Genomic DNA, 49,649 nt, shown 5'->3' on the forward strand with positions numbered 1-49,649 from the left:
GCACCAAGGAAGTGCCTTCCCGTGAGAGAACCCTGGACCTTCGCAAGCCCAAGTTTCCCTTACAGGACAGGCACTTCCTCCATTTCACGACCAGATCTACATCACACTGCGTGAAAGACGCAGGCTAAGGCCGGAAGAACAAGTGAGAAGAGCATGCTCAGCACGCGGGATACCCCCGGGTCGACCAGATGCTCGGCCGGTTCGACCTCGGCGAGTTCGACTGGGCGACAGCCGGCAGTGCCGGTGGCCGAAACGAGAACTGGCTCGGGACCACTGTGGACGCGCAGCGGACCTTCATCAAAGCCCTGGTTGGCTCCGAAATCGAAGTCGCACACGGGTTGTGGCGCACCGGGGCGTTCTATCGGGCACACCGGACCGGCGGCGAGGCATTGCGAACCACGACGCTCATCGGCCAGGATGCCGAGACCGCGGTCCAGGTTTTCGACGGGATCGATGATGCCCGCCATGGTCGGCAGCTTGCCACCGACGGCGCATTCGATCCCGCGATGGCCGCCCAGGCGGGCACCGCAATCGCGGCGCTGCATACGAGGCCGCCTGGTGACCTGCTCGAGATCGAGCGCTCTCTCCCCATCTGCCCGCTCATAACATGCTCGCAGGTTTGAGTTCGGAGATGTTCTACGCAGCCAGCAGGGCCCAGCTCGAGGCCTGGCGTCTTTTGCACCAGGACCACGCCACCGTGAACTCGATCGGCATGCTGGAGCGCACGACAGCAGGCGTCGTCAAGATACCGGTGCACGGCGACCTCTGCCTCGATCAATTCCTGATCGCCGACGGTCGGCTTCATTTCGTCGACTGGGAGTCGTTCCAGCTCGGTGACCTTCCGCGCGACGTCGGCAACTTCGTCGGCGAATGGCTGCACCACACGGTGGTCAAGTTCCTGGCTGACCGTGCCAAGAGCGGTTCAGGACGGCCGGTGCAGGTGCCGAACATCCCACTGACGCCAAGCTGGCGTCCATGGCTGGCCGTGCGCGGAACCGTCGAGTCCTTCTGGCTCGCCTCGTCCTGCGAGACCCGGACCGGTTCGCCCCGATTCTCGGATTGACCGCATGAGCACCGGCATCCTGTCCGAGCGGCTTGCCGCCGCGCTCACCGCCATCCGCATCGACCTGGGCCGGCATCGTGCCGTCATCGGCGACCGCACCGCCGACGCGACAAGCCGAGGCGAGCTTGAACCGCTGCTCACACAGACCCTCTACGCGGAGCTGCATGCTGGGTTGGAGAACGTCAGGACGAGCAACGCGACGCTCCGGCGTGATCGCGGGCTGGAGAATGCCCTCGCCGAAGCCATTCCGCACGCCAGCGCGCTCGCTACAGCCATACTTCGACAAATCCACGAGTGCCAGGTGCTCGTGGATTGGGACGGGGTGCTGGTTTGGCTGCCCACCGACAAGGTCGACAGTCCGGACCTGCCCATGCCAGGCAATCCGGTCCAGCTGCGGGTACCGCCCGCAAGACCCGGCTTATCACCAGGATCTCTACTTGTCAGCGGCTCGCGAGCGGTCGAATTCGCCAGCCCTCCGCTACGGATCTATGAGCACTTGATCGATCCGCTTGCCGCAGTGGACGTCTGGCAGGCTGTCCTGGCGCGCCTGGAAGGTGCTGATGTCCCCTATCAGGCGGTAATCCTCGTCCGGCCCGGCCAGTACCCCCGACGCCCTGGTCGTCTATCCGCCGACCGAGAGCGCCACTGCGAGCGATATCATTACGAGCGAGTGGAGGGTCTTCCCGGCATTGGGACGACGTCGAGCTTCGCCGAGTTCCTTGCTGCCGGCATCGACCCGGCGAACCCAGCGTTGAACCACGAACGAACACCGAGCCGTGACCGATTATTCCGCGCACGTCCCGTTCCTGCCGGGAAGCGTCGAACAACTGCGACCGCTCCTAGACCTGGGCCGGGAGAGCCAATGACCTCCGTCTCTGGCTCGGCCAGTCCCTAACTATCGAGCCATACCTGCTGTTCGCATACTGCGCCGGACTCGGCTTACAGGCTCCCGTCGGCACCAGCGCCACACTTATGGCGCTGCGGCACCCCTACGAAGCTGCCCTGCAGGCCAGGTCGCTGGCTTTCGTCACCGGCCGCCCGGTGATTGCCGGTTACGGCCCCGGCTCCACCGACTTTCAGCTCGCCCTCGCCGGGAGGGCGATACCGCAGCCCGCTCACCGCCGTCACCGAGTATCTCAGCGCGGTCCGCCGACTCCTGAACGGTGAGACCGTCAAGCTCGACGGCAAGTAGAGTCGCCTGCACGCGACCCTACCTCCCCTACCGTGCCCCCGCATCGACCTCGGCCTGGGCGTCCTACGTCCCGCGATGGCCCGCCTCGCAGGCGAGATCGCCGACGTTGCCATCACCTGGCTCTCTGCCCGCCCGCATACCTCCGCGACGTCCTCGTTCCCGGGCTCCGCGTCGCGGCGGGAAAGGCAGGTCGGCCCATTCCGCGCGTCGTCTCCGTCGCAGAGCGCAGACCCGCCGTGATCCGGTCGACCTCGATGAGCGTGTGCGGCCCCCACCTGCAAGCCCCGCACTATGTCGACATGCTCCGTCGCGCCAGAATCCAGGTAGACCTCACCGACCACTTTCCGGCGCTCGCACCCTGGTCGACGAAGGGATATTCCTCAGCGGTTCCCTTCCCGAATCCGCCACGGGCTTGCAGGCCTATCATGCGGCCGGAGCGGACGAAGTCGCCGTCAACCTCAGCGCCGTCGGTGTCACCCGCGGCCCGGTTGTCGCGACCCGTGAGCCGGAATTACTCCTAACTGTCTTGGCGCCATGCGCCGCCCACAACGCTAAGTCATTCGCTCCTTCAACAACTCAAAGAAAGTTCCGTAAGTGGTGCCCAGTAGCTAATGCCGCAAGCGAAGCCCAGGAACGCCTCATGGATGCGATCGACGACCTCGCAGACGCCGAAATCTGCGCAGGAGTGCGGCAAGGGCCTGGTGACGGCGAGTCAGGCATGGTCGAGCATCGAAAGTGTGATGTGGGGCATACCGGGTTCGTCGGGAGCGGACTTGGCAGTGGCCGAGTCCGGCTTCATTTTTGGCTTACTGGAAGCGTGCCTCGATCCGCCAACGGGTGCCGGGGATCCAGGTCAGGTCCAGCAGTGTCGAGCGACGCGACCCGTAGTAGACGTAGTAGGCGACCTCGGTCGGATCCGAGATCGAATGCCGTGCGAGCAGCCGGTGCCCGCGCCCGACCCGCCAGTCGATGCGGGTCGGTGTCCGCTCCCCGTCGTACTCGTGGGGCCTATGCGCATGATGACCCACTTGAGCCGCGGACTGCTCGTTGGGAAGTGACTACGGGCTCGTGTCAGCGCGGCGAATGCGGGCGTGGCCGCTCTCACTGGCATTGGGGATGGCCGCAGCGATCGCGTGTTCCTCCCGAAGCCGACGAGTTCGGCGACGACTCGTATCTTGAGTCTCCGCAAAGGATCCTCGACGGGACGCACCGGATCGGGTCGACCCTAACAGGTGTCTTGTCACACCACGAGACGTTCGCACCAAACATTGAACCGGAGTGCCGCCCGAGGGTGCCAGAAGTACAGATTCGCCCGCCCACTAGGGCGTGTCCTGCGGATCTTTCTCATGATCGTTTGCAGATGATGGTGTGTGGTCGGACGCGGTGAGCTAACGGATAAGGCGTGGGCAACGATCGCGCCGTTGCTGCCTGTGGAGACAGGTCGCAGGGGTGGGCGGTGGCGTAGTCACCGGCAGGTGATCAACGCGATTCTGTGGCATGAGCGGACGGGTGCGCCGTGGCGTGATCTGCCTGAGCGGTATGGGCCGTGGAAGACTGCGCATGAGCGGTTGCGGAAGTGGACCGCGGACGGGACGTGGGATCGGGTCCTGGAGCAGGTGATCGTCAAGGACGACTCGCTGGGAACACTGGAGGACAACGTCGAGTTCGTGATCAGTGTGGATTCCACGAGTGTCCGGGCGCATCAGCACGCGGCCGGTGCCCGGAAAAAAGGGGCTGCGCGGACTGGATCGAAGACCTCGCGATCGACGGGGAATGCCTCGGACGCTCCCGGGGAGGGCTGACCACCAAGATCCACCTGGCCGTCAACGCGGCCGGTCTGCCGTTGGCGGTGATCCTCACGCCCGGTCAGGCCGGGGACAACCCGCAACTGCTGCCGCTGCTGGACGAGATCCGGGACATCGAGGTGGACGGACAGAAAGTGCGGGTCGGGAGAGTGCTGGCCGACAAGGCCTACACCCACCCGAGCACCCGGAAGGCGCTGCGGGAGCGCAGGATCAAGGCCACCATCCCCGAACGTGCCGACCAGATCGCCCGCCGCAAAGCGAAGGGCAAGGCCGGTGGCAGGCCACCGGCCTTCGACCCCGACCTCTACAAGCTCCGCAATGTCGTCGAGCGATGCTTCAACCGGCTCAAACAATTCCGCGGCCTAGCGACCCGATACGCCAAACGAGCTGCCTACCACCGCGCCGAGATCATCCTCGCCTGCATCATCCTGCACCTCCGATAAAGATCCCCAGGACACGCCCTAGAAAGTAGACCAGCCACAGAGCCTCACGGCGATCATCGCGACCGCGGTCCAGACGCTGGAGGTTCCGGGGTCTACGCCGGTCCGGACGGCCTCTGGACCCACCAGGCCGCAATGACCTACCAGAACCAGGGTGAACGGCAGTCCGGGAATCGGGCGCTCGCGTGCTGGGTGACCTGCTCAAAGACTGGACAGACCAGGTCGAGCATGGAGTGAACTAGATCGTCGGCGAACGCCATGCGCGGCGAGATAGCCGGCGCACGCATGGACCTGATGGAGCAGGTGCGGTAGCTGCTGCAGGACCGCGACGTCCATCCGGCCGCGCCGATCGTGTTGTGCGGCGCGGCGCTGGAGATCGCCTTGCGCGCCGTCGTGCAAGCCAGCAACGTCACCGTCGCCGATCGCTCCACCATGAACACGCTGACCACCGCCCTGCGAACAGCTCGCGTGATCACCCTGCAGAGGTAAAGGAGCTGGAAACTTACGCAGGGTTGCGCAATCAACCCGCCCACGGCGACTTCGGCGCTCTCAGTCGTCTTTGACGATCACGTGCTCCAGGATCCGGTCCCACGTCCCGTCTGCGGTCCACATCCGTAAGCGCTCATACGCGGTCTTCTACGGCCCATGTCGCTCAGTAAGATCACGCCACGGCGCACCCGTCCGTTCGTGCCACAGAATCGCGCTGATCACGTGCCGGGGACTACTGCGCCGCCGCCCACCCCGCTATTCTGTCTCCGCAGGCAGCAAAGGCGCGATCCGCGCGGACGCCTTATCCGTCAGCTCACCACGACCAACCACAACCCATTGTCTACACACGATACTGAACAAGATCCGCAGGACACGGCCTAGGCTAAGTCACTCGGCTACGCCAATCGATCCGCGCCTCGACAGTACAGCACAGCTTGTCACGAGAACATGACTCGCCGAAGCCGCGGGATCCGCAGCGAGCTGCGTCGCCTCGTCTGCACGACGGTGCCAGCCGTCGTATGGGAGATCCTCAAGAAGTCCGGGCTAACCCCGCTCCGAGACGGTCAGATTCGCCGCGGCTATCCTGGCTGACTGTCAACCGGTTCCTCATCTGTACCTCAGAGTTGAATCCGGCCTGCGTGTCTGAGGGCCTGAAGACCAGCCGGGGGAAACTAACTACTCGCAGCGTCGATCAGCTTGCCGCCCAAGTAAAACCCGACTGCGGCAGGGTAAACCGCCAGGCGAGTCCGCCGTGCAAGGCTGAAAGCCGCACTTCGTGCTCAATTTAGTTATCAGCGGCGGGTCAATGAGTATGCACCAATCATAGGTAGGTGCCAATATTCGATCGACGATTCTTGCTCACTACTTTGGAGTCTTCGACTCCAGTGTGCTTTCGACGACGAGCCGCTGGTAGTTGTCCCATTTGGGGTTGCAAGTCGTGAGCACCAGCGATGCGACTGTGGGTTTTGCTCCCGGCCGGTCGGGTACTGGGGCGAGCGCGTCGCCGTCGTCCGGCGATACGACCTCGGAGTGGGTAACGCGGTACACGTAGCGGGACGTTCGATCCTCGACGGTGATCACGTCGCCTGGCCGCATATCCTCCAGGTCCCAGAACACGCCGGGGGTCCGGTGTCCGGCCACGGCGAAGTTACCCGTTTCACCGGGACGCTGAGTGCCGGGATAGTGCCCCGGCCCCTGCTTCAGGGTTGCCTTGTCGACTCCCTCGGTGACGGTCCATCGCAGGCCGAGGCGTGGCAGCTCGAGCCGCGCGATCGGCGTGCCAGGTGTGACGTTCTGTCGGTGCGGCGCTGGACCGGCTGGTGACGGCTGCTGCCATTCACGAACGAGTTGGTTGTTCAACTGATCCTGCGCCTTGTTCAGTTCACCCGTCTTGCCCCAGAGTTCGTAACAGGCGAACAGCAGCACAGTGAGCCCGGCGATGAGCAAGATCTCACTCATCCACAGGGTCGGCGGCTGGCGCTGGCCCGTGCGGCGAGATGTCCGATGCTTCGGGGCGGCGTCGTTCACCGTCATTGCCTTGTCCTTCGGAGTGATTGCGGATCCGCGTTCGCGCGGAAGTGTTGAGCGACGTGCCCAGCCGGCAACGACTACACGGCGACGAATGGTCAGCGTCGAGACGCTTCTGGGGTCGAACGATAAACCTATCGGATGTCGAGACTCAACAGGCTCGACTCCTGTTAAGATCATGAATAAGTCATGGTTTGCCAAAATTGGATGACGTGGCTCACTGTAGGTTCTCACTTTAGCTCGCTATTCAGCGGGAATATGAATTTCTCACAGTCTTATCAGGATGTTCTTCTAACTCATGCGAGTGATAAATAAGAAATGGCTTGCAAGCGTTTTGGGTCATAGTCATAGTCGGATCCGGGATCCCCTGGAGAGGGGATAGGAAAACCAAGGGGCGAAAGGTGCATCAGATGGCACTAAAGCAGACGGATCGAAGGCGGACGACACTGTTCGCACGTGCCGCGGCGATTGGGATATCCGCAGCGCTGCTCGGGGGCTTGACCTCGGTTCCGGCATCGGCAGCGGGTGAGACCGGGAGCAGGGGACATATCAAGCTGGATCCGTCGTCTCCCGGACGGGCGAACGCGTCAGTGAATACGTTGCACGTGCGGCCGGGCCAAACGGTGGATATCACGTTCGGGTACGACAACTGGTCGATCTGGGACCAGTTCAAGGGCAAGGACTCCGGGTCCGGCGAATTCAACCTGTCGCAGGATCTGATCAACTTCCTGGCGAAGTGGGAGGCTGACGTCTACATCAACGGCCAGTCCTGCCGGCAGGCCGGCGGTCAAGGCGGTACGGGGGTGAACTATAAGCCGATCGACGCGCTGGGTTTCGTCGCCCAGGTCCGCAACACCGTCTTCGACCTGACCAAGTGGGAGGCGATCCGGGACAAGCTGCAGGCGACGTGCACCTACACCGTCCCGAAAGATGTGCGGTCCGACACGATCACCGTGGGCGGCGAGTACCGCTTCTCGAACTTCGGCGGACTCTTCCAGGACATCAAAAAGGCAACCGGCGAACTTGCCATCGACCAGCCGGCGAAACCGAACGCGCCGACGATCACCACCCCCGGCGACGGGAAGAAGGACGTCGGACCAGGCGACATGTTCACCGGAACAGCAGCTCCGGGGGTTCGAGTCGGGTTCGTGGTCGACGACAGCCCGACTGGCGCGACCGCCACGACGAAGCCGAACGGCACGTGGGAGCTCCCGTTCCCCAAGAATGTCAAGCTTGGCCTCAGGAACATTCAGGTGCGCGGGACCGATCCTGACACCCTGCAGTACGCGGATTCACCACGTCGCATTCTCGACGTGCTTGACCACGACACCGACGCACAAGCCAACCGGCTGGACCTGGCCAACCTGGTGGGTGCGATTGACGGACTCAAGACGCACTCGGACTCGACGCTCGGAAAGCTGCTCGATGGCTTGAAGAACGCGTTTCACAAGGCCAACGGTGTCGGTGCACTCGACCCTGACCTTTACCGTGAGCTTGTCGGTGACCTGACCAAGAAGTTGAACGCGCTGCGGGATCGCTTGAAGGACAACTCCACCGAGTCCAGTGATGCGACCGGCGCCTTGCGATCCGGTCTGAACAAGGCGATCGACGCGCTCAGCGCGGCGCAGCAGAAGGACAGCGGCAGCGCGAGGGGGCCGATCCGAGGTCTCATCCAGGATTTCACCAAGCTCGGCCTCGCCAGCCAGTTGAAGGACCTGCAGGGGCAGATCGATGCGCTGAAGGAGGCGGGTGCTGACGTCGGTGGGCTGCAGGGCGTCTTCGACGGCTTGAAGAATGGTGGCACCGAGGCCGCCGTTGGTGGCCTCAAGGGTGACATTGGCAAGGCGCGTGACGCGTTCGCTGCTTCGCTGCAGAAGAAGTGGGGCGACCTTGAGGCTGCGATTCAGCGGTGGACCGGCTTCGTCGACGGAACTCTGAAGCCTGCTCTGGAGAAGGGGGGCTTCTCCCAGGTGACCAAGGACGGCGTCCGGGCCGTGACCGACTCCATCGATAGCACGAACATCAAGAACCTGGAAAAGAAGATCGCCAATCTCAAAGCCACCTACACCAAGCTGACCGGACAACAGGCATAGCTGTCAGGCAGCGCGGCTTCGGACTGAACATTTTCGATCCATTTACACTGAGAAGAGGAAGAACCAATGGCAAAGTTAAAGCACAAACTGGTCGCATCGGCGCTGATGGCGGGCACCTTGGGCCTCGGAGGCCAGGCACTTCTGGCGTCCCCCGCTAACGCTGCGGGTAACCCGCCCGTTACCCGACAGGCCGCGGATTCGGACGTCGCGGCGATCGACAAAGGCATCGCGGCGCTGACCAAGCTCCTGACCGAAGCTCCTAACAAGGAGAGCCTGGCGAAGCTGCGGAAGGACATCAGTGCGCTGCAGGGACAGTACAGCACCGCGAAGGGCGGTGGACAGCCGGTCGCGAAGGATGTTAAGTCCCGCTTGCAGCAGAAAGTCAAGGAACTCCAGGGGGCCGCTCAGAAGCTGAAAGGGCAGCCAGGTGTCGATGAAGGTCAGTGGGAGGATGCCGAAAGCACGCTCAGCACGCTGAGCGATGCCATCAACGGGCTGCCGGTTGACGCCTTCGATCAGGCTGCGCAGAAGGACCTGCAGGGGCAGATCGATGCGCTGAAGGAGGCGGGTGCTGACGTCGGTGGGCTGCAGGGCGTCTTCGACGGCTTGAAGAATGGTGGCACCGAGGCCGCCGTTGGTGGCCTCAAGGGTGACATTGGCAAGGCGCGTGACGCGTTCGCTGCTTCGCTGCAGAAGAAGTGGGGCGACCTTGAGGCTGCGATTCAGCGGTGGACCGGCTTCGTCGACGGAACTCTGAAGCCTGCTCTGGAGAAGGGGGGCTTCTCCCAGGTGACCAAGGACGGCGTCCGGGCCGTGACCGACTCCATCGATAGCACGAACATCAAGAACCTGGAAAAGAAGATCGCCAATCTCAAAGCCACCTACACCAAGCTGACCGGACAACAGGCATAACAAAGGCCTTGCGGTGCGGCCCTGCCCGTGCGGGGCCGCACCCCTGCCGGACATTATCCGGTCGAGACGTAGACCCACCTATACCCTTCTGGAAAGGAACAGTTATGCCGAAACACTCCCATGGGAGGAGGACGGCGGCCGCCGTCCTCGCCGCCGGAATGATCGGGCTGGGCGGCTCCGCGCTTCTGGCGAGTCCCGCCTACGCCCAGGAGGCCAGCAAGGACCCGGATGTCGCCGCCATCGACCAGGGTATCAACCGGATCAAGCAGCTGCTCGAAAACGATAAGGGCAACCAAACCCCGCCGAAGCCTGACAGTGGGCAAGCCGCCCCGAAGTCCGGCAGCGGGCAAGCCCCACCGGAGAGCGGCTCCCGGCCCGTGCCGAATCCCGACGGCCGACCGGCACCGCCGAAGGCTGGTAACCAGCCGCCGTCCCCGAAGGAGGGACATCAGTCACGGTCGGCCTCGGCGCCGTCAAATGGGCAGGCTGCCGGGAAGTCACCGTCGAAGCTGGGGGCAGACGCAGCGAAGGGGAGCAGCTCGGTGCCTGCCCCGCCGGTTGCGAAACCGACGTCAGACGGGGCCGGCTCGCGAGGCCCGTCTGACTCAGGTGTGGCCGCCGCGCATCACGACACAAAGCTGGCTGAGACGGGAAATGACCTCGCGTTGCCTGCTGCGCTGGCCGGTCTGGCGCTCGCGGGCGGGGGTGGCGCGCTGATCGTGGCGCGGACGCGTCGTCGGAAGAAGATGTCGGAATAGCCCTTGTGCCGCGGAAAGGGAGCCGAATCGGCGAGTCTCGGGGCTCGCCGATTCGGCTTCCGTCGAATATCAGCGCGGATTCGATTCGCTCCGATACAACACCGACCGGGCGAGCCAGTTTATCCGGACCGCGCCGCGCCATAGGGTCGTCACCGGCGGCATCGTGACCGGTGAAGTCGAAGGAGTGGTGATGTTTGGCCTTGTCTGGCGCCGACTGCCTGGGCCCACCCCGCTACGAGCTATGCTGCTGTCGGCACTGGTTGTGGGGAACGGACTGTTGTTGTGGTATATAGCTTTTCCTCTGCTGGATGGCCTGTTGCTGCCAGCCGGCGGTCCCAGAGTTCATTGACACAATGGGAACAAGATTCAAGGCGTTCCTCTATTTGCGACTGCGACGTCGCTCGTGTTGGGACGTATAACTTAATGAGGACCTTCGTGCTCCTGGCTCGCTTTGGGGGCTCTTTATCGACGTCGAAGGCATCAAGGCTTGTAGTCCCGTCTAAAAGGGTAGAACCACGGTCGAATGAACGTCTTTCCGGGTGTAGCCTTCGGTCGGCGGATCAGCCAACGGCATCGATGATGAAATCACTGTTGGAGCTGTAGGCGAAATCCGCATACAATGCACCTGTCAGGATGAACTTGCGTGTCTTATCGATTTTCATGACCGCACCGGGCGACACTGGGTTCCCGCCGACGCCAACGTTGTTGTCACCCCAGGCGTAGATTGCGGAGAGCCACACCGGCTGAGAGCCGGGGCGGACGATAACGGCGGACTGATCGCCGCCGGGGAGGAGGATGTGTACACTGCCATCACTGGGAATTGCTTTTGCGTGGTACCGTTCCATGAGATCGATTCCCTTCGTAGCTCGAGGTTTCGTTTGTGCGCTGATGTCGGTGAACACAACATCGAGGTCGACGTTTCGGTCGATACCGGCGATGCGCCCGGCGCTGGTGTACTGGTGTACGGCTACGGGGCCGTGGTAATAGCGGACGTCGTGATCGATTCCGTCGTTGGGTCCGTACTCGGCATCCCAAATTAGGATCCGCAACCCGGGCATGGTAATAGTGCCCGCGTTTATCCTGGTCAGCTGAGATCCAGAGCTGTAGAGTAGGACCTGAGTCAGTGCGGGGATACGCCTGCTGAGGCGGCTGAAGAACGCGACGATCCACTGCCGCGCGCTGGGTTCGTCGTAAGGCAGCCTATCGGACTCGTAGTCTAGTGCTGGAGCGTCGTCGAGCGCGTTGAGGCGTAGAAGTTCGTCGGCGAGAGCGTCCGCCTCCGACTCCGGCTTCCCGCCAAGCGCATAGGCGTAACCGCCTACACGGAGCCCGGCCGCGCGAGCGCCGATGACATAGCGATCTCCGGTAGTGCTGGCGGCACTGGATCCGTTGGAGAGCTTGATCAGTACGTGGCGAACATCAGCAGACGCGACTTTTCGCCAGTCAATGCTGCCCTGGTACGGTTCGTAAACGTCGATGGCCCGTTCAGGCATTTCCCCTCGATCTATGCTCACTAACAACCATCGGCGTGCATCCGGACCCGTCAGGAAGCGCACGGTCGCCGACTGGCCGAGATCACCGCGCAGCTCGGCACGATCATCGGGCTGCTGACCGGCGACGGCTACGCCGAATCCGCGCTCGCCTCAACCTCCAGATCGAACGCCTCCGGTGGGCAAACTCCAACCTGGTCGACTCCAAGGAACCGGTGTGGAATCCGCCGGCGGAACTGGTGCTCGGCTCCTTGGAAGGGGTGATCCGCCTGATCGAAGCCTGGCGCGTGGTCTTCCAGCATGCCGAACAGCGCGGCAGCGAACTGGCCGACGGTAGCCCGGCCGGAACGCTTGATCCCGAACTGCCGCGGCAGGGATCCCAGCGGATCCTGCGAGCCGTCGAACAGTTCGGCGAAGCCACCCGCCGGGCACAGGTCGGCGAGACGGCATCGTGAGTCCTCGCCCCTGACCAACGTCTCGGCTGAGCGCAGGCGGTTGTGCCGCGGCTGCTCAACCCCGGACCGCGCGCGGGTGTTGCGGAGTGCCAGAGGAAGACCCGTCGGTCAGCGAGCGCAGCGCCTCGGCCGCGGCCGAGAGCGCGGAGGGCCAGCGTGCGGTGATGGCTTCCCAGGCTTGCCGCAGCGAGACGTTCTCAGCGAGGACGAGGTAAGGGCCGTTTCCCCACCGGGTCGCGACGACAGTGCCGATCCGCTCGGGTTCTTCCCGGCCAGGCGCGCCTCCGGGCAAGAAGTCCAGCGTGTAGCGCCGCTCGCTGGCGGTAAGATCGTCCACCAGGCCAGCGCCGGCGGCGGTGAAAGAACGCAGCATGTTGCGATCGGTGGCACCTTCTGGCATCGGTGCGTCCGGATAGGCACTGTTGTAGGCCTGCACCGAGGTATAGGCGGTGTTCCGGGGACTACCGGCGCCGGACGTGGCTGACATGCGCAAGATCGTAGGAGGCGGCGGGTAGGTGAGCGTTCACCGCCCCTGGATCTGTCCGTCCGCATCCGGAGTCGGTGCCGGGGAAGGGCCAGTCGAACGCGGTCTCGGGCGGGTTCGCCGGTAACCGGCCAGGTGGAGGTCACGCCGATCGGCGCTGTTGCTTCCGTCGCAGAGCGCGCCACGGCACAGCCCCGTGTCGTGGTCGTGATCGAGCACCAGGCGCTCCGGGACGGTGCCACAGCTGGCGCACCGCCCGCCCTGGACGTGAGCCAGCAGCCGGAGAAGAACCCAGCGGGCCTGCTGGGCGGGCATGCCGAGCACGAAGTCGTGGAAGGCGGCGGTGTCCCAGGTATGCGCGCCGTGGGCGATCGCGCGGTCGACGTCGGCCTGCCAGCGGCGCAGCCGCCGCAGCTTCGCGCGGCGTCACGTTCGGCGGCGGTGATCGTGTGGTGCACCGGCGCGGAATGCGAGTAGGAAGATCGGGATTTCTCGGCTCTCGTGCGCACGATCCGCCAGCCTTCCTCGTGGCACTGGTTGACCGTGGCCCACTGGCGGTTCCTCCCAACACCGATCCGGACGGGTGAAGACCGCGCCGTCCGGGGTGAGTGCGTACGCACGGCAGCGGCCGGCGGCATCCGGCTCCAAGGTGGAACGCAGCCACGCGCACCGCTGCGCGAGCCACCGCTCCGGATCCGACGCACACGTGATCATCGAGAACTCTCTACCCGCTGAGGCAAGGCTGATCTCCAGCGTGGCAGGCGGGTCCGACAGTTTCCCCACGGCGACACAGCCGGGTCGCGAACATTGCTGCCCGGTGCGGCGACCCGGCACCTTGCCTAGAGAGGCATGGAAAGGCAGATCGTCCTCATTCTCGGGGCGCTGGAGTCGGGGGGGGGCGTCGAGGTCGGAGTCGGTGACTGGGTCCGCGCCGAGGTGTTGCAGGAGGCGGTTGATGCCGATCTCGAGCCCGACGACCGGCCGGTATGTGTCACATGTGAGGTCTTGGAGGGCCCGGCCGATGTCGCGGGCGTCGTCGCCGATCTTGGTGAGCTGGTGTTGCAGGCCGCACAGGGCCCCATAGTCGCGGGCTGGGCGGAGTCTAGGTACCACTCCTCGGGCTGGGCGTGGGGTTCGTAGTGCGCGTCGCCGCAGCCGCTGCCCGGTTTGGTCCAGCGGAAACTGCCCGACCAGTGCGGCCCCGGATGGCCGGGGGGCCAAAGCAGCTGCTGTAGTCGCCCTCGAACATGTGGATCTGCTCGGGGCAGCGGGTGGCGGTGTCGGCCGCGGCGGACATTCAGCTCCTCGGTTCGGGATCGGTGGTGGGGGCATACCGGGAAGCCGAGTAGGCCAGCGCTGCGGTTGAGCGGGTGGACGGAGTCGTGCCAGGTGAAGGTGAACCCGGCCGCGGCCAGGGCTTCGCAGGCGTCCAGCGCGATGACGCCAATGTCGATGTCGGTGACCAGCGGCAACTCCTCGCCCTTGCGGTAGGCGGGGCGGCCGAACCCACGGACCCGGCGGGCGGTCTCTTCATCGGGCGCCCACAGCCAGGTCGAGCGGAGGCTGGAGGAGAACTGCAGGTGGGTCACGTCAGCGCCTCCGGTAGCGTCACGCCCACTCGGCGACGGCGTCGGCGACCGTCTTGCCCTCCGGCGGGTCGCCGCCGAGTTGCCATTCCAGCCGGACGGTGTAGCAGTCGGCCAGCAGCCGCAGGTCCTCGAGGACGGCGGCGACGTCCTCGCTGCTGTCCTCAGTGCCGACGCTGTCGTCACGCAGCCCCCATTCCGCGCCCCAGGACACGTAGGTCTCGCCCGGGTCGTTGAAGACCGTCCGGTACAACTCGATGTCGATGACTCGTTCGTGTTTCACCCCAAGGGTTTCCGGGGAAGGCCGGGGCGTTGGGGCCGGGACGGGTGGCTTCCTTGGTTGCGCGGCGTTCGCGGGCGCGGCGCTGCTGGCGGGATTCGCTCACCCTGGTCCTATCGGCAGCCGGGCGTGGCGGGGTGAGGTTGGCTCAGACGTCGATGGCGACGTTTTCCAGGGCGTCGACGGCGATAGCGTTCGGGCTGGTGCGCAGATCGACCGGCTTCCACACTCGGGAGCGTTCGCCACCGCAGCGGGCGCTGCGGTGGCGCGGGTCGGCGCCGCCGCAGGCCATCAGGTGTGCGACCTTCGGTCCACCCGGCAACGCGCCCGGCACGAACCACCGCTCGGCGACCTCAGCCCCGATTTCACGCTGTCGTAGTTTTCAGCAGCAGACACCAAGCCTGGTGCTGAAAGTTCCTGTTTTCAGCACCAAAGGCATGTCACGCAAACCCTGCCACTTCCGGAGAATTCCTATATTTCGGCGAACTGCTTCGCTTCTTCGAAACTTGCTGGTTTCTTGGAGGTTGGGCATGGTGGACACGCCGCGGGCGCTGCGGGTGGCGTTCGAGATCCGGATCCAGCAGGGCCTGAAAGCCAACGTGCACGGCAACCGGGTCGAGGCGGCGGTCGCCGCGTTCACCGGCGCGGTGCAGGGCCTGGCGGGCACAGTGTTCCCCTGGGCCGACCGGATCCGGGTCCAGCACAGCTGGTCGTATGAGTGGTGGTCGGCCACCAGGGAGATCGAACTCCCGCCGACCGAGAAGATCACCGTCACCTCACCCGCCGCCAGCGCATGACCTGGCCCGCGGACCTCACCGCCGCGCTAGACGTGGAGATCGATACCGAACAGGCCCAGATGATCACCATCCAGGTGGCCACCCCGGCGGCACTGACCGAAGCCGGGGCGTGGCTGCGGGACGAGTGCGCCGAACGTATCGCGGCCCCGGCTCGCCGAGGCGTGCCGGGGCCGCGATGTGCTGCTGGGCTGCTGCTGGTCAGGACTTGGCTGCGGTGTCGCTCACAGTGCTACTCGCGGGCTCGCCACAGCCACGAGGGGGCGCCGCAGGGCGTGCGGTTAGCAGACCGGGTTCACGTCACCCGGTGATACCGGCACCTGTAGGTCTGTCAGGTAGTCATTCACGGTACGGTCGAGACAACCCTTGGTCGTCGAGCCTTTGGGATATGTGGTGTGCTTCCGGTCTTGCACGGTGACCAGCACGGCATGTCCGAGCTGGCGGGTGAAGGTTTGTGCGTCCTTGTACTGCGTGGCAATGTCGCCGGTTGCGCCGATCGTCACGATCTTCGGTGTTCCCGCGGGCGGGTCGTACTTGAGCTCGGATGGACCGGGGTCGGGACCATCCCAGTCAATGTTCTTATCGGCTGTCGTGATTACCGCGAATGCCTCGTTCGTATTCAGGTAATCCCCGTTTTTCTTTCGATTTGTATAGCTGTCGGCAAGCGTGAAGATCCCGTTGGCGTCCCCGTTCTTAACGTTTTCCAGCGCCGTATTCAAATCTGGCCAGTTGTCTTTGTCGTACATCGCAGAGAGAACGGCGATGTCGATAATTCCTGGAGTGGCCGTTCGTGGCCGCAGGGAAGCAGGGGCCTTCTCTGGACTGGGTGAGAACCCGCCGTCTTTTTCACGGCGGCGAGCAGTGTGAGCGCGCGAGGATACTGCTTCCCGAATTCCTGAAGATTCTTGTCGAATGTCTCGTTCTCAGGCTGATTTGTCCACTTGCCGTCGTTGGATTTGGGTAGGTCGGGTCCGTCTAGCACCATGGCGCGTACCTTGTCTGGAAACTGGTGAGCATAGGACGCCCCGAGCCGGGTGCCGTAGGACCAGCCGAGGTAGGTGAGCTTCTCGTCGCCGACCGCGGCGCGGATGGCGTCGAGGTCGCGGGCGGCCTCCTTTGTTGAATACCGATTCAGGTGCGGCTTCTTCGTGCCGTCATACTTCTTCTGGCACGCCGTGGAGATCGAATCCGAATAGCCCTCCCCATCCTTTGCGATGATGTCGTCTTGCTCCTTGGGGAGCAGGCATGAGACGGGACTGGACGAGCCCACGCCCCGCGGATCGAATCCGACCACATCGAACTTCTGAACCAGCCCGGAGAGGTCATTTTTGGCAAACTTGGCGGCGCTGGCGTAGCCCGCCTCCCCAGGGCCGCCGAGGTTGAAGACCAGCGCGGGCTTCTTCGCAGAGTTCTCAGGGCTGGTGATGTCATCGGGGTCGGTGAGCTTGTGCACGCGTTTCAGTGCCAGTGAGAACTTTTTTCGGGCCGGTTTGGTCCAATCCTGGGGGACGGTGATGGTCTTGCAGACCACGGCGAATTCCTTCGAGCCTTCGGGTTCACCCCCGCATGGCCCCCACCCCTCGTCCTTGAGGTAGCCCACGTGCGGCGGGGGGCCGGGATCAGCGGCGGCGAGTACTGCGGGTCCGCCCGCGACCACGACCCCGGCTATCGCCACGGGAACACACACCCGGATTACTGACAATTTCATGAATTCCGCCTTTCTGGCCATCTCTGAACTTCGACAGGTCACGAGCGTGCCGTACAGGTAGACTGAGTCAGGACACGCGCAGAGTTCACGCATCTATGCAGGTCAGGGCATGTTAATGAAGATAATCGGACAGGTTCTGGATGTACCCCTCAAGAAAGTGGGGACACGCAACTAATACCTACCGGACTGCGGCGGATTTAGCAACTTGTGAATGTTTATAGTTGTGTTGTGAAGCATTCCAGCACGGGGATCGGTGCGGGTAATTCACGCCGGACATGCATCTGCAAGGTCGGCCGCGACCCACAGATCCCGCTGATGGACGAGGCATCGAGGGGATGGCCCGGCTCGGCGGGATCGCCGACGGGCTGCTGCTGCACCGGCTGAGGACTGCAGGGCACCTGCGGGACCTGCATGTCGCTGGTCACCTTGTACCGCAAGGCAAAGGCCCCGTTGTCGGCCTACTGCCAGCACTGAGCCGAGTCCACAAAGGATGGGTAGAATATCGTGACCGCTGTTCCCGTGGAGATCCAGCTGCGGCCCCCGGTCACCGCACCGGTCCAGGAGATCGAGCTCGTCGACGACCTGGACGTCCTGGTCGAGTCGTCGAAGTGCAGCTGCAACGCCGACGACGACAACCCGTACTGACCCTGTCCCGTCTCGGTGACCACCGGTGTGTCACCCCCCGGTGGTCACCGAACGGTCATAGGCGGCCGGGTAGCGTGGCCGCCATGCGGCTTCCGTCCGGAGTGGCTGCGCCGCGTGCTCCACGTCCGTACGTGCCCATGCTCGGACCGGTGCACCCGGACGTGCTCGACCCCGAGGCTTCGACGAGGTCATCGCCGCCGCGGCGGCCGGGGCGATGCTGCCCTTCGACAAGGACCGACTCTGGTCGACCAGCAAATCCGAGACTGTGCTGGTCGACGAGATCGTGCACCGCCCCGACCTCACCATCGTCCCGACCGTGTCCCGCCGGGGCCGGGGCACGATCAAGACCTACGTCTACAACCCCGAGAAGCCCGACACCGCCGCGCTGCGCGTGGCCACCCGCCGCTGGCGCCGCCCACGGAGCACATGCCGGCCGTGTCGTCTGGCTCCACCCCGACACCACCACGGGAGTGTTCGCGCACGCGGCGCAGGCCTCGAGGACCAGGCTGCTGCTCAAGGTCTTCGGTACACCGCCGATCGACCAGGTGCCCGTGCCGGACACCGTGGTCACCGAGCTAGGCGCCACCACACTGGCAGCGCGGGACACGTTCACCGGCTTCGCCGAGCAGCTGACCGAGGCGGGGTTCGGGTTCCTGCGCCGCCGCTGGAACGACGGCCCGATCCTCGTGGCCGTCGAGGGTCAGCGGGTGATCGGACCGCTGGCCACGATGACCGACCGTCAAGGCGCAAAGGTGATGCTGCCGCAGTACTTCGGCGTGCTGCCCGCTCACCGCGGACGCGGGCCCGGCCGCGGCCTGTGGCGGCACGCCGCCGCCTGGGGCGAACACCATCAGACCGCCTACCAGCTGCTGCAAACCGCTTCGGACCGGCTGTTCTGCTCCGAAGGTCTCGCCACGCTCGGCTTCGCCACGGCGGTGCCTGCATGAACACGACCACGTCGACAGCGCGGGTCATGCTGCACGACACCCGCGCGCCCCGTGGCTGGACTAGCCCGCCGCTGTCCGTGCTGCGGTGGAGGCGGAAACCGGGCCGGTCCGCGCGGTCGAGGCGATCAGTGCCGGTCTGAACTCCGGGATCGCGGCCATCCTGCACCCCACCAGTACCTCTTTGTTCATCAAGGGCCTGCCATCTGATCACCGCCGCATCACCGCCCAGCACCGCGAAGCCGCCCTCGCCGCGCACGTCACCGGCATTTGCCCGGCGCAGCGCTGGCAGATCGAGGCCGGCGGTTGGAACCTGCTCGGCTTCGAGCGCCTCGCCGGCCACCCCGCCGACCTCCGCGCCCCGGCTCCACCGCCCTCGCCACCACCCTGCCCCGGTGCGGTCAGGTTCGGGCGCCGGAGGTGCCGAAGGCACCGGTCGAGCAGCGCTCGGCCAGGCACGCCGACGAAGCGAACGCGGCGCTGCTGGCCGGGGACCGGCTGCTGCACACCGACCTCAACCCACACAACATCCTCACCCCCGAGGACAGTGCGCGGATCGTCGACTGGGCCGGCCCACCCTCGGCGCCGCTTTCACAGACTCCGCCCGCGCCGCGCTGTGGCCGGTCACCGAAGGCCACACCCGACCGCCGCGGAAACCCGGGCCGCCACGATCCCGGCTGAACAGGACGCGCCCACCGCCGGGATCGACACCTTCGCCGCGGTCAACACCCGACTGTGGGAACAAGATCGCGCGACAACCCGCAGCCCTGGAAACAGCGCCTGCACCAGGCAGCCCTCACCTAGCACCAGCGCCGTCGCCACGCTCCCCGCGACTGAGTCCGGTTGAGCCAGTGTCACTGGTCAACACGGGTTTACCGGGATTCGTTCCATCGCACGACGCCGTCGATCAGGTCCGGGTCGGGCCGAACTCCAGCGGAAGGGACCAGCGCCAGGCACGAATAGCTTTCCCCCTGCGACAACTCAGCCAAAGATCAACTCATTGCCGATATTTCGCTTATGTTGCAAGCCGCTGTCAGGGACGCGAGGGCCCGGTTCCAGGCGGTAGGCCCACGATGGGGCAGGATGTGTGCCGCCGCGGGCACCAGGCTCGCGACGGTGGGTGGAATCCCTGGTGCCTGGCTGATCGGCAGGCACCAGGGACCTTCCTGCTCAGCGGACGCGGATGCTGTCGTTCTGTGCAGTGACCTTCTCGGCCAACGCCGCCGCCAGCGACAACGAGCTCTGACCAGGACCTACGCGAGACCGCGGCCCGTCTCTGGCCGTGTGCCGGCACCCGGACGGCCGCGTGATTGTGATTCCCCAGCACGGCACTATCAAGCGCGGCACGCTGAGTTCCATTCTTCGCCAAGCTGGCTTGACCTCGGCCGAATTCCTAGATCTGCTGAAATGACCTCGGACACCTAAACGTGTTCCAGTCGGGGTAGCGGCTGGCTTTGCGCCACCAGTGGGCAGCCGCGATCACGAACTGTGCCTGGAGGCTATTCCGAGATAACAACCGTCGTCATCGCGATGGTTGAATCGATCCATTGGCGGATCGTCACAATTGGCACGTTATACGTCCTAAAGTCGTCGCTACCCACGCTGACATTGATTCCGATCTGCTTCCAATGTCCGTCTTCCCTGGTGATTGTAGGCCCGCCCGAATCTCCCTGTTCGACACCCCGTTCGCGGGTGGTGTTCAGCTCGAGCCTGGCACGTGAAACCGGGGATGACTCGCGGGTGGAAGGGTCCAACTTGAATCCGTCGATGTAACTGTCATATGCGGCCTTGGTGTCCAACTGCTGCAGCTTGTCCGGAAATGCGCTGGTGAGCCCGTCGGATTTTGGGCAGACAGGAAGGATTAAGATCTTGAAGTCCCGGCAGGTTACCCCCCAGCCCAGTATGCGAACGTCGATGGTGGAACTGTCAGCAGATGTCGGCGGAGTGGCGGTCGAGAGCCTTACTGGAGTGGTGCTCACAGGCTTGACCAATTCGACTAGTGCTGCGTCCTCGGTAGGGTGCAGGACGATACTCGCCGTCGCCGAAGACTCTCCTTCAATGATCGGGTGAACCTTTTCTGGGTCGGCAGCAGGGTCTCCCAGTCGCCATTCTGGTGCAGACTTGGCACCTTTTACTTCGACACGTTCAGGCGAAACGCAGTGTGCCGCTGTCAGTACCCAGTGATCCGAAACCAGCGATCCAGTGCATCCTTGAGCCAAGGATAGGGCTCGGACGCCTCGACCCCGCCGACTACCGCCAGCGCTGTAGCGCTGGTGGCGAAGGTGAACCCCGATATCATCGAGAGTACTCCTCCGACTATTGCCGCCTTCTTTATAAGAGACACACATAGCTCCTGTTCGCGACAAGGGGACGTCCACGAAGTTTAAACTAAAGTCTCGTCAAGTGCGATCACAACTTACCTAGGAACAATTCACGATATGTCCATGACAATCCTCATCTGCATAAATAGTGCGGAGCATGAACAACGCGACCGGCCCCTCGGCTTGCTCACTACCAACCCCTTCGTATCAGCACGTCCATTCGAGCTGCACACCGGGCCAGTCTTGCTGGCGTGGCGAGTGAGGGATTCGAACCCCGAAGGCTGTGCTGTCTGATTTACAGACAGGCCGACACATCTACTCTGACCTGCTGTTTCCTGCACTTCTCCGAGTACTTTGGCGCGTATTTGGCGCAGCGGGCGGCCGTTGCCGACTAGCCAGATCCCCTATCCTGGAGGCATGTCGAACGTCTTCACTGCCGCCGTCCATCAGGAAGAGGACTGGTACGTAGCCCAGTGCCTGAAGGTCGACGTGGCCAGCCCAAGGTCAAACGCTGGATGAGGCGCTGTCGAACCTGGGCGATGCTGTCGGGTTGTACCTCGACGAAGTACCCGACCCGCACCCGACCGCTACGCCGCTGGTGACCTCGTTCCAGGTGCCGAGCGACGCCGCGTGAATCCTGCACTATCCGACCTCCCGGTACGGAAGGTCGTTCGCACACTGGAGTCCATCGGATTCGAGTACGCCCCGCGCCAAAGGGAGCCACGCCCCGTATTCGGTTCCACCTCATGTCGGATAACACAACCAGGCCGAGGCCGTCGCTGCCCAGGAGGAGCACGAGGGGCCCAGCGATACGCCGTCAAGGAAATCCGCCAGCCACCGCTCGGCGCCTGCGCCGGTGCACCTTGTGAGCCAGCATAAGGGATCTGCACTTCATCATGGCGATGGAAACGAACAAGATGACGGCGCGGGGTAGGTTATTCTGTGGTGCACCCGCTCACCGACTCCAAGCTCGCTCATGTCGGTGCCGTCGATTAACTATGATTGTCCAGCCATCCCATCCGTTCGGCAATCCGTATGGCGTCGATGGTATTATGTGCAGATAACTTCTGGATTGCGGAAGTGATGTGGTTGCGAACGGTTCCTTCGGCCAGGTGGAATTCGCGTGCGATCATCGGTGCTGTCATGCCGTTGGTGACGCGTTGAAGTATCGTCTGTTCACGCCTACTGAGTGGGTTGTCGCCAGCTTCCATTGCGGCGCCGACCAACTCGGCGTTCAACGCGCGATTGCCCTTATGCACTCGCCGGATTGCCTCGATGACGTGCTTGGTCGATACTCCTTTAGGCAGGAATCCGTGCACGCCGATCCGCAGCGCTTCCTGTACCACGCCTGGTTTGTCCAGCGCGGTCAGTAACAGTACTTTAAGCTCGGGACGTTCCTTTCTCAACTGAGCGGCGACGGCCAGTCCGTTCGTACCGGGCAGACCGACGTCGAGCACAACCACGTCCGGCCAGTGCACCCGTGCTTGGCTGAGCACCTCGTCGCCCGACTCTACTGCCTCCACCACATCGATGTCGGCTTCGGCGTTGAGCAACATGACCATCGCTTCGCGCAGGACCCGCATATCCTCGGCTACCAGCACCCGGATCACCGTATGCTCCCTTCCGTGGCCTCGCCGTGACCGGACGCAAGATCACTGCCGTGGTGGCTGGACGGAGCGAAAGCGACGAGCCGGAACCGGCCGTCCTCCACCACGCCTGCCTCAACCCATCCACCAATCTTCTCCATCCGCTGGGACATGTTCTCTATCCCGCTACCTGGGTGATCAGCATTCGTGTGAGGCTCCACGCCGTCGTTCTCGGCGACCAGACGCCAGCCATCACCCGCTTCCCGACAGGTTATGACACATATGGTCGGTGTGCTATGCCGCAGGATGTTGGTGGTAGCTTCTCGCAGAATCCAGCCCAGCGCGGCCGCGGCGGGCTGGTCGGATACCTCGACAACATCCAGAACACAGCGGGCGCCTGCGGATTCGATGAGCCGGACAGCGCCGACGAGCTCCTGCTCCAGCCTTGGTGTGCGGTTGGCGCGGGCGACCCTCCGGACCTCTTCCAGAGCCGTACTCGCGACCTCGACGATGCTCCGGACCTGGTGCCGGGCGGACTCCGGGGAGACGGCTAGCTGGTGTTCGGCCAGTTCCCCGTGCGCCATAATGGCGGTTAATCGCTGTCCCAGGGTGTCGTGGAGATCCCGTGCCATCCGTGCTCGTTCTTCGCTTGCCGCCAACCTTGTCACGTCCTCCTGCGCGACGCGCAGGCGGTGACTGAGCTCCGCCACGAACAGCAGGCAGTACACGACTCCACCCGACATCAGAGAGTTAGCGACGAAGGCGATTACGAGGTCGGTCTCGATACCCTGCGATATCAGGCTAGACAGATAGGGTGGCAGCGTTGCCCGAAAGTCATCTAACTTGCCTATAGTGGCGTGAATGTAGCGTAGGGATTCTTCAACTACTATCGTGAGATACCCGAGCCATCCCCACCGGCGCGGCAGTACAATCAGCAGCAGCCAGCCGAATAGGAGCCCGGCCTGAGGAAACGCGGCCCAGGCCCAGTCGTCAAAACACAGGATTAGGAGCAGCGCAACTGACGCCTGGCCCGCTAGGAGTGCCAGCGTCGGATATCCGCCTCGGCCGCGCAGCCTCCATCGCACTCCCAGTAGAAGAATTGCAATCGAGACAAGCAGGAGTGCTGCGGCGGGTAACGACCCCGACGAACCGTTCCTGATATCGACAACCACTAGGCCGCCGATCTGCACTGCTATTGCAACCGCTGCCACACCGAGCGTCGTCAACCACTCTGGCCAATGCGGGCTGGCCCAGAAGAGATGATCAGCACCGGACCGGCGAGAACGCTTCAGATGTCTCACCTTGCACCTCCAGGTGCGTGCTCAAATTCGGACCGTGACTAGGCGTACCAAGCAGGCTGTAAGCAGTCCTCGAGCGCGGCGTGCAAGCACCGGCCTGGTGTCGTCGACGATGGTGGTGCACGACCGCACCACCCTGCCTGCGCTACGGGGATGCGCCACACCACGGCGTGTATAGGTTAGCTCGTCTGAGGTAAACAACACGTGAGCGACGCTACCCTAGGTGACCGAAGAAGGTGACGGGACAAGCTGGCGGGGCGGTCCACATGGCGCCCGACCGCAGCACCGCGACGTCGATTTCTACCTGCGTAGCTCCAGTAGGGCGGGGGAGACCAGATGAGGACTTACGGCACTAACCTGGTCGCTGTCGCGAACTCGCGCGAGGCGGGGCAGACCGCTGGGCGGAGTACTGTGTCCGTGTTGACATTGACCGCATTCGACAGCGTCGCCCGGGGCTAGGCGTTCCGGCCAGCCTCGGATCACGGTATGTGTATCGTCGCCCGTTTGCCTGACAGTGGGATAGCGCGACCTCTGTCGACTATTGGCATGTCGTCGAGCGAAGTGTGCATGAACGTGCTTGTCTGCCGGAAACGACGGTGGTCTACTGAGGAGGCTCTTGAGGTTGGGTATCGCCGTCAACAGGCGGCGACCGCGGCGGGTTCGCCGTTCAGCCGCACCCTCGCAGCGGTTGAACGGCGAGGCTAGAGCTTCCGAAAATAGATCGGAATTACTCCGGTCGAGGTCATGCGGAGGCTGTTATTATGTATTTCTGGCTCTGTGCGGGGTTTCTAGTCCTCGGATTGTCGGGATGGCGTATCCGGGTCGCCCACGAACGTCTGTCCCGTATGATCTCAGAAGAACTCCCCAGGAATTCCGAAGCAATTTTGGGGCGGCCCGAACAGAACGACTGTTGGCTTTCGGTGACCTGCTCCACCGAACGTGCAAAGAACGAGGCTGGCGAGGCGAAGAGCCTGGCGCAGCAGGCGAAGCTCAGTTTTCGCAAGGTCGTGGCGTCGCAGCCGGTGGCACAGCAGCCGGGCCAGCTGCCCGCTTCGCGGCCGGGCCGGCCCCCGGTGTCGGGCGCGTCCTCCTCGAACGCGACCCCGCCGCCCGTTTCGGGCGGCGCCGCGAGCGCCAAGCCTGGTGGGGGCGGCACTGTCGGAGCCCCCGTGCGGCAGCAGAGCTCCGCGCCGGCTCCGTCGCCGTCGTCGCAGGCACCCGCGCCGCAGTGGCCCGACGGATCGGTCGACGCACAGGCCGCGAGGGAGATCCAGGAAGCCAAGGCGATCCGGCAGAACCCTGCGCTGGCCCCGGCCAACCCCAGCGACCCGGCCGCACAGGCCGCGCGGAAGGCCGCGGTGGAGAAAGCGTTCGCCTCGCTGAACTGCACGCCGAACGCGAAGGACCCGCTCGTCGGCAACGACGACCCGAAACTGCCACTGGTCGCCTGTGGTGACAAGGACACGAACAAGTACCTGCTAGAGCCAGAATTCCTCCCCGGCACCGAGATCTCCAACGCGTCCTCCGGTACTGCGAGTGGCGCAATGTCGTCGAACGCTGTGTCAACCGACACAAGCAGGTCCACGACCTGGCCACTCTCTACATCAGAATCCGTCGCCCCCTGCGACGCCGCACTTCTGAAACCCCTCGAACCTGGCAAGGACCGCGACCCTGGCTAGGCCTCCAGCCGCACTTCGTAGTGTTTGGCGTTTCTTCGCTGGTGGTGGTTGGGTTGGCGCGATGCTGGTGTCGGCGGCGCAGCGGGACTAGGCCCAGTTGGCGCAGCGGGCTGAGATGGTGGGCGGTCAGGTGTGCCAGGAGATGCTTGACCTCGTCAAGGGTGACTGGGATGAGGCTGCTGTCGCGGCTTTTGGGACAGCAGCCGTGGTGATCCGGCAGGCCGGGGGCAGGCACCTAGCGGATGCGGCGATCACGCAGCGCCCGTTCGCATGTGTCGATTATGTGCGGTGACGGCCTGGAATTCGTCGTCCTGGAAGTCCCAGTTTCCAGATGGACCGACCTCCGCCTGTGCTCCCATCTCGGTTGTGCGGATCGCAAGCGCAAAAGAGGCGCTCCGGATTGACTTTGATCTTGCTCACTGACTCTACCCTAGCGTGGTTTCACGTGTCAGAAGCCCAATGCAAGGGCAATAGGCGGGTCCGTTTTCCGAGATGTGGAAAGATTTAGGATCATCACAGGGTGACATCAAGACCCCTGTTCTTGATAGTTCAACAAGGGCGCGTCAAGGGCAAGTAGTACGGCTACACGCAAGAAGTCTGGCAAGAGTCAGGAATGGGTCCGCTAGGCCAGTAGAACCTCTTTCCGTGAACTCTGCGGTCGATGCGACCCTGTACCCAGTACGTTGGCGCTGACCGGAGAACGTTCAAGAAGTGGGACTTGGCGGACTGTCAGTATCAGCGCCTCTCGCCCGGTGAGTTGTCGACTGGGCGACGGTCACTTTCGCGCAGGCTCACGATGTTTTCCGGTCTCAACGGTCATCTGGGCGGCTCTGTCCCGGTGGACAGGCAAAGAGACTGGTCACCTCCGTTGTCAGGTTTTGTTGGCGTGAAAATGTCATCGCCATGAAGTCGAGAGAAAACTGATGATGGATTCATTCGCCACTGACTGTGTGCGCCAGTTGAGTCATCGAGTCTAGCGGAACCGCTGCGGGCGGATCATTTCCGACTTCGGGAGCATCGCCTACTCGCTTGTGTGGGAACTCCTCATGTCGCGGTCAGTGCCGAGATATATCAAGATGGCAATATAGGAACATGGCAAATGGTTGACAGATGCTAAGAGAAGTCATAGCTTCCGTGTCACCTTGCTGTTGCAAACGATTGTCATCTTCCGGGATAAGGATGGAGTACTCATGCCGCGACAAGGACAAGGGACTCTGCTGACCGGAGTCCGGCCCTTCCCGCTCACCGCCCTTCGGCATCCCACTGTCACCACGCTCCTGGACGATCATTGGGCCCTGCTGGCTGACCTCATGGACGGCCTGGGGTCACCGCTGCATGTCGTGCTGCCGGAGGTCTTCGAGGAGAATGTCACCGGTCTCCGGCAGGCGTTCGCCGATGCGGGCGCCGAGGTCGACATCTTGTTCGCCAAGAAGGCGAACAAGGCGGACTGCTACGTCTCCTCAGGCGCCGCGCTCGGTGTCGGAATCGACGCCGCCAGCAGTTCCGAACTAGTGAAAGCGCTTGCCGGTGGAGTGCCCGGACACCGGATCGGCATCTCGGGTCCGGAGAAGGACGACACCCTGCACGCACTCGCCGTCCAGCACGACTGCCTGGTGGCCATCGACTCGATCGACGAGCTCCGCAGGCTGGCCGCGGCCGCGCGGCTCGCGCGCCGGCAGGTCCGGGTGCTGTTGCGATCCAGGACGGGTAGCCAACCGGCAAGCCGCTTCGGCATGGCCGCCGCCGAGCGCGACGCGGCCGTCGGCCTGTGCGTGGAACTCGCGGACCACGTCGGTTTCCGGGGATTCTCGTTTCACCTGGGCGGTTACTCTCCCGAGGATCGCGCGGTGGCGGCGAACGAGATGATCGAGCACTGTCTCGACGCCAGGCGGCGTGGCGCGCGGTCCGCCGACGTGGTCGACATCGGCGGCGGGTTACCGATGCGCTATGTCGATTCGCGACTCTGGGACGAATTCCTCCGGCAGAACGACGTTGCCCACTACCACCCGGCCAAGGCCGCCAAGGGCTTCTACTTCTACCCGTACGGTGGGAATTCGACCACCGAGGCGGCTCGCAAGATCATGAGCCATCCGGTGGACGGTGACGAGAGCTTGTCGGCGAAGGCGGCTCGCAACGGCATCCGCTTCCTCGTCGAGCCAGGACGGTCACTGTTGGACCAGGCGGGATTCACGGTGTACCGCGTGCAGCAGGTCGAGGACCGGCGGGACAGCGACGGGTACGCGATCGTGACCGTCGCGGGCAACAGCCTCAGTCTCTCCGAACCGTGGTTCAACACCGACTACCTCCCGGACCCATTACTGATCTCCGCCCGGCCCGCCGACGACGAGATGTTCCCGGCGTGCGTCGCGGGGGCGACCTGTCTGGAAAGCGACATGGTGACGTGGCGGAAGATCGGCTTTCCCCGGCCCGTGAAACCCGGTGATCACCTGGTCTACCTCAATACCGCCGGCTACCACATGGACTTCCTCGAATCGCGGTTCCATGACAACCCGCTGCCGTTGAAAGCGGTTCTTCGCCTCGGCGCCGGTGAGGCACCACCGCGCTGGCGACTGGACGGAATCTGACCCCGCTTCGAACTAAGGAGAAGCTCGCATGTCACAGAGTTACGCCGCGCCCGGACAGCTGTGGTTGTTGCCGCAATCGGAGCAGGAAGTGCTGGGTTTCGATTACCGGCGGGTGCTCGAAGTCGTCGAGCGGACCTACCGCGCTGTGGACACGAGCGGGCCGAACAGCCCGGTCAAGACCATCATCGACGACCCGGACGACCACTCGCTGAGCTACTCGATGGTCGCCAAGGACGTCGCCAGCGACACCGTGTGCTTCAAGGCCGTCTACGAGTTCGACCCGGCCCGCACGCGGGACGGTTATCGGTTCCACTCGTTCATCTTCATCGCCGACGACACCACCGGGGCGCCGATCGCGCTGATGGACGTGGTGAAACTCGGGCCGTTGCGCTCCTCGGCCACCAGCGCGCTGTTCGCCCGTGCGGCCTGCCCGGACGCCCGCAGCGCTCTGGTCGTCGGCACCGGTGTCCAAGGACAGATGGCCCTGCCGATGCTGCTCGCGGCGCTTCCGGAGCTGGACCGGTTGCAGGTGTTCGGCACCTATGCCGATGGTCTGCGCGCCGTTCAGAACAGTGTCGACGGTCGCGAGGTCACGATCGCGGACGATCTCCGGAAAGCCGTGGGCGAAGCGGACATCGTGATCGGGGCCTCCGGCCTGTCCGTGACGGAAACGGTCCAGCGCGAGTGGATGAAGCCGGGTGCGCTCGCCGTGCTGCTCGGATACGGCGTGCACGACGTGTTCCACGGCGCGGACTACCGGATCGCCACCAACATCACCCAGATGCACATCACCTGCGGCAAGCTGCGGGCCGCGGACGGCAGTCTGCCCCCGGTGGACGCAGAACTCCCGGACATCCTGCTCGGCCGGGCGCCCGCCCGGCGTAATCCCGACGACGTGGTCTTCGCCTACAACAGCGGTATGGCGGTGACTGACGCCGCCCTGGGCCGATACATCGCGGATCTCGCGCTGGCGGCCGGACGCGGGAACAGGGTCGATTTCTGGTGAGCACCGTCCCGATCAAGGCCGGCACCGACGTGATCGAACCAGTGACCGCGGCATCCCTGGTACGCCGGGAGGTGGTGAGCCTGCCCGCCTACGATCCCGGCGCCGACACCGACGAGGTGGCCGCTCTCAGTGGTGTCGCCCGCGTCGTCAAGCTTTCCAACAACGAGAGCCCGTTCGGTGCCTCTCCCGCGGTCGCCGAAGCCGTGCGCCTGCGGGTGGACGACAGCCTTTCCCGTTATCCCGACCCCACCGGCAAACGGCTGGCCGAGGCCATCGGGAAGAGCCTGGCCGTGCCGGCCGGACGGATCGTGCTCGGCAACGGTTCGGAGAACATCCTGGAACTGCTGTGCCAGGCCGTCCTCGATCCGGGTGATCTGGTGACCACGCAGGCGCCCGGGTTCAGCCTGCACGAGATCTTCCCGCGCATGATGGGCGCGCGGGTCGAGAAGGTTCCGGTCACGGCGGAGTTCGGGTTCGACGCCATCGCCTGGCGTGACGCGCTGGCCGCCGGCCCGAAACTGGTCTTTCTCGCCAACCCGTGCAACCCCACCGGCGCGATGCTCGGCGCAGGCGAACTGGGACGCGTTGTGGCAGGCACCCCGAAGTCGGCTTTGCTGGTGCTCGACGAGGCGTACTGCGAGTTCGCCCGTCCCAATCCGGATTACCCCGACGGGCTGGAGGTTCTGCGCGGGCAGGACCGGCCGTGGATCGTGCTGCGCACCTTCTCCAAGGCCTACGGATTGGCGGGCGTGCGGGTGGGGTACGGCATCGCCTCCGACGCCGCCCTGGTCCAGGCTCTGGACCGGGTCCGCACTCCTTACAACGTCAACCAGCTGGCGCAGGACGCCGCCATCGCCGCGCTGGGAGACCACGCGCACCTGGCGGAAACGGTGCGCCGCACCGGGCTCGAGATCGCCAGGGTCACGAAGCTGCTGCGCGGCGCGGGTTTGCGCGTGGTGCCGTCCTCGGCCAACTTTCTGTTCATCGAGACGGATCACCGCTCCGACTGGGTGGCAGAGGCGCTGCACCGCGCCGGGATCGTGGTCAAGGCGTGGCGCGAGCCGGGATACGAGAACTTCATCCGAGCCTCACTGTCGACGCCCGAAGACAACGACCTCTTCGTGCTGTGTCTGACGGAGATCTGCGCGAAGGGAGCGCGATGATCAAGGACAGGGTATCCGATCTGATCGGGTGGACGCCGCTGCTCAGACTGGCGGTCGCGGACGGGATGGGAACCGTCCTGCTGAAGCTGGAGCAGTACAACCCCACTGGCACCGCCAAGATCCGCATGGCCCGGAACATGGTGGACGAGGCCGAAGAGCAGGGGCTGATGCTACCCGGCGGGTGGCTCGTCGAGGCCACCTCCGGCAACACAGGGCTCGGCCTGGCACTCATCGCCGCCGAACGCGGATACAAGTTCACCGCCGTGGTGGACAACCACTCCAGTATCGACAAGCTGCGCGGAATGGTCGCCTACGGCGCCGAGATGCTCAACATCGCCGGGAACAAGGAGGGGTTGGCCACTGCCGAACGCTATGCGGAGGCCCGCCGGTTCGCCGCAGAACACGGCGCGTACCTGACGGCGCAGGACACCAATCCGGGGAATCCCAACGGTTACCGGCCACTCGCCCGTGAGTTGCACGACGACCTGGGCGACGGCATTCACTACCTGTACGGGGCCGTCGGCACCGGCGGTTCCCTCTGCGGCACCGGCCGCGCACTGAGGGAGCGCGTCCCGCACGTGAAGATCATCGGCGTCGAGCCGGTGGGCTCCGTCAACTTCGGTGGGGAACAGGCGCCTTACCACCAGTCCGGGACCGGGACGCCGGAGATCGGGGAGATCTGTGACGTCCTCGACTACGGCCTGATCGACGAGGGGCTCAAGGTCAGCGACTCCGAAGCGTTCGAAACCTGCCGTTACCTGGCAAGGAATTTCGGCCTCCTGATCGGCGGCTCGGCTGGCGGAGTGGTCTACAAGGCCTTGGAGCGGGCGCGGAGCGCGGGGCCCGAGAGCACCATCGTCGTGCTGGTGTGCGACGGCGGCGAGAAGTACCTGGACACCGTGTTCGACGACGAGTGGATGACGGCCAACGGTTTGTTCGACGTTCAGGTCGCCGACCGGCTCGCCTCGATGTTGCGGCCTGCCCGGTCGATGGAACCGGGAAGGTGCTTGATGAGTCCCGTTGACGCGCTGCCGGCCACCACTAAGTGACATAGACGAACAGGGAACGTGGAGGTACGGCTGTGTGGTCGACGATCAGGTTGTTTTTGAGCTTGCGCCCGCGGGCTTGGCTGGGGATCGCCGGTCTTGTCGGGTTGATGTTGCTGGTGACGGCGACCTACGTCGGTCAGGGTCTGCTGATCGCGCACCTGTTGTCCGGGGTGTTCTCGTCGATCGACGTGGGCGGGCTGGTGACCTCCCTGGCCGCGATCGGTGTATTGCAACTGGTCCGGGTGCTGCTGATCGTGGTGAAGGATTCGTGGGCCCCGCGGGTGTCGGCGCGGGTGAAGGAAGCGGTGCGCGAAGGGCTGACGCTCAAGCTCATGGAGATCGGGCCCGGACAGGCGCAGCGGATGCGTTCCGGTGATCTGCAGTCGACCTTGGTGGACTCCGTGGAGCTGCTCGACCCCTTGGTTGGCCGGTTCGTGCCTTCGGTGCTGGCTTCCGTCCTGGGATCCTGCTTCGCTTCGGTGTACGTGATCGCGGTCGATCCGTTGGTGGGCTTCGTCGTGCTCGCGTGTGCGCTCCTGGCACCGTTGACCAAGGTGGCGGGGAGGAACTGGATCCAGGAACGCGGGGACCGTTGGATGGTGTCCTACCGCGGGATGTATTCGGAGAGCCTGGATGCCGTGCAAGGAATGGCGACGCTCAAGGCGTTCAACGCCAGTGGCAGGCGAGGCCGGGAAATGCTGGAGCGTGGTGAAGCGTTCTGCCGGGATTCCATTCGGCTGATGGTGGCGTGGTGCGGTTCCTCGACTGTCGCCGCGATGGTGGTGACGATCGGCACGACCGCTTCGGTGGCCTTGAGTGCCTGGCACGCGGCCACCGGCTCGCTCAGCGTCGCCGGATTGTTCACGATCCTGATGCTGGCCCGCGAAACCTTCCGGCCCATGCACGAACTCGAATCGGCTTACCACGCGGCGTACTCCGCGATCCCGGCCGGTCGCGTGGTCGCGGAAATCCTGTGCATCGAACCGCACGTACGGGACTCGGCGCCCGAGACGCCCGCATTGCGGAAGAATCCCCCCGGGGTGGAATTCCGCGATATCCGGTTCTGCTATCCGACCCGGAGCGCCCCGGCACTGGACGGGTTCAGCCTGACGGTGGCGCCGGGGGAGCGGGTGGCCATTGTCGGCCGTTCCGGTGCGGGTAAGAGCACCGTACTCGGGCTGCTGATGCGGTACTTCGACCCGGACTCGGGCTCCGTCCTCGTCGATGGCCGTGACACGGCCGAGTTCCCCCTGGTCGACCTGCGGTCGCTGATCGGCGTCGTGGCTCAGGACACCTATCTGTTCCACGGCACGGTCCGGGAGAACCTGCTGCTGGCCAAGCCGGACGCCACCGAGGAGGAGATCGGCCGTGCGGTGACCGCGGCGCAGGCGACCGATTTCATTTCCCGTCTGCCGCAGGGTTTCGAGACGGTCGTCGGTGAACGCGGCCTGAAACTGTCCGGCGGTGAGCGGCAACGCATCGCGATCGCCCGTGCCCTGCTCAAGGACGCTCCGGTGCTCGTTCTCGACGAGCCGACATCGAGCATCGACGCCGCCAACGAAGCGGAGATCACCCAGGCGCTCGGTGAACTGTCCCGCGGCCGGACCACGGTCGTCATCGCGCACCGGCTGTCCACCGTGCGCGAGGCCGACCGGATCGTGGTGATGGACTCCGGCCGGGTGGTCGAGTTCGGCAGTCACCCGGATCTGGTGGCACGCAAGGGCCTCTACGCAGAACTAGTCGCTACCCAGACCGGAGCACCCGCATGACCTCGACCGCACACATCCACACCCCCGGCGTCGGACACGGACATGGACACGGACTCGGACCGGGTGAAGTGCCGATGTCCGGCCGGTCGCTGGCCGCCAGGCTGAGGAGCCTGATGCCCCTGTTGGGGCCGCACCGCCGGCTCATCACGGTGGCCTACCTGGCCGGTGTACTGCACCAGCTCCTCCTGCTCGCTTCGTCCGGGATCGGCGCGTATGTGGTGGCACGGGCGGCCGGAGGTGCCTCGCTGTCCCAGCTCACCGGTTGGCTGATCGCGCTCGGTTGTCTCATCGTGCCGCTGGTCCTCCTGAACATCGCCGACAGCACCTACGCTCACGTCGCCGCCTTTCGTGCGTTGGCCGACACTCGGACCAAGGTGTTCGCTGCCTTCGAAAGGCTCTCACCCGGCTACCTGCTCGAACGGCGATCCGGCGACCTGGGCGCCGCCGCGGTCTCCGATGTGGAGCAGATCGAACTGTTCTTCGCCCATACGCTCAGTCCGCTGGCGGTCGCGTCGACGGTGCCGGTGGCCACCACCGTCGTGCTGGGTTGGTTCCATTGGTCGTTGGCTTGCGTCCTGGTGCCGATCCTGGTGCTGCTCGCCTCGGTCCCGGGGTGGTTGCGGCGCCGCGCCGAACTACACGGAAACGAGCTGCGTGACTCCTTGGGCCGGATGAGTGCCGACAGCACCGATACCTTCCAGGGCCTGCGCGAGCTGGTGAATTTCGGTGCGCACGCCCAGCGGCTCGGGTTGCTGCGCAAGCAGGGTTCGCGGTTGGCCGAGGCGAAGTCCGCGCACGGGCGCCGAAGCGGCATCGAGTACGCCGCCACGGACACCATCGCCCTTCTCGGGACACTCGCGGTGCTCCTGCTGGGCGCGCGGCTTGTCGCCACCGGTGAGCTCGACCGCGCCCTCTTCCCGGTCGCTGTCGTGCTCGCCGGAATGGCGATGCTGCCGGTGCTGAGGGTGACCGAGGTCGCACGTGAGTTGTCGATCGTCGCGGCGTCAGCCGACCGCCTCAACACACTGCTCGACGCGCCCGCACCGGTGTCGGACTTGGTCAGCCGTCCCCCGGAAGGTCCGATCGTGCCGCATGTCCGCTTCGACGACGTCACCTTCGCCTACCGCAGTAACCTGCGGCCCGCTATTCGGGAGGTCAGCTTCGAGGTCCGTCCCGGTGAGACCGTCGCGCTGGTGGGGCACTCCGGTGCGGGTAAGTCCACCTGCGCCAATCTGCTGCTGAGATTCTGGGACGTCACCACTGGTTCGGTGTCGGTGGGCGGGCACGACGTCCGCGACTTCCCGCAAGAAGACCTCCGCGGCCTCATGACGCTGGTACCGCAGGACACCTTCCTGTTCAACACCACCCTGCGCGACAACATCCGTCTCGGGCGCGCCGACGCGTCCGACGGCGAGATCGAAGCCGCCGCAAGAGCCGCTCAAGCCCACGAGTTCATCATGACCCTGCCGGACGGCTACGACACTGTCGCGGGCGAACTCGGCGCGCGGATGTCCGGCGGCCAGCGGCAGCGGATCGCGATCGCCCGTGCCCTGCTGAAAGACGCCCCCATCCTCGTCATGGACGAGGCGGTGTCCAACCTCGACGCCGCGAGCGAACAGGCGGTGAGTGAGGCGATGGACGAGGCCCGGCACGGGCGCACCACGCTGATCATCGCCCACCGCCTCTCCACCATCAGGACCGCCGACCGGATCGTCGTCATCTCGGGTGGACGTGTCGCCGAAACCGGAACCCACGAAGAACTCCTTACCCGCAACGGTGCCTATGTCGAACTGCTCGCCTCGCAGCTCGAAGGATTCGTCAAACAGCCTTCCTGATCGCGGAAAACCGAAAATCACAGAATTCACAAGGAGTGGACCTTTGGACCCGGTGACCACGAATACCTCCGGTTTTCTGTACCGGAGCCCGGAACTGTACGATTCGATCTATCGGTTCGACGACACGGGCGTCCGCCTGACGAAGATGTGCCACGAACTGCTGGTGCGGAACGGGAAACTACCGCCGAGCCCGGTACTCGATCTCGGGTGTGGCACCGCCTATAAACTCGCCTACCTGCATGAAGCCGGCTACGAGTGCGTCGGCGTCGACTATCTGGAAGGGATGATCCAGTACGCGCGTGGCGAATATCCGGACATCAGGTTCGAAGTGGGCGATGTCCGCGATGTCCGCGTCGGCCGGAAGTTCGATGTCATCACCTGCCTGGGCTGGGTGATCGAGAACGTGCACTCGTGCGAGGACATCACGAAGGTGATGGCCACGTTCGCGACCCATGCGAATCCCGGCGCGCTGCTCGTGCTCGGTACGCACAATCCCATCGGGGACTTGGTCGCGCTGGGCGCGAAGAGTGATTTCGCCATCGAGCGCGAAGATTTCCAAGCGACGGGCAGTGCCTCGTTCACTGTCGACCGACGTCGGCAAATCCTCACCCGGAACCTGACCTGGTCACTGGCGGGAGGTGCCACCGAGGAAGAAGTGACGAGCTACCGCCTCTTTTTCCCCATGGAGTTGGAGCACTATTTGACCTCGCATGGTTTCGGCGACGTCACGATGTATGACGACATCGAGCTGACTTCGACGGACCTGGAGGGCTCCATGCTGTATGTGACCGCCACCTATCAGGGCTGAAACAGCGGGGACCAGGCTTCGGTGGCGTATGGGGATGGCGATCTCGAGTGATCGACGCGCCGACGGGGCCGGTCCGTGTTTCGTCCCGTTCGGCCTTTCGTGGTTTTGATCCGACCGCGTCCGACGCCCGTGGTCATGATTCAGCTCACTCGGCGGCTGCGGCGCCTCGTTCAGACCGGTTAACTGTGATTGTCATTTTCATTATCGTCCGTAGGGATTCGTCAATGTCGCATCGTCTTGGCCTCAGCGCCTTAGCCGGCCTTCTAGCGGTGACCGCGGGCTGCGCCGCGACGAAGCCGGACGTCGCGGCGGGCGGTGTCACCCTCGAGAACTGCGGTGCCCAGGTGAGGGTGGACAAACCGCCTCGGCGCGTCGTCACGTTGGACCAGCAGACCACCGAGACTCTCCTGACACTCGGGCTTCGCGAGGACATCGCGGGTACCGCCCTGCAGTCGGGGCCGGTATCGGAGGAACACCGCGCCGAGTACGCGACGATCCCGATGATCAGTTCCCAGGAGGTGACCGGAGAGCAACTCCGCGCCGCCGATCCCGATTTCGTGATCAGTGCGTTCGTCAGCCGGTTCACCCGCGAACAGGCAGGCACCCGGGCCGAGTTGGCCGATCTGGGTCTGCCGTCCTATGTGAGCGAGGTGGACTGCCCCAAGTATCAGCCGGACAAAACGCCGTTCGAGCGGTTGTTCACCGATTACGAGAACTTCGGCACGATCTTCGGCGTGCGCCAGCGAGCCGCCGGCCTCATCGGCGAGCAGCGTGCGGTGGTGGCCGACGCGGAGAAGGCGGCCGCGGCCCGGGCAGCCAAGCCGACGGTGGCCTATCTGTACTCCGTCCACAATGGCACGCCGTGGGTGGCTGGCGGCAGCGGGATGCCCGCCAACCTGAGCCGCGTTCTCGGCGCCAAGAACGTTTTCGACGACGTCGACAGAGACTGGGCCGAGGTCGGCTGGGACCAGATCGTCGCCCGGAACCCGTCGGTCATCGTGATCGCCGACCTGCCTGGCCGGGGCCAGCAGAACGACACCGCTCAGGAGAAGATCCAGCTGATGCGTGCGCACCCGGTGCTCTCGCAACTCGACGCCGTCCGTACCGGCCGGTTCGTGACCGTCCCCGGCCTGGAACTCGACGCCACGGTGCGCAGCGTGAACGCGCTCAAGACGATCAACGACGGTCTGGCGAAACTCGCATGACCGCTACCGAGAACCAGGTGCCGGCTCCGGTGACCGGGGAAGCGAAGACCCGGCGCACCGCGACCCCGACCTGGGTGCTGTTCGCCGTCGGCCTGGCCGTTCTGGCGCTGTCCATCGGGGTCGCCATCGGCGTGGGCGCCAACGGTGGCAGCCTGCAGGAGGTCACCCGCTCGGTCGGCACCCATCTCGGGCTGCCGGTGGAGCCGGTGTCCCGACTGTTCGACTCGCTGATCTGGCAGCTCCGTGTCCCCAGGGTGCTGTTGGCGGCCTTGATCGGCGCGATGCTCGCCGTGTCGGGGACCGTGCTGCAAGGCCTGACCGGCAACGCCCTGGCCGACCCGTACCTGCTCGGCGTGTCCAACGGCGCCTCGGTCGGTGCCGTCGCGGTGACCTTGTTCGGCCTCGGCGGCTCCGCGCTCGGGTTGTCCGGCGGGGCGCTGGTGGGTGCGCTGCTGTCCTTCGGCTTGATGATGCTGTTGCTGCGCAACGGTATGCGGACGATCCGCATTGTGCTGACCGGCGTTGTCGTCGGCCAGCTCTTCGCCGCGCTGACCTCACTGCTCGTCATGGCTTCTGCGGACGCGGAGACCACTCGCGCCATCACCTACTGGCTGCTGGGCTCGATGACCTCCGCCCGCTGGGACGAAGTCGTCCTCTGTGCCATCGCCTGTGTCGTCGGGCTGGCGGGATGCTGGACCCGGTCCCAGGCGCTGGACGCCTTCTCTTTCGGCGAGGACACCGCCGAGTCGCTCGGGATCAACGTGCGCGTCACCCGGATCACCGCGCTCATCCTGACCGCCCTGCTGACGTCAGTCGCGGTGGCCTCGGTCGGTGCCATCGGCTTCGTCGGCCTCATCGTCCCGCATGCCGCGAGGTTCGTGGTCGGCCCACGACACCGGGTCCTCATCCCGTTCGCCGCCATCATGGGCGCGGTGTTCCTGGTGCTGACCGACGCGCTGGCCCGGATCGCGCTGGCCCCCAGAGAGGTCCCGGTCGGCGTGGTCACCGCCGTGATCGGCGTCCCGGTGTTCCTCCTCATCATGCGCAGGCGGGGAGAGCTGTGAGAATCGATGTGGAATCTCTGAGCTGGGGTGTCCCCGGCCGGAGCATCGTCGATGACGTCGCGCTGAGTGTCGGCACCCGCGAAGTACTGGGTCTGGTGGGGCCGAACGGGTCCGGCAAGTCTTCGCTCCTGCGCTGCGTCGCCGGACTGCGCAAGCCCAGCCGGGGGACCGTGCGGTACGACGGTGCGGACATCTCGGACTGGGACAGCAAGCGCATCGCGCGTCGCGTGGCTTTCGTAGAGCAGTACACGGATACCGAGAGCGACCTTCGCGTGGCCGATGTCGTGGACCTCGGCCGCACTCCGTTCCGCGCGAACTGGCGAAACCAGGACCATCGTGACCACGTCGTGGTGGAGGCTGCGCTAAGCCGTATGGGCCTGACCGACCTGCGCGCCAGGCACTGGAAGACCCTCTCCGGCGGAGAGCGTCAGCGCACGCACATCGCTCGCGCTCTCGCGCAGCAGCCTTCGGCCATCCTGCTCGACGAACCCACCAACCACCTCGACATCCGACACCAACTCGATCTCATGCGCCTTCTGGCCGCAGCCGACCACACCGTGGTGATCGTCTTGCACGACCTGTCGCTGGCGGCACGCTTCTGCGACCGGCTGGTACTGCTGGATCAAGGGCGGGTTGTGGCCTCGGGCGCTCCACTCGACGTGTTGACGCCCGCGCGCCTCCGGGAGGTGTTCACCGTCGAAGCGGAAGTCGAACCCGATCGTGCCGGCGACGTCCGTATCCACTACCGGTGATGTGTCCAGCCGCCGGGCGGCGATTCACATGTATTCGCCGCAGGTCCTGCTGTGCTGACATGTCGAGTGTAAAGGTCGGATTTGTTGAACGAACGCAGTTATCGAATTTCCGGTTACTATAACGATATTTGCGCTCGCGGGGCGCGCCGGGTCTTTTGATGCTAGCAGACAGGAAACGGTGGCGCGGGTGAGCACTACGGCCTTGACGCCGACCTGCCTGCACGAGTCCGGCTGCACCTAACACCGCGCATGGCCGGTGCCGATTGCGAGCTGAGGTACGAGGAGTACTGCGGGCTGGCCAAGACCTTCGATCTGCCTGCTGTGGGGAGAAGCCGGTGACCGGCTCGCCGGAGTGCTCGACCAAGTCGTCAAGGACACCGTCGAGGTCCCAGTCCGCCCACCGCAACAGCCGCTATATCCAGTTCGGGGACACCCTCATGACCCGCTCAGCCAGCTTCCAGCCGTCCTTCCGCTCCAACTCCGTGACCAGTCCGGACAGCTACTCCCGCGACCGGTCCCGCGGCTCCGACCGCGCGAACCGACCAGTGATCCGCTCATGCACCCAATCCAAATGCTCCATCAGCACATCGGGCACCACAACGATGAAGTCCCGCCCGCCCTTCTCCGCCGGATGCCGTCACTGACTGAGACAAACGTGAGCACCATGAAAAAGTCCTGTTGTTTCCGTGACACCGCGCCGCGTCATAGTGCTCTCCCGCTGCACTCCCTAGAGGTGGCAGCGTCTCTACTGCGATGATGACAGGAGAAACCAGAAATATGAGCCAAGCACGAAAGTTGGTGTCAGCCACGGGGGTGCTCCTCGTGTCCTTGGTAACGTTCGGGAGTATCACGGGATCGGCACAGGCGGTCGTTGGAGGCGAGGATGCCTCCGATGAATACCCTTGGGCTGCACAAGTCACGAGTCACCTGCAAGATAATTACGACGCCGATTGTACCGGTGCGCTGATCGCGGATGAGTGGGTTGTCACGGCTGCTCACTGCATCGTCCAGATCCCAGAAATTGCGAACATCGGTGATCACCCTGATCCGAGCATTGTCAAGAACCCAGTGCTTAGTCGCGATGACGTTCGTGTCCATATTGGTTCAAATAACCGAGGTCAAGGAGAGTTTCATCGCGCGAAACGCTTGGTCAAGGCGCCCAATAATGAGGACGTAGCGTTAATCGAGCTCGCCGAGCCGTCGACGAAGACGCCTATCCCTATTGCAGAGTCGTCTGGGTCGCTGACAGGACGAGATGCTCGTATCCTCGGCTGGGGCGATACGCTACCGTGGAAGCCGGGCTGCAAGGAGAACTGTGTCAAAGAGTCGGAGAAGCTGAAGCAGCTGAACGTCTCATTCATGTCGATAGATGAAAATATTAAGGGTCTTGATCCCGCTGCGCGCCTCGCTTGGTACCAGTCATCAGAAAATCAGACGGGTCAGGGTGATTCCGGAGGGCCTGTGATGGTCAAAACTGATAACCACTGGAAGCTCGTGGGAACACATATCGGTAGCGGCACTGTCGATGGTGGCGACAAGAAGATAGTTGGATTTTCCAGCAATATTACCAACTTTCTCCCATGGATCAAGAGTGCAATTTTCTGTCCAAAGTTCTCGTCATTGGACCGTAAACGACAGGATCTGGAGGAGAGGTACACGTCCCTGAGCAGGAATCGCAGCCCAAAGGATCCTGACCTGGTGAAGCTGCGCAGCGAGATCACCAGCTTGGCCACGACCGTGGCGCAAGGGTTTGCGAAGATCGCCGACCCTGGCTGTGCCGTCAAGAGCAGCAACTAAAACCATACGCCGAATCGTAACAAGAGAGATTAAATGACAAAGCCCCATATGAAACGACGAATGATCGCGTCCGTGGTCAGTGCAGGAGGATTTGCTCTGGCCGCCTCACTCGGGCAGGCCCTGACCGCGCCGATCGCATCCGCCGATGAGCTTCACGACCTGACTGTCCTCGCGAACACCGGAAAGCAGCAGACCACTCAGGCCGAAGACCACGCCAGAAAGATGGAAAGCATGAAGCCGGTGGCTCCGGTTCCGTCTGGGGTGGCTGGGCGGCCAGCGGTATCGCCGGGTGTTGGTGGGTCGGTGAATCCGGTTAACGTTCCGCCGAAGCCGGGTTCGTTGGTTGATGATGTCATGAAGCCGGTGGCTCCGGTTCCGTCTGGGGTGGCTGGGCGGCCAGCGGTATCACCGGGGCCGGGTGAAGAATCTCAACTGTCAGGCCGTGGTGTCCCGCAGGCTGATCCGGCGCCCGACCATCGAGGCTGGTCGCGCGCACACAGTCCAAGCGATGACGACGGGAGCGCCGCGCGGCAAGCTACCGGCGACGCACCCCCGAAATTGGCGTCAACTGGCAGCACTGTGCTGGCGCCCGCCGGGTTCGGGGTGGCCTTCATCGTGCTCGGCAGCGGGCTAGTCGTCTTCGTACGAAGGCGGCGTAACGTCGGCCAACACCACCGCGCGAACTAACACGCCAAAACGGGTGGGCCGACCCGTGAATTCCGGCTGGGGCCAGCCGCAGTCCGAAGGGTGGTTCCTCCTCTCGCTAGGAGGAGCCACCTTTCGTTGCCGCAATGCCGCGTCGCGACCCGGCTGAAGCGTGGTACGTTCGGCGCTCCGTCCGCGGCGAACCTGATAAAGGCGAACTGATAAATATGTTGTCTGTGGTGCGCCGTTATCGCTACTGAGTCTTTCGGTCGCCCTTCGAGGCTGTTTCTCTGCTGAAAACACGTTTCTTTTTTAATGGCAAGAAGCACTGTTCTTGATGGTCTAATTTGTTGACATGTTCCGCCTGTCTGCTCGAGTAGAGTCGTACCGAATTCGAAGGTTTGAGCGGTGTCGAAGACCGTGTTTCGGCACAACCCAAGCCGAGAGATTTGTCGGTGACTGGCGTGTGATCGTGCTTTTGGGGCGAGACCACGCGTACCAATGGAGCAGGAAGCCTGTCGTTCATGCAGCCCCGAGTTCGGTGCCTTGGACTTGCAGTCCGGTGATATGGAGGTAGCATCCGGGGTGGGATGGACGGCAATTCATCCTGGTCGGCGCTGTCGCGAGGTTCCTTGCCCTGGTGAATCCTCAGTTCGGCGTCCTGTTGTCGTGATATTCGATGTCGGGCGTGGTTCGTAGCACTTGGGTGCGACCGGGGCAGCGGGCTCGACGACCTCAGCCGAGTCTGCCCTTCCCGCATGGTTCAGGGCTAGATCTCGGAGTGTCACACGCGACCAGATTCGATGCCCTGCCCGTATCGTGGTCAACTGTGGTAGTCGTGCAATCTCCCGAAGGACGTTGTCGCTGATCGACCAACTGCCAAGCAGCGCAATTGTGCTCACTCGGCTCAAGGCTGGGATCGTGTCCAGCCCGTTAGCCCACCGATGATGGCATTCGATGCCGGCGAATAACACCAATGCGTCGACACTTCCCGGCGAGAATTGTCGAAGGACCTCGATATCCAGCGAGCGATGCTCATGCCAGGAGTAAAGTGCCACTTCTACGTTCCACCCGTCAGGTACCATGGCTGCAGTCCCCGGCGCCAAAACCATGTTGTCCGCGGTCCCTTCGCTGAGCGGATCGCGCAGGCACACGGTCACAAGAGTCGCATCGATATCCACCGGCACGCGAATCACACGGGGCGTCACGAACGGCTCCAAACACCGATCAGCCGCCTCGTCTGCGTCCGCAGCGTCTCGACGGTCTCTGCGACGCTCACGACGCCCATCCGGCAGGGCCAGGCCTGTCGTGCTCCACGAGATGACGCGAGACCGGTGACCGACTGGCCGGATCGCGGCGACCCGGCACTGCGTCGCCGCCGACCTCGACCGATTTCACCCATGCCTGCCTCGCAGGCTCGTCCATGAACGCACTCAGCGGCGCGCGCAACTCTCGGCGCCGCGCGCACCACGACGTACTGGACCACGGCACGACTTCCCTGCCGGCCCCGAGAACCTCGCAGAACGCGTGCGCGTGGACCTTCTCGATACATGGATCAGGCGGCAGGGCCCCCGGAATCATCATGCAACTCAACTCCAGCGGACTCGGAATCCATCAAGGGCTCACGGCTCGAAAAGAAACGGACTGGGTTCCATGCTACGTCCACGCAGAGCCGTCTCACTATCCCCTCGGCAGATGGCTGCCTGTAAGTGGCTTCGGGTGGCGAATATCAGTGGAACGCTGACTACCTTTGGTACATGACATATGCATTTGCATTTAAAATTGGACAGTGTCCAAAGCTGAGCATGCGCCGGTACGTGGTGTGCGCCGCCAACTTCAACGTAACGAGGCGGAAGATCTCCTGCGCATCTGTTTGGTCGGGGCGTGGGTGGCCAACTACATACGTTGACGGTATCGTAACTTGGGCAGGGTCGTACTTTGGTTCGACCCATGGTGATACAGAGCAGCGTCTCCGGGAGGACCTCTATGACCGTGCTTCATGAGCTCACTACCGTCGAGCAGTGCGCTGCCTTGCGCGCGGGAGAGGTATCAGCCCGTGAGCTCGCCGATCATTACCTGCAGCGGATCGAGCAGCATGACGAGAAGCTTGGGGCGTTCGTCCACGTCACCGCCGAACTCGCCAGGAGCGAGGCCGCGCGAGCTGACGAAGCCCTGCGCGATGGTGGCGTTGAAGGGCAGCCGCTGCTGGGGTTGCCGATGGGCTTCAAAGACCTATATCCGGCCGCTGGCGTGCCATTGACGATGGGGAGCGCGGCGATCGGCACGTTCGTGCCACCCGCAGACGGCTGGGCCGTGGGGTTGCTGCGTAAGGCGGGTGCGGTCACGCTGGGTACCACGCATGCCCCGGAGCTCGGCGCGACGGCCTACACACACAGCGATGTGGTGGGGCGACCGGCCGTTACGCCGTATGACACGGCTAGGTCCGCTGGGGGATCGAGTGGCGGGGCGGCCGCCGCTGTCGCTGCGGGTTTGCTGCCGGCAGGGCATGGCAGTGATGGCGCGGGGTCTATTCGGCTGCCAGCGGCGGTGTGTGGTCTGGTTGGCTTGAAGCCAAGCCGTGGCAGAGTGAGTACGGTGCCTGACGCGTCTTTCCAATCGTGGGCGACCGAGGGTCCGTTGGCGCGGACGGTGGCGGATGTTGCGTTGTTGCTGGATGTCATGGCACATCCACCGGCGGCCGAACTGCACCGCGTGCTGCCACCATCGACTCGGGCTTCATTCTTACGGAATGCCCAGGAACCATCCGAACGGTCACTGGTAGTCGGTGTCTGGACCGATAATGGTCTGGTTGACCCGGAGCCGGAGATCGTCCGTGCGGTGGCCCGAACCTCGGAGCTGCTATCCGAGCTCGGGCACGAAGTCGTCGAGATCCGCAATCCAGCGCCATGGGAGGAGGACAGCGCCCAGGCGCTCTGGCGAATCTTCGGGGGGATGGTGGTCGCGGCTTTGGAGCCGCATGTGCCCCCGGAACGTCGGCACTTGCTGCAGGATTTCACCAGCTGGCTGGTAGATCTCGGCGAGCGCCGCACCGCCGCTCACCATGTCGCTGACACGGATCTGCTGGCCGGCTGCGCGTCCCGGTTCCTTGCTCGCGTAGAGCCCTACGACGTCCTACTGACTCCCGTGACAACCGCGCCTCCAGTGCCCGCGGACTTCTTTCATTGGCGGGGTGTGGAAAACATAGCCGTGCGGATGCTGGAGTGGGCCGCGTATACGCCATTACAGAACTGGGCTGGAGTGCCCGCGATGTCGCTGCCAGTGCACGTCACACCGGAAGGTCTTCCGGTGGGGGTCCAAATTACCGCTTCACGACATGGCGATGACGCGCTTCTGCTAGGGCTGGGGGCCCAACTGGAAAACTCCCTCGGGTGGCAATACCGGCATCCGCCGCAGTGGCACGTGTAGATCGGCGATGATGACAGGAGAACAATCCAATGACTGACGAACGGATCGCTCGCACCATTCCCGTTCCGCCTGAGCGATCGTTGGACGAGGAACGGGCGCATCGTAAACGTATCCTGGCGGCCGGGTTTCGGTTGTTTGGCAAATTCGGCTTCGAGGAAGGCGCGGCCGGCCACATCACCGCCCGTGACCCGGAGCTCACCGATCATTTCTGGGTGAACCCGTTCGGTATGCCGTTCGCGCATATTCGCATGTCGGATCTGTTGCTGGTCTCGCATGATGGGACGGTCGTGGAGGGGGATCGTCCAGTCAACGCGGCGGCGTTCGCGATCCATTCGCAGGTGCACCAGGCCCGCCCGGACGCCACGGGGGCCGCTCACTCGCATTCGGTGCATGGTAAGGCGCTGTCAGCGTTGGGGACTCGGCTCGAGCCGATCACGCAGGATGTGTGCGCCTTCTATGAAGATCACGCTCTGTTCGACGACTACACCGGGGTAGTGCTGGACGTGGAGGAAGGCAAACGCATCGCGCACGCGCTGGGGCGCCACAAGGCGATCATCCTGCGCAACCACGGCCTGCTCACGGTAGGTACGACCGTGGAAGCGGCGATCTGGTGGTTCATCACGATGGAACGTTCGTGCCAGGCACAGCTATTGGCCAAGGCTGCGGGACGCGTGGTCCACATCGAACCCGAGCAGGCCCGGCTCACCCACGGCCAGGTCGGAAGTGAACTCGCAGGTTGGTTCCAGTTCCAGGGCCTCCTGGAGAAGGTGCTGCGCGAGCAGCCCGATCTGCAGGACTGACAAGGGAGGCACAGGAATGCGATCCACCATGCAAGACTCGCCGCTGACCATTACGTCGATCCTTCGTCACGGGACCACGTGGTACGGCGAGAATGAGGCTGTGACCGCAACGGAGACCGGCACACGGAGAGCCAGCTACACCGAGGTGGGGGCGCGGTGCGCACGGTTGGCCAATGGTCTGCGCCGACTCGGTGTACAGGGATATGACCGGGTTGCCACCTTCGGATGGAACAACCAGGAACATCTGGAGGCCTATCTCGCGGTGCCGGCGATGGGTGCGGTGTTGCACACGCTCAATATCCGGTTGTTCGCCGAGCAGATCGTCTACATCGCCAACCATGCGCAGGACCGCGTGGTGATTGTGGACGCGTCGTTAGTCGACGCCTTCGCCCCGTTACTGCCGCAGCTGGAGTCGGTCCGCACGGTGCTGGTCACCGGCGAGGTCGACATGAGCGTGTTGGAGGGTGCAGGCAAGCAGGTGCTGTCTTACGAACAGGTGCTGGCTCGGGAGTCTGATGAGTTTGCGTGGCCGGACGTGGACGAGTCGTCGGCTGCGGCGATGTGCTACACCTCGGGAACAACCGGTAATCCGAAAGGGGTTGTCTACAGCCATCAGTCTGCCTGGTTGCACTCGCTCGCGGTGTGCTCGGGCAATTGCCTGGGCGTGCGCTTCGACGATCGGGTGCTGCCGATCGTACCCATGTTCCACGCCAACGCGTGGGGGCTGCCGTACGCAGCGCTCATGGCAGGCGCCTCTCTGATACTTCCGGACCGTTTCTTACAACCCGAGCCGCTCGTAAGGCTGGTCGAGACCGAGCGCCCGACCCTGTCGGGAGCGGTGCCCACCGTGTGGAGCGACGTCCTGGCCTATTTGGCCACAGAGCCGGGCCACGACCTTTCGTCGCTACGTATGATCGCCTGCGGCGGGTCCGCGGTGCCGCGCGTGCTGATGCAGACGTTCGAAGAGCGCCACGGTGTGCCGATCGTGCAGGCGTGGGGGATGACTGAGACGTCTCCCGTAGCAGCGATCGCCCATCCACCGGCCGGTATCAGCGGAGAGGGCGCCTGGAGCTACCGGTGCACTGCAGGGAGACTGCTGTGCGGTGTGGACGGCCGCCTGGTCGACGCCAGCGGGCATGTTCTGCCGAACGACGGCAAGGCGGTCGGTGAACTCCAAGTGCAGGGGCCCTGGATCACTGGCGCCTATTATCGCGACCCGGATCCGGGCAAGTTCGATGACGGATGGCTCCGTACGGGTGATGTGGGAACGCTGGACACACGGGGTTTCATCACGCTGACCGACCGGGCCAAGGACGTCATCAAGTCCGGGGGTGAGTGGATCTCTTCCGTCGACCTGGAACTCGCCCTGGTTGAGCATCCTGCCGTCGCAGAAGCCGTTGTCGTCGGAGTTCCCGATGCGCGTTGGCAAGAACGACCGCTTGCGATCGTCGTCGCCCGCGGTGACGAGCAGCCGAGCCCGGCCGAGCTGCGGGCCTGGCTGTCTAGGCGGATGGCTCGGTGGTGGCTGCCTGAACGCTGGGCATTTGTCGACGCCATCCCGCGAACCAGCGTAGGGAAATTCGATAAGAAACATATCCGCAGCCTGCACGCCGACGGGCAGCTCCAGGTGACCCAACTGCGCGCGTCGCCCCAATCGGGTACCGATGCGTAAAGCTTCGCCGACGCAGTCGGCTCGAGTCGAGGACCTCGCTGAGACTGTGGAAAGGCATAACTGGAGCGGATAGTTGCGGGTCCGACCCACGCGGCTGCACACCCCGGCGAGCGCGGACGAACTGTTGGCTGCGGCGAGAAGCGGACTCGGGACGCTCCGGGTCGTTACCAGCGCGACCTTATAATGCGTGCCGGCATTCATCGCGGCCGACAATATCTCGCTATCGCTTGTACTTGCAGGCCCAACGTGTACATCGCGTTCCGCAACTACCATCAATTACCGTACCCGCCATTCTTTGGTGCAATGAAAATCATTCTCGACGCCGTCGATGGGCGGCCATGTGGGGGTAAGATGCACGGCCTGCCCGTAAATTTCCTAGGGGAGCGCTTCGGCGAGCTGTCTGACCGCCGCGATCCAATCGGCGTTTTCACCAACGACTACCTCAACCGGACCCTGGGGCCTCTACCAGAGCGGAGGGTACGCTGATGCGCCTCGAGCGCGGGATCGCCACGAATAGGGGCAACATCGTGCCGATCGGGCACAGTCGGCATACCGGCGCGGGGTTCGCGGCTATCGACCGTGCCACCGCCGAGATCGAACCATCGTTCGCGGTCATCGATCTAGGGGCGCTACGCCACAACGCGAAGGACATGGTGCGTCGCGCGGGTGGGAAGCCAATCCGTGTCGCCAGCAAGTCGGTCCGCTGCCGGGCGTTGTTGCGTTATCTACTCGACAATGACGGATTCGCTGGAATCCTCGCGTATACGCTGCGTGAGGCGTTATGGCTCGGGCATGAGTATAGTGACATTGTCGTTGGGTATCCGACTGGTGACCGGGAAGCGCTGCGGGAGCTCGCGGCGAGTCGTAACCTGGCCTCGCGCATAACGATTATGGTCGATTCGCTCGAGCACTTGGAGTTCATCGCATCGGCGATCGAACAGCCCGCCCACTCCATCCGGGTCTGCCTCGATATCGACGCCTCGTACCAACTCGCTGGTGGCCGCCTATACTTCGGTGTTCGTCGTTCGATCGTACGAACACCGGACCAGGCGTATGACTTGGCGCGCGCGGTAGATACCCGCCGAGGGTTTCTTCTGGTCGGTGTCATGTGCTACGAGGCGCAGATCGCCGGACTCGGAGACAATACCCCCGGTTCCGCGCTCGCACGGGCCTGTATCCGCGCGATCCAGCACAGGTCAGGACGTGAATTGCGGAAACGACGCGCTGTGGTGGTCTCGGCGATCGAAGCGGTTACGAAACTCGAATTCGTCAACGGGGGCGGGACAGGGAGCCTGGAACGTACCGCGAGCGAGCCTGTGATCACCGAACTCGCAGCCGGATCCGGGCTCTACGGCCCCACTCTGTTCGACAATTACCGCGCCTTCCAGCCTTGCCCTGCCGCGTTCTTCGCACTCTCGGTGGTACGACGCGCATCCCCGACCATCGTCACAGTCGCCGGTGGGGGATGGATCGCGTCAGGAGGTGCTGGCCGTGACCGTCTGCCGACACCGACCTGGCCGCCTGGGCTCAGGCTTACCTCATTGGAAGGAGCGGGGGAGGTTCAGACACCGGTCGCCGGGCCGGCGGCGGCCGATCTTCACGTGGGCGACCGCGTCTGGTTCCGACACGCCAAAGCCGGGGAGTTGTGCGAACGTGTGGAAAGCCTGCACATTGTAGACGGCGATACCGTTGTCGCGACTGTTCCCACGTACCGAGGCGAGGGGAAGACCTTTGGGTGAGCAGATACGGTCCACAACCGAATCGACCGGCGGTGAGGTTGTGCACAGCAACGACAACCCCTGGTCCCGCCGGGGGTAGCGCGCAGGTGCGTCTCGGAGCTGGCAGCAGCTGTCATCGTCGGCTGTGCCGCACTCGAGTGCGGCATCCGACCTCCCGTCTGGGTCCATTCTGCCCATCGTGCTGGAACTTTCGAACGGAACACCGCAAAGCACAAAGCGACACCGCAGTCTCTGGAGTACGTTCTAGCAAATAGGGTCGGTGTAATTGAATTATTAAACGACATGCGTCATCGCTGGATGGAACGCTGCCGACTGTGCTGCTATCTTACGATCAGGCTAGGAGGTTGGTGCGACGCTATTCGGCGAGCCTGTTGAGTTCAATGAGGAGTTCGTGCAGGACGCGTATCGGGCGGCGGCGCTGCGTCAAAGTCGGAAAGCACAGTCACCGAGTATGCTGCGGTGCGCGCGCTGCTGTCGGATCGCCGGCTTAGGCTTAGTAAAGACCTTGAAAACCTGGCTTCTCTGGTACGTCAGAAGGCGGAGGATCCGGCGGCAGCCGTTGGTGTTCGGGATCAGGACCTGTACCAGGATATGCTCCACGCTGATCCGCGCGAAGGGCGGCCGGTTGTGGCCGCGTACGAGTACTGTCCGGAGCGGCCTAGTACTGCAACGGCACTCAGTTGAGTGGGTAGCCTCGCCGTTTGTAGTGGCTGAGGCGGGCTTGGTGTTGTCGTCGGCGGCGGAATCGTGACCAGGACCAGATGTGGTCGGCGGTGTCGGCGACA

44 protein-coding genes and 3 pseudogenes are annotated in these 49,649 nt (G+C 64.1%); 33 read left to right on the top strand and 14 right to left on the bottom strand.

Annotation, left to right across the window (positions count from 1 at the left end):
- Positions 1–188 precede the first annotated feature (188 nt).
- The 3 genes from ACLARN_RS40190 to ACLARN_RS40200 are packed head-to-tail and all read left to right on the top strand — an operon-like array spanning position 189 to position 1,958.
- Positions 189–623 carry a hypothetical protein gene (locus ACLARN_RS40190; protein ID WP_409496721.1) on the top strand — a complete coding sequence of 145 codons (435 nt, stop codon included), beginning with the start codon at positions 189–191 and terminating at the stop codon, positions 621–623.
- Between the two features lie 8 nt (positions 624–631).
- The gene (locus ACLARN_RS40195; RefSeq protein WP_409496722.1) at positions 632–1,063 is read left to right on the top strand and encodes a hypothetical protein; all 432 of its coding nucleotides are present in this window, start codon (positions 632–634) and stop codon (positions 1,061–1,063) included.
- 4 nt (positions 1,064–1,067) lie between these two features.
- Entirely contained in the window at positions 1,068–1,958 is an 891-nt protein-coding gene (locus ACLARN_RS40200) for a T3SS effector HopA1 family protein (RefSeq protein ID WP_409496723.1), read from the top strand.
- Between the two features lie 1,021 nt (positions 1,959–2,979).
- Here ACLARN_RS40200 and ACLARN_RS40205 read toward each other — a convergent pair.
- A pseudogene (locus ACLARN_RS40205) lies at positions 2,980–3,283 on the bottom strand (IS701 family transposase); the annotation flags it as partial.
- 342 nt (positions 3,284–3,625) lie between these two features.
- On the opposite strand from ACLARN_RS40205, the pseudogene ACLARN_RS40210 reads away from it, so the two are divergent.
- Positions 3,626–4,503, top strand: a pseudogene (locus ACLARN_RS40210) (IS5 family transposase).
- Between the two features lie 137 nt (positions 4,504–4,640).
- Here the strand turns inward: ACLARN_RS40210 and ACLARN_RS40215 are convergent.
- The 3 genes and pseudogenes from ACLARN_RS40215 to ACLARN_RS40225 form a co-directional block, all read right to left on the bottom strand.
- Positions 4,641–4,976, bottom strand: a complete 336-nt coding sequence (locus ACLARN_RS40215) for a hypothetical protein (protein ID WP_409496724.1) — start codon at positions 4,974–4,976, stop codon at positions 4,641–4,643.
- Positions 4,977–5,136: 160 nt separating this feature from the next.
- A pseudogene (locus tag ACLARN_RS40220) lies at positions 5,137–5,226 on the bottom strand (IS5/IS1182 family transposase); the annotation flags it as partial.
- A gap of 624 nt (positions 5,227–5,850) precedes the next feature.
- A complete protein-coding gene (locus tag ACLARN_RS40225) occupies positions 5,851–6,522 on the bottom strand; it encodes a class E sortase (RefSeq protein WP_409496725.1) in 672 nt (223 codons plus the stop codon).
- A gap of 404 nt (positions 6,523–6,926) precedes the next feature.
- On the opposite strand from ACLARN_RS40225, the gene ACLARN_RS40230 reads away from it, so the two are divergent.
- From ACLARN_RS40230 to ACLARN_RS40240, 3 genes are all read left to right on the top strand, one after another.
- Positions 6,927–8,609, top strand: coding sequence for a hypothetical protein (locus tag ACLARN_RS40230; RefSeq protein WP_409496726.1), 1,683 nt, complete (start codon positions 6,927–6,929; stop codon positions 8,607–8,609).
- A gap of 66 nt (positions 8,610–8,675) precedes the next feature.
- Entirely contained in the window at positions 8,676–9,521 is an 846-nt protein-coding gene (locus ACLARN_RS40235) for a hypothetical protein (protein WP_409496727.1), read from the top strand.
- Between the two features lie 104 nt (positions 9,522–9,625).
- The gene (locus ACLARN_RS40240; RefSeq protein WP_409496728.1) at positions 9,626–10,279 is read left to right on the top strand and encodes a hypothetical protein; all 654 of its coding nucleotides are present in this window, start codon (positions 9,626–9,628) and stop codon (positions 10,277–10,279) included.
- 560 nt (positions 10,280–10,839) lie between these two features.
- On the opposite strand, the gene ACLARN_RS40245 is transcribed toward ACLARN_RS40240, so the two are convergent.
- Positions 10,840–11,772 (bottom strand): glycoside hydrolase family 25 protein, encoded by a 933-nt coding sequence (locus tag ACLARN_RS40245; RefSeq protein ID WP_409496729.1) that lies wholly within the window; start codon positions 11,770–11,772, stop codon positions 10,840–10,842.
- 212 nt (positions 11,773–11,984) lie between these two features.
- Here ACLARN_RS40245 and ACLARN_RS40250 point away from each other — a divergent pair, with 212 nt between their 5' ends.
- Positions 11,985–12,224 (top strand): hypothetical protein, encoded by a 240-nt coding sequence (locus ACLARN_RS40250; protein WP_409496730.1) that lies wholly within the window; start codon positions 11,985–11,987, stop codon positions 12,222–12,224.
- Positions 12,225–12,279: 55 nt separating this feature from the next.
- Here ACLARN_RS40250 and ACLARN_RS40255 read toward each other — a convergent pair whose 3' ends face one another.
- Both ACLARN_RS40255 and ACLARN_RS40260 read right to left on the bottom strand, forming a co-directional pair.
- Positions 12,280–12,711 (bottom strand): hypothetical protein, encoded by a 432-nt coding sequence (locus ACLARN_RS40255; protein WP_409496731.1) that lies wholly within the window; start codon positions 12,709–12,711, stop codon positions 12,280–12,282.
- Positions 12,712–12,747: 36 nt separating this feature from the next.
- On the bottom strand, positions 12,748–12,927 hold the full coding sequence (locus ACLARN_RS40260; RefSeq protein ID WP_409496732.1) for a hypothetical protein: 180 nt from the start codon (positions 12,925–12,927) through the stop codon (positions 12,748–12,750).
- On the opposite strand from ACLARN_RS40260, the gene ACLARN_RS40265 reads away from it, so the two are divergent.
- The gene (locus ACLARN_RS40265) at positions 12,844–13,185 is read left to right on the top strand and encodes a hypothetical protein (RefSeq protein WP_409496764.1); all 342 of its coding nucleotides are present in this window, start codon (positions 12,844–12,846) and stop codon (positions 13,183–13,185) included. The genes ACLARN_RS40260 and ACLARN_RS40265 overlap by 84 nt on opposite strands.
- Positions 13,186–13,557: 372 nt before the next feature.
- The gene (locus tag ACLARN_RS40270; RefSeq protein ID WP_409496733.1) at positions 13,558–13,848 is read left to right on the top strand and encodes a hypothetical protein; all 291 of its coding nucleotides are present in this window, start codon (positions 13,558–13,560) and stop codon (positions 13,846–13,848) included.
- 468 nt (positions 13,849–14,316) lie between these two features.
- On the opposite strand, the gene ACLARN_RS40275 is transcribed toward ACLARN_RS40270, so the two are convergent.
- Both ACLARN_RS40275 and ACLARN_RS40280 read right to left on the bottom strand, forming a co-directional pair.
- A complete protein-coding gene (locus ACLARN_RS40275; RefSeq protein ID WP_409496734.1) occupies positions 14,317–14,577 on the bottom strand; it encodes a hypothetical protein in 261 nt (86 codons plus the stop codon).
- A 145-nt stretch (positions 14,578–14,722) separates the two neighbouring features.
- Positions 14,723–14,908, bottom strand: coding sequence for a hypothetical protein (locus tag ACLARN_RS40280; RefSeq protein ID WP_409496735.1), 186 nt, complete (start codon positions 14,906–14,908; stop codon positions 14,723–14,725).
- A 196-nt stretch (positions 14,909–15,104) separates the two neighbouring features.
- Here ACLARN_RS40280 and ACLARN_RS40285 point away from each other — a divergent pair, with 196 nt between their 5' ends.
- Positions 15,105–15,371, top strand: coding sequence for a hypothetical protein (locus ACLARN_RS40285; protein WP_409496736.1), 267 nt, complete (start codon positions 15,105–15,107; stop codon positions 15,369–15,371).
- Positions 15,368–15,679 carry a hypothetical protein gene (locus ACLARN_RS40290; protein WP_409496737.1) on the top strand — a complete coding sequence of 104 codons (312 nt, stop codon included), beginning with the start codon at positions 15,368–15,370 and terminating at the stop codon, positions 15,677–15,679. The genes ACLARN_RS40285 and ACLARN_RS40290 overlap by 4 nt, the downstream gene beginning before the upstream one ends.
- On the opposite strand, the gene ACLARN_RS40295 is transcribed toward ACLARN_RS40290, so the two are convergent.
- Both ACLARN_RS40295 and ACLARN_RS40300 read right to left on the bottom strand, forming a co-directional pair.
- Positions 15,650–16,114 (bottom strand): alpha/beta hydrolase, encoded by a 465-nt coding sequence (locus ACLARN_RS40295; protein ID WP_409496738.1) that lies wholly within the window; start codon positions 16,112–16,114, stop codon positions 15,650–15,652. The genes ACLARN_RS40290 and ACLARN_RS40295 overlap by 30 nt on opposite strands.
- The gene (locus tag ACLARN_RS40300) at positions 16,084–17,169 is read right to left on the bottom strand and encodes an alpha/beta fold hydrolase (RefSeq protein ID WP_409496739.1); all 1,086 of its coding nucleotides are present in this window, start codon (positions 17,167–17,169) and stop codon (positions 16,084–16,086) included. Before ACLARN_RS40300 ends, ACLARN_RS40295 begins: the two co-directional genes overlap by 31 nt.
- Positions 17,170–17,580: 411 nt before the next feature.
- Between ACLARN_RS40300 and ACLARN_RS40305 the strand changes: the two genes are divergently transcribed.
- The 4 genes from ACLARN_RS40305 (at position 17,581) to ACLARN_RS40320 (ending at position 20,076) form a co-directional block, all read left to right on the top strand.
- Complete coding sequence (locus ACLARN_RS40305; protein WP_409496740.1) at positions 17,581–17,721, top strand: hypothetical protein; 141 nt, start codon at positions 17,581–17,583, stop codon at positions 17,719–17,721.
- A 470-nt stretch (positions 17,722–18,191) separates the two neighbouring features.
- Positions 18,192–18,668: a GNAT family N-acetyltransferase gene (locus tag ACLARN_RS40310; RefSeq protein WP_409496741.1), complete on the top strand. Its 477-nt coding sequence runs from the start codon at positions 18,192–18,194 to the stop codon at positions 18,666–18,668.
- Positions 18,669–19,085: 417 nt separating this feature from the next.
- On the top strand, positions 19,086–19,346 hold the full coding sequence (locus ACLARN_RS40315; RefSeq protein WP_409496742.1) for a hypothetical protein: 261 nt from the start codon (positions 19,086–19,088) through the stop codon (positions 19,344–19,346).
- A gap of 601 nt (positions 19,347–19,947) precedes the next feature.
- Positions 19,948–20,076, top strand: coding sequence for a type II toxin-antitoxin system HicA family toxin (locus ACLARN_RS40320; RefSeq protein ID WP_409496743.1), 129 nt, complete (start codon positions 19,948–19,950; stop codon positions 20,074–20,076).
- 88 nt (positions 20,077–20,164) lie between these two features.
- Here the strand turns inward: ACLARN_RS40320 and ACLARN_RS40325 are convergent, their stop codons facing one another.
- The 3 genes from ACLARN_RS40325 to ACLARN_RS40335 all read right to left on the bottom strand — a co-directional run bounded on the left by ACLARN_RS40325 (position 20,165) and on the right by ACLARN_RS40335 (position 23,798).
- Positions 20,165–21,013 (bottom strand): S1 family peptidase, encoded by an 849-nt coding sequence (locus tag ACLARN_RS40325; RefSeq protein ID WP_409496762.1) that lies wholly within the window; start codon positions 21,011–21,013, stop codon positions 20,165–20,167.
- A 965-nt stretch (positions 21,014–21,978) separates the two neighbouring features.
- Positions 21,979–22,596 (bottom strand): response regulator transcription factor, encoded by a 618-nt coding sequence (locus ACLARN_RS40330; RefSeq protein ID WP_409496744.1) that lies wholly within the window; start codon positions 22,594–22,596, stop codon positions 21,979–21,981.
- On the bottom strand, positions 22,593–23,798 hold the full coding sequence (locus ACLARN_RS40335; RefSeq protein ID WP_409496745.1) for a sensor histidine kinase: 1,206 nt from the start codon (positions 23,796–23,798) through the stop codon (positions 22,593–22,595). The genes ACLARN_RS40330 and ACLARN_RS40335 overlap by 4 nt, the downstream gene beginning before the upstream one ends.
- Before the next feature lie 992 nt (positions 23,799–24,790).
- On the opposite strand from ACLARN_RS40335, the gene ACLARN_RS40340 reads away from it, so the two are divergent.
- The 17 genes from ACLARN_RS40340 (at position 24,791) to ACLARN_RS40420 (ending at position 48,864) form a co-directional block, all read left to right on the top strand.
- Complete coding sequence (locus ACLARN_RS40340) at positions 24,791–25,549, top strand: hypothetical protein (protein ID WP_409496746.1); 759 nt, start codon at positions 24,791–24,793, stop codon at positions 25,547–25,549.
- A 1,190-nt stretch (positions 25,550–26,739) separates the two neighbouring features.
- Positions 26,740–28,134 (top strand): alanine racemase, encoded by a 1,395-nt coding sequence (locus ACLARN_RS40345; RefSeq protein WP_409496747.1) that lies wholly within the window; start codon positions 26,740–26,742, stop codon positions 28,132–28,134.
- 28 nt (positions 28,135–28,162) lie between these two features.
- Positions 28,163–29,140, top strand: a complete 978-nt coding sequence (locus ACLARN_RS40350; protein ID WP_409496748.1) for an ornithine cyclodeaminase — start codon at positions 28,163–28,165, stop codon at positions 29,138–29,140.
- On the top strand, positions 29,137–30,303 hold the full coding sequence (gene hisC / locus ACLARN_RS40355; RefSeq protein ID WP_409496749.1) for a histidinol-phosphate transaminase: 1,167 nt from the start codon (positions 29,137–29,139) through the stop codon (positions 30,301–30,303). Before ACLARN_RS40350 ends, hisC begins: the two co-directional genes overlap by 4 nt.
- Complete coding sequence (locus ACLARN_RS40360) at positions 30,300–31,352, top strand: PLP-dependent cysteine synthase family protein (protein WP_409496750.1); 1,053 nt, start codon at positions 30,300–30,302, stop codon at positions 31,350–31,352. Before hisC ends, ACLARN_RS40360 begins: the two co-directional genes overlap by 4 nt.
- A gap of 56 nt (positions 31,353–31,408) precedes the next feature.
- Positions 31,409–33,121, top strand: coding sequence for an ABC transporter ATP-binding protein (locus ACLARN_RS40365; protein ID WP_409496751.1), 1,713 nt, complete (start codon positions 31,409–31,411; stop codon positions 33,119–33,121).
- On the top strand, positions 33,118–34,956 hold the full coding sequence (locus tag ACLARN_RS40370) for an ABC transporter ATP-binding protein (RefSeq protein WP_409496752.1): 1,839 nt from the start codon (positions 33,118–33,120) through the stop codon (positions 34,954–34,956). The genes ACLARN_RS40365 and ACLARN_RS40370 overlap by 4 nt, the downstream gene beginning before the upstream one ends.
- Before the next feature lie 52 nt (positions 34,957–35,008).
- A complete protein-coding gene (locus ACLARN_RS40375) occupies positions 35,009–35,764 on the top strand; it encodes a class I SAM-dependent methyltransferase (protein ID WP_409496763.1) in 756 nt (251 codons plus the stop codon).
- Positions 35,765–36,033: 269 nt separating this feature from the next.
- The gene (locus ACLARN_RS40380; RefSeq protein ID WP_409496753.1) at positions 36,034–36,969 is read left to right on the top strand and encodes an ABC transporter substrate-binding protein; all 936 of its coding nucleotides are present in this window, start codon (positions 36,034–36,036) and stop codon (positions 36,967–36,969) included.
- Positions 36,966–38,033, top strand: coding sequence for a FecCD family ABC transporter permease (locus tag ACLARN_RS40385; RefSeq protein ID WP_409496754.1), 1,068 nt, complete (start codon positions 36,966–36,968; stop codon positions 38,031–38,033). The genes ACLARN_RS40380 and ACLARN_RS40385 overlap by 4 nt, the downstream gene beginning before the upstream one ends.
- On the top strand, positions 38,030–38,785 hold the full coding sequence (locus tag ACLARN_RS40390) for an ABC transporter ATP-binding protein (protein WP_409496755.1): 756 nt from the start codon (positions 38,030–38,032) through the stop codon (positions 38,783–38,785). The genes ACLARN_RS40385 and ACLARN_RS40390 overlap by 4 nt, the downstream gene beginning before the upstream one ends.
- An 822-nt stretch (positions 38,786–39,607) precedes the next feature.
- Positions 39,608–40,582: a S1 family peptidase gene (locus tag ACLARN_RS40395; protein WP_409496756.1), complete on the top strand. Its 975-nt coding sequence runs from the start codon at positions 39,608–39,610 to the stop codon at positions 40,580–40,582.
- Positions 40,583–43,213: 2,631 nt separating this feature from the next.
- Entirely contained in the window at positions 43,214–44,653 is a 1,440-nt protein-coding gene (locus ACLARN_RS40400; RefSeq protein ID WP_409496757.1) for an amidase, read from the top strand.
- A gap of 29 nt (positions 44,654–44,682) precedes the next feature.
- Positions 44,683–45,453: a class II aldolase/adducin family protein gene (locus tag ACLARN_RS40405; protein WP_409496758.1), complete on the top strand. Its 771-nt coding sequence runs from the start codon at positions 44,683–44,685 to the stop codon at positions 45,451–45,453.
- 16 nt (positions 45,454–45,469) lie between these two features.
- Positions 45,470–47,125, top strand: a complete 1,656-nt coding sequence (locus tag ACLARN_RS40410) for a fatty acid--CoA ligase (protein ID WP_409496759.1) — start codon at positions 45,470–45,472, stop codon at positions 47,123–47,125.
- 183 nt (positions 47,126–47,308) lie between these two features.
- Positions 47,309–47,611: a D-arabinono-1,4-lactone oxidase gene (locus ACLARN_RS40415; RefSeq protein WP_409496760.1), complete on the top strand. Its 303-nt coding sequence runs from the start codon at positions 47,309–47,311 to the stop codon at positions 47,609–47,611.
- On the top strand, positions 47,611–48,864 hold the full coding sequence (locus tag ACLARN_RS40420; protein WP_409496761.1) for an amino acid deaminase/aldolase: 1,254 nt from the start codon (positions 47,611–47,613) through the stop codon (positions 48,862–48,864). The genes ACLARN_RS40415 and ACLARN_RS40420 overlap by 1 nt, the downstream gene beginning before the upstream one ends.
- Positions 48,865–49,649: the final 785 nt, after the last annotated feature.

Origin of the sequence: Amycolatopsis sp. cmx-11-12, from assembly GCF_046269425.1 — a bacterium.
Classification (GTDB): domain Bacteria; phylum Actinomycetota; class Actinomycetes; order Mycobacteriales; family Pseudonocardiaceae; genus Amycolatopsis.

Bases quoted from the DNA above. Each gene is read 5' to 3' on its own strand.
- ACLARN_RS40285 (WP_409496736.1), top strand. From the start codon at position 15,105: ATGGTGGACACGCCGCGGGCGCTGCGGGTGGCGTTCGAGATCCGGATC.
- ACLARN_RS40200 (WP_409496723.1), top strand. From the start codon at position 1,068: ATGAGCACCGGCATCCTGTCCGAGCGGCTTGCCGCCGCGCTCACCGCC.
- ACLARN_RS40325 (WP_409496762.1), bottom strand. From the start codon at position 21,013: ATGTGTGTCTCTTATAAAGAAGGCGGCAATAGTCGGAGGAGTACTCTC.
- ACLARN_RS40290 (WP_409496737.1), top strand. From the start codon at position 15,368: ATGACCTGGCCCGCGGACCTCACCGCCGCGCTAGACGTGGAGATCGAT.
- ACLARN_RS40270 (WP_409496733.1), top strand. From the start codon at position 13,558: ATGGAAAGGCAGATCGTCCTCATTCTCGGGGCGCTGGAGTCGGGGGGG.
- ACLARN_RS40385 (WP_409496754.1), top strand. From the start codon at position 36,966: ATGACCGCTACCGAGAACCAGGTGCCGGCTCCGGTGACCGGGGAAGCG.
- ACLARN_RS40400 (WP_409496757.1), top strand. From the start codon at position 43,214: ATGACCGTGCTTCATGAGCTCACTACCGTCGAGCAGTGCGCTGCCTTG.
- ACLARN_RS40405 (WP_409496758.1), top strand. From the start codon at position 44,683: ATGACTGACGAACGGATCGCTCGCACCATTCCCGTTCCGCCTGAGCGA.
- ACLARN_RS40245 (WP_409496729.1), bottom strand. From the start codon at position 11,772: ATGCCTGAACGGGCCATCGACGTTTACGAACCGTACCAGGGCAGCATT.
- ACLARN_RS40300 (WP_409496739.1), bottom strand. From the start codon at position 17,169: ATGCGTGAACTCTGCGCGTGTCCTGACTCAGTCTACCTGTACGGCACG.
- ACLARN_RS40420 (WP_409496761.1), top strand. From the start codon at position 47,611: ATGCGCCTCGAGCGCGGGATCGCCACGAATAGGGGCAACATCGTGCCG.
- ACLARN_RS40295 (WP_409496738.1), bottom strand. From the start codon at position 16,114: ATGTACGACAAAGACAACTGGCCAGATTTGAATACGGCGCTGGAAAAC.
- ACLARN_RS40190 (WP_409496721.1), top strand. From the start codon at position 189: ATGCTCGGCCGGTTCGACCTCGGCGAGTTCGACTGGGCGACAGCCGGC.
- ACLARN_RS40415 (WP_409496760.1), top strand. From the start codon at position 47,309: ATGCGTGCCGGCATTCATCGCGGCCGACAATATCTCGCTATCGCTTGT.
- ACLARN_RS40370 (WP_409496752.1), top strand. From the start codon at position 33,118: ATGACCTCGACCGCACACATCCACACCCCCGGCGTCGGACACGGACAT.
- ACLARN_RS40225 (WP_409496725.1), bottom strand. From the start codon at position 6,522: ATGACGGTGAACGACGCCGCCCCGAAGCATCGGACATCTCGCCGCACG.
- ACLARN_RS40235 (WP_409496727.1), top strand. From the start codon at position 8,676: ATGGCAAAGTTAAAGCACAAACTGGTCGCATCGGCGCTGATGGCGGGC.
- ACLARN_RS40410 (WP_409496759.1), top strand. From the start codon at position 45,470: ATGCGATCCACCATGCAAGACTCGCCGCTGACCATTACGTCGATCCTT.
- ACLARN_RS40195 (WP_409496722.1), top strand. From the start codon at position 632: ATGTTCTACGCAGCCAGCAGGGCCCAGCTCGAGGCCTGGCGTCTTTTG.
- ACLARN_RS40345 (WP_409496747.1), top strand. From the start codon at position 26,740: ATGCCGCGACAAGGACAAGGGACTCTGCTGACCGGAGTCCGGCCCTTC.
- ACLARN_RS40350 (WP_409496748.1), top strand. From the start codon at position 28,163: ATGTCACAGAGTTACGCCGCGCCCGGACAGCTGTGGTTGTTGCCGCAA.
- ACLARN_RS40240 (WP_409496728.1), top strand. From the start codon at position 9,626: ATGCCGAAACACTCCCATGGGAGGAGGACGGCGGCCGCCGTCCTCGCC.
- ACLARN_RS40360 (WP_409496750.1), top strand. From the start codon at position 30,300: ATGATCAAGGACAGGGTATCCGATCTGATCGGGTGGACGCCGCTGCTC.
- ACLARN_RS40255 (WP_409496731.1), bottom strand. From the start codon at position 12,711: ATGTCAGCCACGTCCGGCGCCGGTAGTCCCCGGAACACCGCCTATACC.
- ACLARN_RS40230 (WP_409496726.1), top strand. From the start codon at position 6,927: ATGGCACTAAAGCAGACGGATCGAAGGCGGACGACACTGTTCGCACGT.